Below are 57,671 nucleotides of genomic sequence, written 5' to 3' on the forward strand. Positions count from 1 at the left end.
ATTGCATGGTAAGCAAGAGGTTGCAGGTTCGATTCCCGCTGTGAGCACCACTCTTATATTTATGCTTTTTTACATCTTATAAGTGTTTGACATAAGCCAATGTTATCTATTGTTTCTATTATTTCTAAGCCAGCAAGTAATAATAGCTTTTTAAAGTCACTATATTTAAACATTTTACTGTATCCATTTGCCATTGCTGTAAAATAAGGTGAAGTGTTGATTATACAGTATGCAGCTGTTTCGTTGTTTTGTCTATCCCAAAATGGTTCCATGATACATATTTCAGTCTCTGTATTAATTGAATTTACAATTTTTTTCAAGATAGCTATGATTTGTTCATCTTTGAAACAATCCAAAAATTGACTCATCCAAATAATATCGAAATTTTTTGCTATGTTTATCTCTTCTATTAATATATTGGCTTCATAAGTTGAAATATTTAATATGTTTTTTTCATAGATATTTTGTTTTGCAAGTTTTATTTGCTGTGGTAAGTCCATTATTGTTATTTGTATGTCAGGATTTTTTTCTGCAAATAGAATTGCAAATTTTCCAGTATTACCACCAATATCTAGTATAGATTTTGGATTTAAATTTTTTAAAATATTTATTGCTTCCTTAAATCCTGAATCAGAATATAAATGATCAAACTCAAACCAAGACTCTTTGGCTTTTTGCGGTAATGTTGAAAGTGCTGGATAAATTGTATCTTCTTGGCTAAATACTTTTAATCCTTCTGCTTTTTCTTTTTTTATTGATTCTTCTAAATAAAATAATCCTAAGTAGTTAACATGGTGATTGTAATTCATATTAGTATTTGTCATTTTATCACTATGAATAAAAAATCCAACTTTTGTTAAATATACTTTTTCTTCATCAATTGAAATGACATTTGCACTTAATGCAGTTTCGCATAATAATTGTACTGCATATTTAGATAAATCACTTTTTTTTGCTAATTCATCATATGTTAAACCATCTTTATTATTAGATAAAATTTCTAATAACTTTAAATCTCTCATTGTTCTTACAACTTGAAATACAACTGGAGCAAATGCAATTTTTTGTGCTTCATACTGTGCTTCTAAGGCACTTATTTTGTGATTATCTTTGAAAAATTCTTTCATATTACCTATTTCTTTTAATTTTTAAGGGCAATTGTTAATTCACCTTTTGCACAAATATCTTTTTCATCAAATACTTCGAATTTGTATTCAGTCATTGTGTCAAAAGTAAAAGACTTCTTTATTTTAATTTGATAATTTTGCTTTGTAAATTCACTTATCTTTTCTATTTTTTTTAATGAGATAAGGAAACCAATTACTACCTCTTGCGTTTGTGCAAAAGCAGCACTACTTTGAGCTGCTGCTTCACTAATCATTGCTAGAGTAGGAATAAAAGGGAAGGTACAACTAACAATACAAATATCCTCTTTTTTTTCTATTACTTTTTGTGCAAATCTGATAGGAGCTTTGTGTGGTAAATTCATTAGATATCTATTTCTATTATATTTTTTTTATTGATGTCAAAGTTCTCAGCAATATACATTATATGTTCAATTGATTTTGGATACTCTTTATTTTGAACATTTTTAAAATCTATTGTTGGTTTTTCAAGGGTAAGTTTGACTTTTAAAGCAACAGCACACTCTATGTATTTTATGCAGTTGTTTACTTCTTCAATATTATTTATATTTAATGATTCTGCACAAACTAATAAAATTTCGTCATTATCTAAAGCTTTTACTGCTCCAACTTTTAATACTTTTAATGAAGTCTCTTCTCCAGATGAAACAGTTAAAATTTCACTTGTGTTTTTTGATAATATAGAAGCATATGATACTGCTGTATTATAAACAGAGTTTTGGAAATCAGTAGGAGATATGATTTCATTATTAGATATTGCATTTAATATCTTTGATGTGGATAATAACTCACCATATGCAGAGCCATAGATTATTCTGCCATCTTTAAAATCTACCTTAGAAAGAAGTTCGATTACAAGTTTTGAAGCTCTTGTAAGCCTTCTTCTTACTATCATTTTAGGAACTAATTCTTTTGTATTTAAATCGATAACTTCTTTTTCATCAAAGATACATGATGCATTTAATATTTCTAAATTAATTTTCATTTAGCAAGTCCAAAAATTAAAGAAGTGTTATTTCCACCAAAAGCAAAAGAATTACTAATCACATAATCAATTTTTGATGTAATAGTTTCAATAGAATAATTTATACCTTCTATCTCAATCTCTTTTAAACCTTTGTTAGAAGGAATAATTTGTTTTTGTAAGACCATACATGAAATAATTGCTTCTATTGCTCCTGCAGCTCCTAAAGTATGTCCAGTAATTGATTTTGTTGAACTAACTTTTGGTTTTTTTTCAGTGAATAAAGATTTAATTGCATTTAATTCTGCAAAATCATTTGCATAAGTTCCTGTGCCATGTGCATTTATATATGAAATATCATTTATATTTAAACAACTATTTTCTAATGCATTCTGCATGGCTTTTTGAGCTCCTAGCCCTTCTGGATGTGGCTGTGTCATATGATGTGCATCGGAACTATATCCTACTCCACATAACTCAATAGAATTTTCTTTTTTTATAGTTTCTAATAATAAAATTCCAAAACCTTCAGATACATTCATACCTTCTCTATTTTTATCAAAAGGTGTACATGTTTTTGATGATAGAACACTAAGTGCTGAAAAGCCACAAACTGTAGTGTGTGATAGAGCATCTATTCCTACTACTAATACATTTTCATATAGCCCTTTTGAAAGTACCTCTTTTGCATAACCTAATGCATTTGCACTAGAAGTACAGGCTGTAGAAAATGATACATCATCATAAAATTTATATTTTTCTTTTAAAAAATAAGAAATTGCATCCACAGGGTGTTTTTTAGGGTTTATCTCTTTGTAGTTTTTATTTTTAAAAAATAGTTTTTCAGTTTCATCCATTCCACCGACAGAAGAACCTATAATCAGGAGTGTTTTTGAAAAGTCTTTTAATTTAGAATTTGTTAATAAATTTTCACATCTTTCAGTTAAAATTTCATTTAAGTCTTTGTCTCTTTTTATTTTACCAATAGCTACACTTCTATTGTCAACATACGATGAGTCAACAGTTATAGTGTCTTTTTTTGAACAAATTGAATCAAATAACTCTTCTGAATTATTTCCTGCACATGAAATTGAATCAAAATAATTTATGTAAACTTTTTTATTTATTTTCATTGATATAATTAAGTAAGCTATTTACTGAGGCAAAAATATCTTTATATTGTTCAGTATTGGAAATTTTTACACCATACTCTTTTTCAATAATTAAAACTAGTTCAATAGAGTCAACAGAGTCTAAACCTATTCCATCTTCCCCAAATAAAGGTGCATTGTCTTCAATATCATCGACTGTAAAGTCTTCTAAATTTAGACCTTCAATTAGTGTTTCTTTAAACTCATTAATAGTAACCATGCTCTATTTTACCTTCTAAATAATCTTGTGAAATATTACTGTTTTTCATCTTTTAATCATCTTATAAATTATCTTTTAATAAATTATTTTGTACAATAACGAATACAGATAGAAAGAAAATCATAGTGAAGTTACTTAAGAATTTATTTGAAGTTTTAGAAAAATCAGAAAACTATTATAAAGTTAAACTGGCAAAAAAAGACCATCCTGTTTTTAAAGCCCATTTCCCAGAAAATGAAATACTACCCGGATTTATTCAAATAGATATTATTTCAAATATCCTAAATCATAATATAAATACTATTTCTAAAGCAAAGTTCCTATCAATTATAAAACCTGAAGATATAATTGAATATCATATCACGTGTATAAATGAATCAAGATATAAAATAATAATAAAAAAAGAAAATAAAAAAATAAGTGAAATAATATATGAAATTTAGTGAAATTATAGTTGTAATACCTACTTATAATAATGATTCTACTATACAAAAAGTTGTTGATGATGTATTATCTTATAATATTAAAATAATAGTAGTTGATGATGGATATGATAATCCAGTAGAAGAGATATTAAATAAAAACTCTAATTTAATTGTTTTAAGACACCCTTTTAATAAAGGAAAAGGTGAAGCAATTTTAAGTGGTGCTAGAAAAGCAAAAGAGTTAGGATACAAGTATTTTATCAGCTTAGATGGAGATGGACAACATCTTGCAAGTCAGATTGAAAAAATAATAGGTGCTTGTGATGGTGATAATCAAATTATAATTGGTGCAAGAAATTTTGATATAGAAAATGTGCCAAATGGCTCTAAGTTTGGACGTTGGTTTAGTAATTTTTGGGCTACTTGGGATACAGAACAAGAGATTGAAGATTCATTGTCTGGATTTAGATTATATCCAACCTCAATTTTAGACTTAGATATTAAAACTTCACGATTTGATTGGGAGATGGAAGTTTTAGTAAAACACTCTTGGAAAAAAAGATTGATAAAAGAAGTGACAATTGACTGTTATTATCCATCACCTGAAGAGAGAGTTAGTCATTTTAAAAAGTTTTGGGATACAGCTGCTATTGTAATGGTACATATTAGATTATTACCTCTTAAGTTTTTTCTTAAAAAAAGATATAAATAGATGAATGTTAAGCAAAGAGGAAGCGGGTGGAGTATAAAACTTGCTTTTAATTTATATAAACTTTTTGGTTACAAGTTTGTCTATTATATTATGTATCCAGTAAGTTTTTTTTATTTTATTTTTGCATCAAATGTGAAAGAATCTTTAAAAGAATATTATAAAATTTTAGGTTTAGAGTTTAATAATTGGATTTATTTTGAACACTTAAGAATGTTTGCAATTTGTCTTGTTGATAGATTTATATCTAAATATGACCCAAGTTCTTATGATTTTATATATGAGGAAAAAGAAACAGTTTTAAAGATTATGGATAGTAAGACTATTTTATTATTTTCTCATTTTGGTGGCTGGGCTTCAAGTTCTAGTAATCCTGTAACTAAAAATAGAATCAATATTGTCATGCAGGAAGTCATTTTAGATAGTATAAAAGAGATTGAAAGTAATATTGAAAATAAAATCTCAAATATTAATATTATAGATCAATCAATGGGACAGATTCCTGTTTCTATTGAAATTGCAAATGCAATTTCAAATGATGAGATTATCGCTATAATGGCAGATAGACCAACAAGTAATAAATATAAATATAAAACAAAGTTTTTTGGAAAAGATGCATTTTTTAATAAGAATCCATTTAAAATTTCTTATAAAACTAAAACACCAATTTTATGTTGTTTTGTAATAAATATTGGATTACAAAGATACAAAGTAGAAACGATAAAATTAAATTTAGATTTAAATTTAAAAGAGAAAGAAGCTATTGATATAGCTATAAAAGAATATGTTAAACTATTTGAAGATATTCTAAAAAAATATCCAAACCAATGGTTTAATTTTTATAATTTTTGGGAGAATAAATAATAGATGAAATTAACAATAGATAAAAGAACAATATCTTTAGAAGAGATAATAAATGCAACAGATATAGAGATATCTAAAGATGAAAAGTTTATAACATTTATAAATCATACTCATGATTTTATGATGAATACAATTAAAGCTGGTAAACCTATTTATGGGATCACTACAGGATATGGAGCAAGTGGCAAAAACTATGTTAGTTATGATGATGCAGCAACGTTACAAACAAATCTATTTCGTTTTCACGGGTGTGGTATAGGAAAAAACCTAAGTTATGAAGTATGTAGATATGCTGTTATTTGTAGAACTATCTCTTTAAGTAAAGCTCGTTCAGGTGTCTCTATGAATCTTTTGCATAGACTTGAAATGCTTGTTGAAAAAGATATTATTCCTGTAATTCCATCACAAGGCTCAGTTGGTGCAAGTGGAGATTTAACACCACTTTCTTATATAGCAGCTGTAATTGCTGGTGAGAGAGAAGTTTATTATAAGGGTGAAATAAAAGATGTGATGGAAGTTTACAATGAACTAAATATTACACCTTATAAGTTTGAGCCTAAAGAGGCATTAGCTATTATGAATGGTACAACGATAATGAGTGCTATAGCTTTAAAAGCGATTGAAGAGTTTGAGGTTATTTTAGACTCTATGGAATCATACGTGGCAGGGATGTTTGAAGTTCTTTTAGGAGATGATACCCCTGTGGCGGATTTTGTTCATGATTCAAAGCCATTTAGTGGTCAAATAAACGCAGCTAAAAATATCAAAAGAAAAATAGAAGGTTCAAAACTGACTCACGGAAGAGATGATAGATATGATAAATTTTTTGCTGATAATGACCTGAATATTCAAGATACATACTCTATGAGATGTGCACCTCAAGTTTTAGGGGTAATAAGAGACAATTTAGAGATATCAAAAAACTGGGTAGAAACTGAGATAAACAGTGTAAATGATAATCCCCTTATAGATGGTGAAAATCAAAAAATCTATACCTCTGGGAACTTTTATGGTGGATATGTAGCTCATGCTATGGATACACTTAAGATTTGTGCTGCAAATTTAGCAGACTTATTAGATAAAGAGTTTGCTCTTTTAGTTGATCATAAATTTAACCGTGGTTTAGGAGAAAATCTTAAGCTTTCAAAAGAGCCATTTTTTCATGGATTTAAAGCTATGCAAATAAGTCTTAGTTCTTTAAGTGCTGATGTTATCAAAAATACAACAGCAGCTTCTATTCACTCAAGACCAACAGAATCACTTAATCAAGATAAAGTATCTATGGGAACAACTGCTGCAAATGATTTTGCTAAGATGATGCCCGATCTTCATAATATGCTTTCTATTGCATTTATAGGTATGGCGCAAGCTGTTGATATAAGAGGAGAGAGTGAAGTTTCACCACATCTTAGAAATATCTATAAAGAGATAAGAAAAATAGTAAAACCATTGTATGAAGATAGAAGAATGGATATTGATATACAAAATATCAATAAAATTTTACAAGAAGCGAAGTTTATATAAAGAGTTGAAGATGGAAGCAAAAAAAGTATTAGTTACAGGAGCTACAGGTTCTATTGGCAAAGCAATAGTTAAAGAGTATGCTCAAAATGGATATTTTGTATATATTCACTATAACAGTAATAAAGAAAAAGCAGAAGAGATTTTGAATGAAATAAATCAAAATGGAGAACTAATTACTTTTAATATGCAAGATAAAAACTCTATTAAAGAAGCCTTAGAAAATCTTGATGTTAATGTTTTAGTAAATAATGCTGGTATTATAAAAGATAATCTGTTTTTCTTTATGGATGATGATGAATGGGAAGATGTAATAAATACAAATCTAACTGGACTTTTTTATGTTACAAAAGTTATTTCTAAAAATATGATGATGAATAAACGAGGAAGTATTGTAAACGTGGCATCAATTTCAGGAATAAGTGGAAACTCAGGACAAGCAAATTATAGTGCTAGTAAAGGAGGAGTTATCGCTTTTACTAAAACTCTGTCTATAGAACTTGGAAGATATAATATCAGGGTAAATGCTCTTGCCCCTGGAATAATAGAATCAGAAATGATAGAAAATATACCAAATGTAAAAGAGCTAAAAAAAGCTATACCTCTTAAGAGATTTGGAAAAGCTGATGAAGTGGCAAAATGTGCTTATTTTATAGGTGTAGATGCCACTTATGTAAGTGGAGAGGTTTTAAATATTAGTGGGGCAATGGTTAGATAAAGTTTATGAATTTAATCATATCTTTATTTTATGCCCCAGTTGTTTTTTATTCACTAAGAAACTTTGAATTAAAAACGGTTTCATTAATAATATTTATTTTTTCTCTTCTTTGGCTACTGCTTAGTATAAAGAAAAATATAAAAGAGTATATTTTTCCTCTTTTTTATTTGGGTGTTTCTATTTTGGCATATTACTTAGAGAACTTTTTATTTTTAAAAATCTTGCCATTATTAATCTCGGGATTAATTTCAATTTATATATTATATAGTTACATTTCAAAGAACTCATTTATTTTTATTTTTTTAGAAAAATTCAATAAAAAAGTTGAAAAAGAAGAAAAAGAGTATATTCAAAAGTCAACACTATTTTGGTTTCTTATCTCTTTGTTAAATGTTTTGATTCACTCTTTTGTTCTATATACAAAAGATATGGTTTATTGGACTTTTTATTCATCTGTTGGTTGGTATTTTTTGTTTATACTTGCAGGATTAATTCAATTTGTTCATAAAAAAATCTACTTTAAGGGTAAAGTCCATGTATAAGGTTTTATTTTTAATTTTTGTTTCTACGATGATACTATTTTCAAAACCAATTAAATTTAAAGAGGAAAAATATATCAGTGCATTAAGTACAAGTGTATATAGAAATGGTATTTTAAAAATAGATAATGACACTTTGGAAATTAGATATTTAAATGAGGATAAATCATTTATTTTTACTAAAGAGAATATTATAGAAAAAAATGGTGATAAAAAGAAGGTTTTAAATTATGAAGAAAATTTTGAGTTAACAATTTTTTCAAAAATCATAGATAGTATATATAAAAATAAACCAGAAAATTTAAAAGAGTATTTTCAAATTATAAAAGATGATTCTGTAAATAGACTAATTCCAAATGATTATATATCAAATGTAATAAGCAAAATTGAGTACAAAAAAAAAGATGATAAGTTGATTTTTTTAAAGATATTTTTTACTAATGATGATTGGATAAATATTGTTGAAAATTAGCAATTATATTAATATTTCATTACTTATAGTTTTAGCCTTATTAGTAGTATATTTTAACTCTTTTAGTAGTATTTCAACAGAGCTTCAAACTATATTGCCAAATAGTGAAAAAAAAGAGTTACTAAAAGAGTTTAATAAGTTCCAAAACACAAAAAAAGTATTTCTTAGTGTTGAGGGATTAGACAATAACTCTTTAAAAAAAATTAAAGAATTAGAAGATGAGTTTTTAAAAATAGATGGATTAACTCTTGAAAAATCTTACACAAACAAAAATCTTAAAAGATATAAACAAGAGTATAAGTTTTTTATAGAAAGTATAGATAAAGATGCTTTAGAAAAGTTAAATATAAGTAAAAAACTAGAAGAACTAAAATCTAATTTGATAAATTCTAGCTTCTCTTTTTTTATAGATAAGAAGGATCCTTTAGATATCTTCAAGGAAAAAACCTCTTTAAAAGCTTTGTCTTTAAAAAATAATCACTTAAGTATAAAAGATAGTGCGTATATATCAATATTTAACTTAGAGGGTAGAGTAAATTCAATTTCTCAATATGAGAGTATTTATGATGCAATTGAAAAGCTTAGTTCAAGTGATAAAAACATAAAAGTATTTTCACCTATTTTTTATTTTGTAGAGAATTCAAGAATTATAAAAGATGATGTAAACAAAATAGTTATCTTTTCAACAACAATATTACTTTTACTTTATTTAGTGATTTTAAAAAATCTAAAATTGCTTGTAAATACATTGATTACACTTAGTTCATCTATTTTACTCTCATTACTTGTCTGTTCATTTATATTTGATAAATTATCTATTTTTGTTGTTGTATTTGGAATATCAATTTCTACTGTTGCTATTGATTATATGTTTCACCATTATATGCATAATTATTATGAAGAGAAAAAAGGATTCAACAAGGATGTATTTTTAGGGATGATTACCACTGTTGGGGCTTTTGCTATTTTGTCTTTTGTTTCATTTGATTTAATTAAACAACTTTGTTACTTCTCCATAGTTTCACTTCTTTTTTCATATATTCAATTTGCATTTTTATATCCAAAAATTAACTTTTATCAAAAAAGATTTAGTACCAATACTTATAATTTTTATTCAAAAGTCAAACCTATTTATATGATATTGCTTGCGATAGTCTTATTACTTATTTCAATAGATAAGTTTTATTTTGATTTAGATTTGAAAAATCTTGATATAAATAATGTCCACTTAAAAGAAAAAGAGGACTATTTTAATAAAAAATTAAATCTTCAAAAGAATATGCCTGTTTTGATAAAAGCAAAATCTATAGATAAATTGATTGAAAAGGCTAGGGTATTAAAAAATGAGTATCCAAACTCTTATATCCCAATTTCTATATTAGTAGGTGAAAAAGATTTTTTAAATAAAAAGGTTTTATTGGAGAATATAAATTTTGAGAAAATTAAGAATAAGTTGGATGAGAAGTCTAGTGAGTTGGGATTTAAGGTTAACTATTTTAAAGATGCATATGTTTATAAGGTAGATAAACCAATTTATACAAAAGATATATTAAGTGATTTAGGAATAGAGCTTATAAAATATAAAGATTTTTATTTGTCATATGCCAATTTACCTAAAGACAAAGTTGCTGAATTTAGTAAATATGATTTTGTAGAGAATTTAAGTATAAAAACAATGTTTGAACAAAACTTAGTCTCTATTTATAGTGAGTTGTTTATATATGGAGGAATAAGTGTCATTTTTATTTTATTGATGTTATTTTTCTCTACAAAAGGTAATTTTCTTATTTCACTTACTTATTTAATATTTCCAATATCATTAATGGCATTAGTATCTTTTTTTATGGCTTTTAATATATTACATTTTTTTATGATTTTTGTTATTTTATCAATAAGCATAGATTTTGGTATTTATTTGGGGTCAAGTAGTTTAGATAAGAACACTTATACAGCTGTCTTATACTCTTTGTTATCTACCTTTGCTGGATTTGGTATATTGATTTTTTCTAAAACAAATGCACTTTATTCAATAGGGCTTATTGCCTCTATAGGAATAGTTGCAATTGCAATTTTAATTATAATTTTGAAAAGGCCTTTTTATGACTCTAAAAGTATTTAATGATAATGGTTCAGTAAATGAACATGAAATAAAAAAAGAACTATTTATTGATAAAAAATATTTTAATAAAGTTTCATATATATCTTCAGCTAGCAAGGAGATGAATGCCTTAAAGATATTTAAATCCTACTATTCAAATGCAAAATCAATTCTTTTTGACAATACAAACAAAGGAATTAATAAACAACTAGAAGAGTTAAATATTAGTGATTTTGATATGCCATCTATACAGGATAATATTTTTTCTGACAAAGATTTCTCTTATTTATATTTTACTTCAGGGAGTACTGGATTTCCCATTGGAGCATTAAAAACAAAAGAGAATATATTTTCAGAAATAGAGGTGTTATCAAGATTATTAAAAGAGTATAAAATAAAAAGAGTTATTGTAACTGTTCCTTTTATTCATCTTTATGGCTCTTTATTTGGACTCTTTTTCCCGTTGATGAATGATATTGATATCATTTTAAAAGAGCATTTTTTGCCCCATGACCTACTAAATATAATAGATGATAACTCATTAGTTGTGACAACACCATTATATATAAAATCCTTAAATAGACTAAATGAATCAAAAAATCTTTCTAAATCATTATTTGTAAGTTCAACTGCACCTTTATTATTAGATGATGCAAAAGAGTTTAATAATAAATACTCTTCAAATATACTACAAATATTTGGTTCTACAGAAACAGGAGGAATTGCCTATAAGTTTAATGATGAGTCTTTGTGGACACCATTAGAGAAAGTAACAGTTGCAACAAATGATGACAATGAGTTAAACGTCAAATCTCCTTTTATCTCAAATATTGTCTATGAAAATGAGTTTAAACAAACAAATAATCAAGTGCAAACCTTTGATTATGTAGAGTTTGAAGAGAATAAGTTTAAAGTAATAGGTAGAAGTTCTCAAATACTAAAAATTGCTGGGAAACGTTATTCTACAATTCAAATAGAAAATATTTTAGAAAATGTTGATGGAATAGAAAAAGCAGTTGTATTTGTAAATTCAAATGATAAAAACAGACTAAAAGATGAAATTCTAGATATTACAATAGAGAGTAAAAAAGAGTTTTTAGTTAAAGATATAAAAAAGATACTGAAAAATGAATTATCAAATATTAAATTTTCTATCAATTTAAAAATAGTTGATAAAATAAAAACATCAGTAGTTGGTAAAAAACTTGCGATTCAATAATTTATTATCAATTAGATATAATCAAAATAAAGTAGATTAATGTCAATTATAATTAATAATTTAAATATGTCATATGATAATGTACCAGTATTAAAAGACCTCTCATTGCAAATTGACACAGGTTGTGTTTTTGGGCTATTAGGTCCAAATGGTGCAGGAAAAACTACCCTTGTCTCTATTTTAAATCATCTTATTACAAAAGACTCAGGTAGTATTGAAGTTTATGGATTAGATTTTGAAAAACAAAAAGATGAAGTCAAAAAAATATCATCATATATCCCTCAAACATATGCTTTTTATCCTAATTTAACAAGTTATGAAAACCTGGAATTTTTTGGTGCTTTATATGGCTTGAGTGGTGATAATTTAAAAAAACAAATTTCATATTGTATTGAAGCTACATCTTTAGAAAAGTTCATAAATAAAAGAGCCTCGACATATTCAGGAGGGGTAAAAAGAAGGTTAAATATTGCTATTGGATTACTTAATTCTCCAAAGATAATATATTTTGATGAGCCAACAGTTGGAATAGACCCCCAATCTAGAAAATATATTTTAGAGGTAATAAAAAACCTAAATAAAACACAAGATACGACTATTATTTATACGTCACACTATATGGATGAGGTTGAATATTTGTGTGATGAAATTGCAGTATTAGATAATAGTAAAATTATATTACAAAATAAAAAAGATATTTTGATTCAAAAAAAATCTATTATTGAAGTTGAGTTAGAAAATCAAAAAATCAAAGTAGATATTTCAAACTCATACGATGAGTTCTTAACTTTAATGGCTGAATTAAAAAGTAAAAATGAAAAGATTATAAATATTAACTTTGCAGATAAAAATTTAGAGAAGCTATTTTTATCTCTTACTAAAGAGGATTTAAGAGAGTAATGTTTAAATATATTTTAAAAAAAGAGTTATTATTAATATTTAGAGATATACATGCTTTGATGGTATTATTTATCATGCCAGCTCTTTTTATATTAATCATGTCTTTAGCTTTGAAAAATACCTATTCAGATACTTTAGAAACAAAATTAAAAGTTGCAGTAATAAGTTCTACAAATGAGGATATAAAAGGTTTTGTTGATGATTTAAATAAAAGCAACTATTTTTCTGCAAATCTTGTGAAAAATGAAGCACTTAAGATATTGATTTACAAAGATAATTATGATTTTGTAGTATCGCTTGATGAAAATTTTAAAACAAAAATAAATAAAAATGTCAAAGATTTTGAGATAAAAACTTTTAGTAAGTCAGGGATAAAAAAAGAGTATTTTTATATATTAAAAAATAGCATAACTGAGATTATTTCAAAAAGCATAATGAAAGATTTTTTTATTAAATCAAAAATAGATGCAAGAACACTTTCTGTGTTAAGTGAAAAGATAAACAACACATATATTTATAAAAATGAAAAAGTAAAATCAAAACCAAGTTCAGTGCAACAAAGTGTCCCTGCATGGCTTGTATTTTCCATGTTTTTTATTTTGATACCTATTTCAAATACTTTTATAAATGAAAAGAATTTTGGTACTATTTCTAGAATTAGAAGTATAGATGTATCATTATTTCCAATATTGCTTGGGAAAATCATTCCATATTTTATTGTTAACCAAATTCAAGTTGTAATTATGATTTTAGTAGGAATATTTATTGTTCCTTTATTAGGAGGAGACTCTTTAGTTATTAGTGGGAACTATTTACTTATATTTTGTATGAGTAGTGCTATTTCTATTGCAGCAATATGTTTTGCATTATTTATAGCAAATATTAGCAAAACAACAGAGGAAGCAACTTCTATTGGAGGAGTAACAAATATAGTTTTGGCAGCTCTTGGGGGAATAATGGTTCCAAAATTTGTTATGCCTCAATTTATGCAAGACATCTCATCTTACTCTCCTATGTCTTGGGGATTGGAAGGTTTGTTGGAGATTTTTGTTAGGGGTGGAAGTTTTAGCGATATAAAAATTTATTTATTATATTTATGTTCATTTGCTATTGTATTTTTATTGTTAGCATATATGAAATTAAAAAAAGGAAATAATTAATGGAAGATTTGAAATACGAATTAAAAAAGTTAATAATTGAAGAGTGTGAAAAAGAGTGTGAAATTGAAGATATAAAAGATGATGATATTTTATTTGACCCTGAATCTCTTTTGGAACTAGATTCAATGGATGCCCTTCAAATATCTATGGCTTTACATAAAAAGTATGGAATGAAGACAACAGATAGTAAAGAACTTAGAAAAATAATGGTTTCAATTAATACCTTGGCAAAACATATAGAAGAGAATTGATGAATAAAGTCTATATTACAGGTTCATCAATTATTTCTGCACTAGGAAATAATAAAAATGATTCTGTAAAAAAAATTCAAGAGATTAATGATAATAATTATTCTGAATATTTAGTAAATAATTTTGAAGAGTTAAAATATTATCGTATTAAGAAAAACTTTGTATCAAAAGAAGAAAAGTTTTATTCTATTTTGAAAGAAGTAGCATTAAAAGCAATTGAAGATGCAAAGTTATCAAAAGAAGAAGCAGAAGATTTGCATATTTTCTTGGGCTCAACCTCAATGTCAATATCAATTGAAGAAGAGCAACATTTAAAATATAAAAATGGTGATTCAACTGAAGAAATTAAAAATATAGGATATGGTGAAATCGGACATTTTGTTGAAAATTTGATTAATTCAAAATATAATACAACAATAATTCAAACAGCCTGTACCTCAAGTGCAAATGCCATTTGTTATGCAAATGATTTAATTAAAAGTAAAAAGATAAAAAGAGCTTTGGTCTTAGGTTTTGAATTTTTTAATGAGACTACTTATAGGGGATTTCAATCTTTGATGCTTTTAAGTCAAACAGGTGAATATAAGCCATTTGATATAAATAGTGATGGTTTGATTTTAGGAGAGGCTTGTTCCGCAGTTATTTTAGAATCTCAAAAAAAAGAAGCAAATAACTTTGAAATATTATCTACAAATAATAGCTTTGATAACTATTCTGTTACTAGTTCTAATCCAAATGGAGAAGTGACTCTTTCATGTATGGAAGAGGCTTTAAATAAAGCTAATTTAACTATTGATAAAATTACTTGCCTAAAGGCACATGCAACAGGAAGTGAGAATTCAAACTTATCTGAAGCTATTGCTATTGATAAACTATTTAAAAAGTATAATAAAAAAACTGATGTAGTGATTTTAAAACCATACATTGGTCATACATTAGGTGCTTGTGGAACAAATGAAATCGTTTTATTATGTGAAAGTATTAAGAATAATTTTTTACCAAAAACAATTAATTTTTATGACAAATACAACGATATAGATTTCTCTCCCTTACAAGAAACTAGAAAAATAGATAAGGCAACCATACTTTTTCATTATATAGGATTTGGTGGAAGCAATACCTCTATAATATTAAGTAATGAGAGTTAATATGTATATAAAAAGTGTTTATAAACTACTAAATGAGAATAGAACGGCAAAAGAGTATAGAAAAGATTTAAAAGAAATTTCAAGTTTAAATCTAAGAAGAAATTCAAAGTTCAATGTAATGGCTGTTTATGGAGCCATAAAGGCATTAAGTAATATAAAGTATAAAGATACCTTATCAACATATATTTCAAGTGAATATGGCTGTATTGAAGACCTATTAAAGGTTTTAAATCAAATAAATAGTGATGATTCTTTTGTTATGCCATTTGATTTTTTAAATGTAAATACAAATAATACAGGATTTGTAATATCTCAGGCTTTAGAAGTTTTTGGAAATAACATAAATATAACATCTGAAGATTTATCTTTTGAAAAAGCATTTGAGTTGGCATATTTTGATTTTCATTATAAAAAAGTAAGTGATATCTTAATAGGTGGAGTAGATGAATCTTTGGATAAGGTACTAAGTGCCAACTCTAATATTAATAATTTAGAAAATTTAGTTTCAAAAGATGGCTCTTCGTGGATATATATAAACGATGAGAAAATTAATTCTTTGGCTAAAGTAAAACATTTTGATTTTTTTGTAAATGTAAATGAATTAAATAGTTATTTAAAGACAATTGATTATAAAGTAGTAGGATTAAATCAATTTGCAAAAAAATATGTAAGTGAATTAGAGGTTAATAAAGAGTTAGTATATAAAAATCAAGATAACTTTTATGGAACATACAGTGTTGCTGATATTATTGATATATTAAATGAAAAAAAAGAATCAGCTATTTACATTAGTTTAGATTCTAAAAAAAGAGCTTATCTGTTTTATTTTGAAAATATTAAATAGTTTTTAATATTCTAAAAGCTTCTTCTTCTAAAGTTGAAGCTTTTATCAATATATTTGAGATTTCTTTTGCATCAAATCTTTCTATTTTTTTTGCGGACTCCACACATTTTAAAGCAAAATATCTTAGCGTATCTCCTGATTGGGTAATTAATTCACTGGCTTTTTGAATCTTTTCATTATCTAAATTATATTTTTTTGATTCTTGTAAAAATGCAGCATATAAAAATCTAAATCCACCACCACCTGTTCCAATCTCTTCTTGCATTCTAACAATATGTGTTAAATAGTTCTTTATATATCTATTATCCTTGTTCTTTTGAAGTTTTTCTATTGATTTTGCTAATCTTCTCATACCTTTTACTCCTGCAAAAGGAAAGGGTGTTAACATTGATTTTGCATTTTTTCTAATGGCTTTTTTTATTATTGGTGTAAAATTAATATTTTCAGGAATATTTGTTGGGTAGTATAAAAATCCTTTTGGGGCAAATGCTCCTTTTGCAAATCTTGCTTTTGTTAAATCCTTTTCGCTACACTCAACAACATCTTCAAAAACAGGATCAGAGATTTTGTACTTTTTCCCAGTTTTGCCATAAACTAAAAGATTGTGTGCATTGAAATGAAATCTCATATTCTCAGGCATATAAGGAAGGTAAAAAACTGAAGTTTGTAAACCTACTAGTTTTTTTTCATCTTCTACTATTTTTGTTAGTTCAAGATTTGCTTCCAAAAGATTTTTATACTGTTTTTTTAAAATAGTAACACCCAAAGTTTTTTCAATCTTTTTTACAATATTTTTAGGTAAGTCCCTATAGGCTATTAGTGGTAAATTATTTATTTTTATAAAAGGCAAATATGCAAAAGACAGAGTGCTTGTTATTCCAAAAGCCATAGGTTCACTTATTTCTAAGCCATAGTGAGTTAGTAGTGTTGATACAACTCCACTTTCACAGTGGGCAAATTGGGAATGTTTAAAGTTATCTATCATATTTTAAAATCCTTTAGTTCTTCAATTTCAATTGAAAAAGCATCTGCATATTTTTGAATAGTTTTATTATTCAGCTTTTTAAAGATTTCCATTCTTAAGTGTCTTTTTACTCTAAATGAAAACATACCAACTGCACTTGCTAGCGTTGGTAAATCCATTCTATTTTTATACATAAAATATTTAATTGGTGAAGCAATGTTATTATTTATATCTTCTAAACACTCTTTTTCTAACTCTTTATACTCTTCAACTGCTGTAATAGTTGCAAACTCTTCAACACTACTTGCATAATTTATTCTTTGAAAATCCCCATGCTCATCTGTTCCATACATTACTTTTTTTTGTCCATTTAATGTAGAGTTATTCTCTTGGGGAATTTCAATTTTTTTCATTACACAACTTTTAAAGACATGAAGGCAGTTGAAAATCTTCCACTTTCTGGGATATAGCAAAGAATTTTTTGTCCTTTTTTTAAATTGCCACTGTTAAATAACTCTTCAAGCATTATATATATAGATGCACTTCCTGTATTTCCATGAGTGACTAGATTTGTAAACCATTTGTCATATGGAATTTCAAAGTTAGCTTTTTTTAAGCCTTCATATAGTTTATCTCTAAAATATGTTGAAGAGTAGTGTGGTAAAAAGTAATTATATTCTTCTGCTTTTATATCTCTTTTTTTAATTATTTCAATTAATGGTTTAATTACTGTATATTCAACGATATTTTCATTTAGAAGTTTTACATCTTGTCTTACACTTAGTAATGATTTTTTCATCACTTCTTCTTGTTCGTATGCTCTCCAAGATTGAATTGAATTGTTCTCAAGTATTTCTAGTCCGCTATACATACAAACAGGCATTTCTCCCGCATATGATAATACATCTATAAAGTCTATTTTTAAAGAAATTTTATTTTTATTTGGACTATTTTCAACTCTCATAGCTCCTGCACCATCTGAAAGCATCCATCTTAGAAAATCTTTTTCAAATGCTATTCCAGCATTTTTTTCCAATTCAGCTAGTTTGTGATTTGATTCTTCTGTAAAGTTTCTAGCACATAAAATGGGAGATGAAGCCTCTGATCCACATGATACAGCTTTTGTGATTTCGCCTGCTTTTATTCCATAATAGATATATTTTAAAGCATTTATTCCACTTAGACATATTCCAGAAGCTGATATAGTTTCAATTCCATTGATACCTAACTCACCTTGCACCATCAAGGTATGACCAGGCATCAATTGATCAGGAGAGGTAGTTCCACAAGCAAGGCATTCTATATTTTCTAAGGTAAAATCTTCATCTATCAATTTTTCTATAGCATTTGAACAAAGTTGTGCATTTGTAAATAAAGGTTTTTGAGTCCCTTTTTCTAAAACATAAAATCTTCTTTTAATTCCATTACTTCTTAAAACTATATTTTTAGCTTTTGATTTTTTTCCGCCAATATATCCAAGATATTCTTCAATATCTTTATTATCCACAGGTTCATTTGGCATAAACTTTTGAATATTATTTATATAAACATCTGACATTTATTGATATTCCTTTATTCTTTCCTCACCACTACCTGATGGCAATTCATATAATTCTTTTTGTTTTATAACTGCATTTTTATTTATTTTTCTTAAAACCGATTGTATTATCATATTTATAGGTACTACTGTAACTATCATTAATAATAAAAATATTAAGTATAACATTACAACTGGTTTTCTTTTTATGTTTCCTGGTTTACCTATTTTTCTTATAAGTCCACCCCAAATAGTGAAACTTTTTGTTCCTATTTGTTCACTTCTGATAAGTTTAGTATTCACAACAACTGCTTTTAATCCATAAAGCAAACTTTTATTCTCTTTTTCTTTATCACTTTTTAGGGCATCAACTAAAGCTTTACCAAATCTTTGTGATTTTATTATTTCATCTTCACTTATACCAGCACTACTCAATCCAAAAATAGAATTCTTTTTACCAGTTAACATCCATCTTGGAGTTGTTATAAATGTTTCTAAAGAGTTTCCTTTATCTATCAAAACTACATTATCTATTAAGTTTGCTTCTAAGTCAGATAACATCTGTTTCATTTTTTCTTGTGCCATTATCCACATATTTCTACAGCCAATAAGTGTAATAACAGGTTTATTTTTAAATTTACTTTTTGCCCAAGAAGATTTTAAAAATGATGAGATAGGAATAGAAGGAGAAAGAAACCAAACTTGATAAGAAAGAATAATCAAGTCATAATCATTTGAGTCATCTTCAAACTCTTCTATTTCACAGGTGTCAAGATATACAGACTCTGGAAAACTATCCATAAAAGTCATAAGAGACCAAGGAAAAGGATAAGGTTTTTTTGGTTTAATATTTTTGTAAAAAAGTTCAATGTCTTCATTTTCGTAAAGGGGTTTAGTGAAGTTTTTAACTAGATTGTTTAGTTGTCCAGTTTGAGAATAAGAAACTACTAAAACTTTTTTTTGATTCAAATTAGATGCCTGAAAGATTAATTTTAATGTAGTAAAATATCATTTTTTTTATTAAAAATGAATAAGAGAAGTTATTATTTCATGATTATTAATGCAATATAGTATATAAATACTATATTACATTAATTTTTTATTTTGCATACATAGATAATTGAAGATTAATCGCATTTTCTAAGTTTTGAACCCAACCATTATAGTTTTGGTGGATTTGATTTGTTTGAGAGTTGTATTTTAAATTTAAACTACTTTTATATTTAATTGAGAAACTTTTTTCATTATATGGAATCTCTACAACTGCTTGATGTTGTCTAAGCATTATTTTACCCATTGCCAATCCAGGTTTAACTTGTGTTATAATCCAACCTTTTGAAGCACCAGCTATTTTGATTGCTTTATAAACTTTTTCCATAGATGCATTCACTTCTATTGGATCATTATTAACATTGTATACAGCAGCTGTTCTACAACCTGCTAAAATAAATAATGCTAAAAATAGTACACTAGATACTTTTAATATGTTTTTCATTTTGTCTCCTTAAAATTTTAAGATTATATCATTGTCATTATTATAATATAATTAATAAATTAATTATTAGTATAAAAATAATTTTAGTTTGCTTCTATTTTACTCAACTCTTTTAGGTTTAAATTATGGCAAAGCTTAACACCATACAAAAAGATTATCCATGAGGTATAAATCCATAGAAAAGTAAAAAGAAGTGTTGCCATTGAACCATATAGTGTAGTGTAGGTTTGATTATATAAGACGTAGTATACAAAAAGGTTTTTTGTTATTGAAATAACTACTAAAGTAATAAATGAAGATAAAAGTGCCGCTTTTACACTAATGTATGTATTCACAGTTAGCTTAAATAGTACAAAAAATATACTCCAACCAAGTATTAGTGTTAGTAAAAAATCAAAAATTGTATTATTATAAAAAGTTGTTATTATAATATATCCTGCAAATACTAATGGAAGTAGGGTAATAAAGAAAAGATAAAAGAAAAAAGAGGCATAGATTGACTTTCTTTTTGTTTTATGGATTTTATTTACAATATATTCGTAATCTTTAAAAAACATTGTAAAAACAAATAGCATATAAACAATCCCAATATTCCCAAGTTTATCAGAGTTTGAGATGAAGTTTTTTATTTGTTGTGCAAAGTTTTGTGAGTGGGATGGATTGATTAGGTTTAATATATAGTTTATAAATAGCTCAACATACTCATTAAACTGTTCTAGATTTGAAATTATTGCAATGATTAAGGCAAAAATTGGAAGAATAGAAAAAATAGTAAAAAAGCTAAGGCTTGCTGCGTAATAAGTTGTATCATCATTAAAAAACGAATCAAGGGCATCTATAACTTTTGCAAATAGTTTTTTACCATTTTTATTTTCCATTATTTCACTTTATAATCCCATTTTATGTGGATTTAGAATATTGTTTGGATCAAAGGCTTTTTTGATACTTTTAAATAGTTCAATTTCTGCTTGGTTAAAGGCAATATCCATAAAGGGTGCTTTTGACAAGCCAATCCCATGTTCTCCACTTAAAGTTCCACCCATATCAACTACAAGTTGAAAAATCTCTTCTATGGCTTTATGTCCATCATGCATCTCTTTTTCATTGTTTTTATCTTTCACCATTACATTAACATGAATATTTCCATCACCTGCATGGCCAAAACAAGGAACATTGAAGCCATATTTGTCACCTATCTTATATATCTCTTCTAGGGCCTCTGGCAATTTACTTCTAGGAACTGAAATATCTTCATTAAGTTTTTTAGTACCATAGATTGCTGTTGCAGGACTTGCATTTCTTCTTGCAAACCATAACTTAGATGCTTCTTCATCATCTTTTGCAACAATAAACTCAGTAGAACCATATTGAGCAAATGACTCTTTTAAAGTGTTTAACTGTTCATCAACTTCTGCTTGACTACTTCCATCAACATCACCTACTAAAATACCACCTGCATTTTCAGGTAGACTTACTTGTGGAAATTTTTCTCTTAATGCTTTTATTACAAGAGCATCTAAAAATTCCATTGCAACTGGATTTGCACCAGAGGCTAGTGATTTAAATACTGCATTCATAGCTTTATTTACATCTGGAAAAACACCCATGTAAGTCTGTTTGAATTTTGGTTTTGGGATTAGCTTAAGTGTGATTTCTGTGATAATTGCTAGTGTTCCTTCACTTGCTATTAAAATACCTGCGGTGTTATATCCTGCAACATCTTTGATAGTTTTTTTACCAGCTCTTATAATCTCACCATTTGGTAAAACAGCTCTAAGGGCTACTACATAATCTTTTGTTATACCATATTTTGCAGCTCTCATTCCACCTGCATTTTCACTTACATTTCCACCTAAAGTAGAGTAGTGCTCACTTGCTGGGTCTGGAGGATAAAATAATCCTACTTCTTCAGCTGCTTTTTGAAAATCCATATTAATAAGACCAGGTTGTACGATACCTAACATATTTTCCATATCTATTTCAAGTAGTTTATTCATATGTCTTTCAAGGCTAAGAATAATACCCCCTTCTGAAGGAAGTGCTCCACCTGTAAATCCACTTCCTGCACCTCTTGGAACAATTACTATCTTTTTATCATTACAGTATTTAAGTACATCTGATACATCTTGTTCATCTCTTGGAAAAACAACTGCATCTGGCTCAAATCTCTCTTTTGTAGCATCATAACAGTATGCTATTAGATGAGCTTTATCGCTTTTTACATTCTCTTCTCCAACAATAGAGATGAAATGATTAACATGCTCTTTATTTATCATTATTTAGCCCTAGTAAATTTGAATAGTAAGTGTTATAGTCTATTTGGTCACCTTTGCTTTTATTTTGTGCTAAATCACCATATAAAATCTCTTCTTCTGTTCTATTATCATCTAAAAAATCTGTAATAACTGAGAAGTCTAACCAACTCCAAATATCAGATGTAAATAGATTTGATTCTATGTTTTCAATTCTTGTATAAAATGGCATTTGTGTTTTACTTGAGATATTTGCTATTTTTTGTTTATTTAAAACTGTAAAAGTTCTACTATCCAATACGTATAAATCTGACTTAACCACTATAAATATAGTTCCCATATTTTGTGAAAGTGCAAACTCTTGAAGGATTTTTTGTGAAGGAAGAGGTCTATATTCACTTTTTAAATATGCCCCAAAAATATCTGAGTGCACGAAGTTATTGTAAGTGAATTTTCCTCTTACAGTTCTAAATGTATCTATGTTTGGAGCTATTAATAAACTTTGGTCATACATATAGTTTAATGTAAATATATCATCATTTGCAACAACTCTATTTGATGTTGGAATAGCATTTTGAGTTAGGTCTAAAAATGGAATAAATTTTACAACAGAAGAGTTTGCATTTGAACTTACTACATATGCACTTGATATAATTATGGTATTTCCATTTTCATATCTATGTTGAATAATACCACTTTGTCCAATTTTTAGGTTTCCTATGTTTATCGTGGCATTTTCACTAGTTACATTAGAAAGTCTGCTAATTTGTATTTGCATATCTACTTCTTTTGTAAGGTCATTAGTTGAAGTTAGCTCTTTGTCAATGATTATAGGATTGATATCACTTAATATATAGTTATAATCTAATCCTTTGTCTGCTGATTTGATATCTATATCTTTGATATACCAACCAGCTCTTTTCATCTCTTTTAAAGATTTCTCACCCTTACATTCACCACCATCTAATTTTGTGGTTTCGATACTTGATGGAGTTTCCCAACCTTTTTTATAACAAATTGTAGTTTTTGCATTTAATGTATTTGCAACTAAAAATGCAGCACCTAGTAGTAATAATCTTTTGTTTATCATTGTTTTTCCTTATTTAGCTTGTAACTCTTTTAATTTTTCTTTCACTACATTTACATGTAAGATCTCAGTAGTTTCACCTTTTGATTTCTTCTTTTTTCTCACACTCACTTTTTCCCAAATAGCAGCTATTTCACCTTCTGGGTTTATAATGAATGTAGTTCTTACTACTCCCATAGATTCTCTACCCATGAATTTTTTTAGTTGCCAAACCCCATAATCTTCACACATCTTTTTTTCTGTATCTGCAAGTAGTGTTATGCTTAAATTTTGTTTTTCTATAAAGTTTCTATGTTTTGCAGGTGTATCTGGACTAACACCTAAAATAGTTGCATCCAAATCATCAAATTCAGGCATTGAAGCAGTAAAGTCACAAGCTTCAGTTGTACATCCTGGTGTATTATCCCTTGGATAAAAATATAAAACTATCCAGTTACCTTTTATATCTCTAAGACAAATTTCCACATCATCTTGATTTGGAGCACAAAAATCTGGTGCAATTGTTCCTACTTCTAACATAATATAATTCCTTTTTATTAGTCCCTAATAAAAAGGGACCTTATGATTTTTTTCTTCTTTTTAGCATAGGAAATAAATTCCTATTAAAAGAAGCAAAAACTAAAGAGTCTCAGAAGAGACTTTTAATTCTTTATTGCTATAAATGTTGCAAAATTAACCCACTTAAAAAGTGTTTCACAGTGGCTAAAACCTGCATCTTTAATCATTTTTTTATTTTCATCTTCTGTATATGGTATCAAAACATTTTCCAAGGCTTCTCTTTTTTGAGAAATCTCAAACTCTGAGTAGCCTTGAGTTTTTTTAAACTCATAATATTCATCTATACACTGTTTGTTTAAAACTTTGTTTGATGATATTACCTTTTCACTAAAAATAAATACACCCTTAGTATCTAAAGAGTCATAGATTTTTTTTATGAGCTTTTCTCTTTGTAAAGGTCGTATAAATTGAAGTGTATAGTTAGATACTATTAAGTTTGCATCCAATAAATCTACATCGTGGATATCCCCACATATAAATTCAATATCAACTCCAAAAGCTTTAGCTTTATTTGAAGCTCTATTTAACATGGCTTGTGAATTATCAATTCCTATTAAGTTTAGTTTTTTATCACAATGTTTACTTAGTTCTATTAGTGTTGAAGCTGTTGAACAACCTAAATCAAAAACCTTGTAATCATCTTCTAAAAAGTTTAGTGCAAAATTTATAGTCAATCTTTGCATCTCTTTATAGTATGGAACTGAACGATTTAGCATATCATCAAATACAGATGCAACCTCTTCGTCAAATTCAAATTGTTTTTTAATTGATTTATTAAATACTTTATCTACCATGTAGATATTCTATCAAAATGATTATTAATATATATTTTATAAACTAAGATTAAAATAGTTTTTACAATCATTTATATCATTTAGGATTTGTTCTTTTAATTTTTCAAATGAATCAAACTTTTTATTATCTCTTGTTTTCTCATAAAACTTTATACTTACATCTTTTTCATGCACTTGAATATCATTGTTTATTATGTGGGTTTCAATGGCGAAGCTTCCATCTGTGGTTGTTCTATGACCTATAAAAGTAATAGAAGGGTGACTTTTGCCATCAACTATAGTTTTAGTAATATAAACACCTTCTTTTGGCAAGATGTATTTTGTTACGTTTAGATTTATCGTTGGGACAAACTCTTTTTTACCTAAACCTTGACCTCTTATTTGAAGACCAGTTATTTTGTATTTTCTTCCAAGTAGGGTATTTACAGTTTTAAAATCACCTGTTTTAATATACTCTCTAATTACTCTTGAATGAACAGGGATATCATTTACACTTATTTCATTTATTACTACTACATCACCATCAAATATTGATTTTAATTTATCAACGCAATAAGTTCTATTTTTACCAAAACAAAAATCAAAACCAACTACTATTTTTTTTAGACTTGGAAACTCAATTTTGAGTTGGTCTATGAACTCTTTTCCTTCCAAGTGTTTTATAGAGTTTAATTCATAATAAAAAATAGGAAACTTACTATACTCTTCTCTTGTATTTCCAGGTGTCATATTTGCATAACCTGATTCGATCACTACTACTGCACCATTTTTACTTAAGTTTGTAAATAATGACTGGTGAGCGATATGCATACCATCAAAACCACCAATTGCTATAGACGTTATGTCTTTTTTGCTTTTTTTCATTTCTTCCCTATATCTTTTTGAAAGTAAAAAAGTTCTTCGATATTTCCATCTTTACCCTCTAGTTTACTTTTAGAGTGTTCTATTAATTTCCAGTTTAAAAGTATCGTTACCCCTAAAAAATTTCTTCTAGATAACTCTATGGCATTTTTATCTTTTACCATACCTTTTTTGTCTCTTTTGACATTTGTTCCAACTTCAAATTGGGGTTTAAAAAGCACTATTATATTTTTTGCTGCTAATCTATTTATGTCATCTATAATATTGTGTAAACTTATAAATGAAACATCACAAGTAACTATATCAAAAATTTTATCTGAGGAAAAATCTCTAATATCACAATTTTCAAAAAACTCTATTTTTTCATGGTGCTTTATCTTTTCGTGGAGTTGATTACTTCCCACATCAACACAAGTTACACTTTCAACTTCATTTTCAAGGAGAACTTGCGTAAAGCCTCCTGTACTAGAACCTATATCTAAGGCAGTTAAACCTTCTAGGTTTAAATCTATCTCATCTAAAAAATATTTTAATTTATAAGCAGCTCTTGAAACATAAAAAGTATCTTCTAAAATCTCTACTTTTTGAGTCTCTTCTACATTAAAAGATGGTTTTGTTATAATAACACCATCTATTTTTATTTTATTTGCTTTTATAAGCTCATGGGCTTTGTTTCTACTTTGAATATTAAAAGCTTTTGTTAAAAATAAATCTAATCTCATAGGTGGAATTATAGTTGAAATTTGTTCAAAAAGAGTTTAGTTCAACCTTCGAAGAAAAAAAATCAAAATTTCTTGCTTTTTTAGCTCCATATTCAGAGTTTAACGATGTTATGCAAAGACTTAAAAGTGAACATCCAAAGGCTAGACACTTTGTTTATGCTTATAGATATTTAAATGAGTTTGACCAAGTTATTGAAAATAGTAGTGATGATGGAGAACCCAAAGGTACAAGTGGAAAACCCTGCTTAAACGTAATAGCAGGAAATGAGCTAATAAACAGTTTTGTAATAGTAGTACGATACTTTGGTGGAGTAAAACTAGGAACTGGTGGATTAGTACGCGCATACAGTGATGCTGTTAATTCTGTGATAAATATTTCCCAACTAGAAACTTATCAAAAACTACAGATACAAAATCTGCGATGTGAATATTCAGAGTTATCAAAACTTGAATACATAATAAAAAATTCAAACATAAATATAATCAATAAAGAGTTTGATTCAAGTGTAAACTTAACCTTGGAATCTACAAAAGAGGATTTTGAGCTTTTTAATACAGAGTTGCCCCTTGGAGTAAAATTACAATAAATATATAACTAATATGTAATTATTAAGAAATTAATAAGTATAATAATATTTTAAATTATTTATAAGGAAGTAATTTGAAGATTTTATTATATATATTGGTTTTTTTTGCAAGTTTATATGCTAATAGTAATGAATTTATTAATATAAATTTTAGAAATATGAGTCTTGAAGAGTTGATAAAAATCACTTCAAAACAGTTAAACAAAAATATCTTCTATCTTGGAAAGATTGAAGGTAGTGTTGATTTAATTACAAATAAACCTATACGAAAAAAAAGACTTCTAGAAATCTTAGAGTATGCCTTGGTAAAAAAAGGTTATGTTCTAAAAAAAGATGATGATATCTTAAAAATAGAAAACCTAAATAGCAATTTAAGCTCCCATAAAAGAACTATTGAAGTAATAAAAATAAAAAACCTAGAAGCAGAAAATATTTTAGAAGTTTTAAATACAATTTTTTCAAACAAACAATCAAAAACAGCTCCTCTTATAACTATAGAAAAAGATACAAACTCCATAATAATTACAGGAATGCAAAATGATATTTATAAAGCAAAAAAGTTTATTAGTGATATAGATAAACAAAGTGCACAAATATATATAAAAGCAAAGATTATTGAGATAAGCCAAACAAAAACAAAAGAGATTGGCTTGGAGTATGGATTGGCAGGATTTAACAAATATAGTTCAAGTACCTTAAGTACTTTTTCTAGCTCTTTTAACAGTTTAAATAATAGTTCAGTGGATTTTAGTGAGTTTAGTAGTTTTGGATTTGACATAAGTTCTTTGTCAAAGGGCTTAACATTAGGTGCAACTATAAATTTTCTAAAACAAAATCAAGGAGTAGATGTCATATCAGAACCATCTATTTTATGTATAAACAATAAAGAGTCATCAATTTATGTAGGCGAAACAAAGTCCTTTAAAACTGGGCAGACAACAAATACTTCAGGAACAACACAATCTTTTAAAAGAGAAGAGATAGGGCTAAGACTAAAAGTAAAACCAAGAATTACGGAAAATAAAATCATTTTAGAGATTAATACTATTTTAGAAGATGCAAAAGAGTCAACAACAAGTGAAAACTTAGATACTTCAAAAAAAGAAGTAAAAACTTCTGCTATATTGAATAATGGCGAAAGTGTAATAATAGGTGGATTAATTAAAAGTAGAAAATTTCAAATGGATTCGGGACTTCCTGTTTTAAAAGATATACCTATTTTAGGAAATCTATTCAAAAATCAAAAAGATGTAAATGATAAGATAAATTTAGTGGTGGTTATCACTCCCTTTATTATTCCTAAAAATACAACACTAAGTGTTATAAAAAGTAAAGTTGACTATTTAGCTAGACTTGAGGAGATTTATGTAAATAATTTACTTAAAAGTATTGAAGAAAAAAGTGAAAAAAAGCAGACACCTAATAATTTAAAAAATAATCACAAGCAAGTCCTAAAAAAGTATTTTAATATAGAAAATTAGCAAGTGTACAAAACTTTGTGTCAAACCGATAAATATCAAATTCTAATAGATTTAAAAACTCACTTTTTTTGTTCTATAATTCCTTAAGGTTTGTGGAACATTGCAGTTTTTACTTTTTGAACATATTGAGGAACACGGTAAACTAATATGAGTGCTTCGTATTCAAAAACTTAGAGGTTTTAGTATACACTTTCAACACGGTTTCTTCCATTATTTTTCGCTTTGTACAGTGCTTTATCAGCTTTAGAAATTATTGTTTCAATTGTATCCCCTTCTTGATACATTGCCAATCCGAAGCATGAAGTTTTATGTCCAACTTTATCAAAAGGAAATCCCTCTATAAGCTTTCTCAGCTTCTCTGCATATTGAATTAGTCCTTTTAAATCTGACTCAGGACAAATAATTAAGAACTCTTCACCTCCCCAACGTCCAACCGTATCAGACTTTCTAGCATTGTTTTGAAGTATGTTAGAAATATTAGATAAAACATAATCTCCTACTTGGTGTCCGTGTGTATCATTAACTTGTTTAAAGTGGTCAATGTCAAGTATTATTACACCTAATGAAGCTTTATACCTTTGCACTCTATCAAACTCGTATAGTAACACTTCATCTAGTTTATGTCTATTGTAGAGTCCAGTAAGCTGGTCTGTTACATAAAGTTGATTTAATTCTACATTTTTCTCTGCAAGCTCACTTGTCACAGCTTCTACAAAATGCACCAAACGAGATATTATTCGTCCATGTTTATTTAGATAAGGATCACTTGTGTCTTCAGGTACTTCTTTCTCAATTTTAGAAAGAGTGTTGTTAGAGGCTTTAACTTCTCCCTCTCTAAAACTAACTATAAGCATTGTTGAATTTAGTAGCTGTAGATTAGATGGTGTTCCAAAAAACTCCCCATATGTATAGAATCCAAATGTAGGTGCTACCTCTTGAAATGGTGCAGTTTCAAGTTCCACAAGTTCTTGCATTAAAAAGCGTCTACATCCACATGTATAGAGAAAGATTGCTTCTGGTTGGAATGTTTGTACCAACTGATGTATTTGAGCAGAATCATTAATGATTAAATCTGGATCTCCATAACCAATTCTGATTTTTTCACCCTCATTAATATCTGCAACAAACTGTATCCCTCCCTCTTCATCAACAAAAACTGGAACTCTAGCTAGCTCCTTACCATCACGCTGTAAAAGTATAGGAAACTCTAAAACATTGAGGAAAAAGTTCTCATCATTGGGAAGACCTAGATATTTATCATATACTTCAAATGCAGGACGATTGTCGATAGTTTTAACTAACATACCATCTGCTTTTGTAATAGTCATCTCCTGACTTAATGGTTTCCATCCTAGATATGTTCTGTAATCTATTTGAAGTTCTTTACCTAAGAATACAACTGCAACAGCTCCTTTTGATTTAATCCACTGCTTAGAGAATACTAATGAATTATTCATAGAAGCATAATCCCCAGCACCTCCTCCAAATATTGGATATGATGACTCAGAAGTTTTTATTCCTTCAAGAAAACTAGCTACATCTATACTTAGTGGCGTACTTAAAAGTAAAACACCTGCTATATGTTCATCAATAGTAGATATCTCACTAGCAATAACTTTACCCGTATCAAACTCTTTAGTATTATCAAACTCTTTAGAAATAACATGCAAAGTAGTAGTATCAAAAAAGCTGAACCCTATTACAGTACTACTCGTATACGTCTTTCCAAAAATCACTTCACCTACTGTTGTAGCTCCGACAATAACAGCTTGTGGTAGTTGTTTAGAAATGCTTGTAGTTACTTTTTCTATCCACTTTCCATCTGTATCAGCTGAAAAAACTTGTACTAATATTGAGGAGAAGTTAGCTTGAGCTTTTATTTCTGAAGAGTAAAGAATCTCTTCTAGCTCATTTATGTTTTTAACTGAATAAGATAGGTGCTTCATAGTATAATCTCTTTCATTTAGATAATGCTTCAAATTTTAGCATTTATATTATAAGATTTTATAGCATTAATATAAGTAAACCTACATAATTTTTAAATAAGTGTTACACTACTTGTTCTTTTAGGAGAATAGACATTACTTTACAATCCTTAAAATATATGAGATAAACAGTAAGTTCAACACAAAGGATTTATTATGAATGTAGGTTATGCAAGAGTTTCAACTTCTAGTCAAAATCTTGAGAATCAAATTGACCAACTCAAAAGTGCTGGCTGTAAAAAGATTTTTTCAGAAAAAAAGTCAGGAAAGAATGAATCGAATCGTGAACAGTTTAAGATTATGATGGATTTTATAAGAGATGGTGATGTCCTTTACATTACAAAACTTGATAGATTATCAAGGTCTGTAATAGATCTTCATAATATTGCAAAGTCTTACATCAAAACATTGATACAACATCTCCAGCAAGTAGACTGTTATTTACAATGTTAGGTGCTATTGCAGAATTTGAACGTGATTTAATAAATGAACGTGTCAAAGAAGGAATTGAAGCTGCAAAGAAAAAAGGTGTTCAGTTTGGTAGAAAAGCTATTCTTGATACTAAAGAGAAGAATGTTATATATAAGCAGCACAAAAAAGGAAAGTCTGTTGCGTGGTTATCTAAGCTTTTTCATGTAGCTCGAAATACGATTTATAGAGCAATTAAAGATGTATCCAAAAAGAAGTAGTCAACCTGACTACTTCATATGTTCAAAAATTCAAGTCTTTTTGGGAAAAGCTTTATATTACAAAAACTGCACCAAAAGTAAGAACTTGTTGAACGTTAGATTAAGATTGTTCAGTGACTTATGTCTCATAAAGTGTTAATATGTTATATTATTAGTATAACAATATATAAAAAACAAAGTAACAAATGAATGCATAAAATAATTATTTACCTTTTATTAATAACATCTTTTTTATATTCTAATAGTTTAAATAATCCAAAGCGTATTCTTATCTTACATTCGTACCACAAATCGATGAATTGGGTAAATAATATTGAACAAGCAATTTATGATACGTTAAAGCCCATTGAAAACAACTATCTAATACATACAGAATATATGGATACAAAAAGAATATTCTCACAAAGCTATTTAAATACTCTCAAAAAAACATATTATCTTAAATACAAAGATATAAAATTTGATTTAATTTTATCTAGTGATAATAATGCTTTTGATTTTCTTCGTAAGAATAGAGATGATATTTTTGGAGATGTTCCTGTGTCTTTTAGTGGAGTTAATAATTTTAAAGACTTTTCATTAAATGGACTAACAAACTTTACTGGAGCTGTAGAGATTATTGATGCAAAATTAACAATTAAAGCTGCCCTTAAAATCTTCCCTAAAACAGAAACGATTTATATTATTAATGACTATCTTACTACAGGAAAAGCCTGGACACAAACTATGAAAAGGCAATTAAAAGATTTTAAAGTAAATCTTCAATTTGCACCAAATAGTAGTCTAAGTGAGTTACAAGAAGATTTAAAGAAATTATCTAAAAATACACTTGTACTTTTAGGAGTATACTTTAAAGATAAAGATGGGACATACGTAACATATGAAAAGATAGGTAACCTTATTACTAAAAGTTCAAATGCTCCTACATTTTGTCTTTTAAAATTCAATCTAAAGGGAGATGTTCTTGGCGGAGATCTAATTAGTGGATATCAGCAAGGTAAGCTTCAATCTGAAATTGGAAAAATGATTCTGGATGGAGTATCTGCATCAGATATTCCTATAAAAAAGAAAGGAATCACTAGTTTTATATTTGATTACAAGAGTTTAAAGAAAAAAGACATTAGTCTAGATTTACTTCCTGAAAATTCATTGATTATTAATCGTCCTGTTACATTTTATGAAAAACATAAAATGATAATACAAGTTACTAGTATTGTTATTTTGGTACTTTTAATGATTATCCTATTTTTACTTTATACAATAAAACAGAAGAAAAAAGTAGAAAAAGAACTTTTAAAATCAAAAAATGAATTAAATAATGTAAATAACCAACTTGAAGAAAAAGTAAAAGAAAGAACTATATTACTTGAAAATGCATATGAAGATATTACACAATATAAGTACCTATTTGAACAAAATAGAGCTGTGATGTTATTAATAGATCCTAAGAACGGTAAAATTGTTGATGTCAATAAGGCAGCTATTGATTTTTATGGATTTTCACGTAAAGAGTTATTATCTATGAAGATTAATGATATTAATATCTTATCTAATAATGAAATTCAAAATGAGATAGAAATGGCAAATCAAGAAAAAAGAAATCATTTTTATTTTGAACATAGATTAAAAAATAATACAATAAAATCTGTTGAAGTTCTTAGTGGCCCTATTACTCTTGGAAAAAAACAACTACTTTACTCAATAATTCATGATATAACAGAGCATAAAGAACACGAAAATATTATTAATGAGCAAGCAAAACTAGCTTCAATGGGTCAGATGATTGGGAATATTGCACATCAGTGGAGGCAACCACTTTCAGTTATTTCATCTGCAAGTACAGGTATGAAACTACAATTTGAATGTGGACTATTTGAACAAAAAGATTTAGTATCTTTCTGTGATTGTATAAATGATAATGCTCAATATCTTTCAAAAACTATTAATGATTTTACAAACTTTATTAAAAATCAGGATGCTCCTTTAGCTTTTAACTTAAAAGACTGTATTGTAAATTTTTTACATTTACTAGAAGGCTCTCTTAAAAAGTATGATATTAAGATTATTTTAAATAATGAAGTAGATATTACAGTTAATGGCTACCAAAATCAATTAGTTCAGTGTCTAATTAATATTGTTAATAATGCTAAGGATGCATTACGAGATAATAATATAGAGAAAAAATATATTTTTATTTCAACTAATATTATAGATAATAACGTAGAAATTATAATAAGAGATAATGCAAATGGTATCCCAAAACAGATAATAACTAAAGTATTTGAACCATACTTTACAACTAAACATCAATCTCAGGGTACAGGTTTGGGACTTCATATTACACATGATCTTATTACATCTATGCATGGAACTGTTATAGTACGTAATGTTAAATATAAATATAATGATGAAGAATATAACGGGGCTGAATTTAAGACAACTCTTCCTATCTCCATAAATGAAATGTGATACCTGATAGTCTAAAAGATTCAGATAAAGTGGTTTTGGAACTTTCTCTAAGTTTCAAATTAAATTGTTGAACTATAATATAATGTTAATGGCTATTGGTTCCTGACACAAAACTCTAAACGACCTCAAAATTAGAATTTATTTTTTCCTTTTTGTTCTTACTTTTGATACTCTTTTTTCATTGATTTTGTAATTAAACTCTAAATACTTTTTTATCATAAACTCTGATAAATCATACATTTCATCTAGATTTGTTTTTACTTTCCAAGAGTTGATATCTTCACTTTTAGAGATATGTTTTTTTATCTCTATATTGTTTTTATTGTATATATTTAAAAGCTTTTCTGTGGGGAAGTCCTCTATTAAAGGATGATTGATAAAGGATTTTTGGTACTCTTTTTTAAAATAATGAATTAATGAAAATGCTAATAATTCTGGAATCCAAAAAGAACCTTTTGTAATTTTATTTGAAAAGAGTGACGTCAGGTATTGGTAATATACTCGCATTGGCTCTAAGTTTTTTGCAATCTTTAAAAATAGGGGTGATTGATTTTTATTTTTGAATATATATAAAAATGTTTCATTTACTACTATATTATTTTCTAAATAGTTTTTAAGATTATGTACACTTCTATTTATAAACTCTATTTCATAAGAGTTTATTGGTAAGATATTTTTTTTAGATTCATCTTTTATATCAATTTTTTCATAATCACATAATAAAGAGTGAATTATTAATAAAAGTGTATCAACTTTTAGCTTCTTTAAATTAAAAGAGTTACAGTGCTGTAAAACTAATTTTAGCTGTTCATTCTTGTCCATAAATACCCTAATTTTTATATGACTCAATTTTAGGAGAAAAATAAGAATAATTCTTCTTTTTATGTGCTAAGTATATTATCAAATAGTGCTAATTTTATAGTTTATTTTTGCTATAATACTTTATGAAAAAAGAGACACTACAAAAAAGAACAAAAATTGCAAATGATATTATGTATTATATTTATACTCATATTGATACTCATATTGATATAGAAGAGTTGAGTATAGATTTAAAAGTAAGCAAGTTTCATATGCATAGAATCTTCAAAGATGCCTTTGGAAAAAATATTTATGAAAGCATCAAATCTATTCGTCTTCAAAAAGCATCAAATCTGCTTTTAACAAATAAATATTCGACAATTTCAAATATTGTAAATCAATGTGGTTACTCTTCCCAATCCTCTTTTATAAAGAGTTTTAAACAGAGATTTGAAATGACGCCAAAAGAGTGGAGAAATACAGGTTATAAAGCCTACTCTTCAAAAATATTACAACAATCACAAAAGGCCATGCAGTCAACTGCTGACTTTTCCAATATGAAACCAACAATAGTAAAAATGCCAACTTTTGAAAGTTTTTATATTAGAAATAATGGTTACAATGCAAATATAAAAGAGGCTTGGCAGAAACTCCAAACTTGGATTTTATCAAATGATATAAAAGAGTATCAAGAAATTGCACTTTTTCATGATAACCCTACAATCACACCACTTAATGAGTGTCAATATATTGCTTGTATTGTAACTGATGATAAAGATATTAAAAGTGATAGGTTGCCAAACTTTAAGATATCAAAGGGTGTTTATGCAAAGTTTGATTTAGTAGGTAGGCAAGGAGATATTTTGAAGTTTATTCACTGGGTTTATCATGAGTGGTTACCAAAAAGTGAATATGAAACAACAACAAAACCCTCATATGTAATATACAGAAAAAACAACTTTTTAGATGAAGACAATGAGTTTGATTTGAGCTTTTATGTATCTATTAATTACTAATTATTTTAGATATTTTTTCTTTAGAGTATAAAATATATTTAGATCTTTGATTAATCTTTCAGGGTTTTGACTATGTATTACTTTATTGCAGTCAATACAAAGAACAGTTAAGTTTTCAAAATGATATGTTCCACCATCTTCTATATCTTTTATGAGAAGTAACATAGAGGTATCTAGTTTTATTGGTTTTCCACATCTATTACATTTGTAGCTATCTCTTCTTAGAACAATCTCTTTTCTTCGTAGAAGATTATTTGCAGTACTATTTTTTGGATTAGATTCTTTTTCATAACTTCCCCATAAAATATCTTTTGATACAGCTTTTTGAGTTCTTTTTATATATTCGAAGTTTATAAATTGTTCAGCAACATTTTCTAAAACCAATAGAGTTGAAAGATTGGCTGGGTTTGATTTATTAATTTTATCTATTTTTGAAAAATCAAAGTTTATTTTAGGATGGTTGTTTTTTAAGTATATTTGTAAATCTTTTAGGAAATAGGCACCATTATTTTTATTATAATAGAATTTAAATACTCTTTTTCTATAGATATAAAAAGGTAATAAAAAGGAAACTATGATTAATGAAAGAATCGTATAATCCAAGCCAAGAATCATATTAGCTCCTTTATATTATTTCGGGGTCGACGATATGTTTTTTTAAAGTATTTCTTGCTATTTCATGTTCACCAATGGCTAGGTTTTCTAACTCATTGATATGAAGTACTGGGATATTTATCTCTCTTCCAATTACTCTTTCCATGTTTTTTCTATTTGAGTCAAGTAAATAAAAATCTTGGTCATTATCAACAACTATAAAATCAGCTCCACTATCATAAGCATCAAGCATTAAGTTTGAAGTTATTTTATATGTTAATTCTGGATTTATGTGAAAAGTATCTTTTGCTAAATCTTGATCTAATGTTTGAAGATTTAATACTTTTGCTTTTAAGCTAGAGATTAAATTTGATTTTTCTTGTGAATCATCTGATTTTAAATAGGCAAAGTTAAAATCTTCAAATGAATGTTTGATTTCAGATGAGTTTTTAAAACTACCAAAATCAATTGACTTAGATGTATTAAACTTTTGCTTGTCTATTGGTTTTGAGATATTTAATTTGTTTTTTAAACTAACAATTTTATCCTCAAGAGTTTGATCAAAATTTAAAATTCTATTACTCAAGCTTGTATGGTACTCTATTCCATATTCACACTCTTTGATTCTATTTAAAATAGCTTTTTCTTTATTAGGAAATTTTTCTATTAACTGTGATGCCAATAATAGTATTGCATCTCCAATATAATCATATTCTACATTTAGAGTGTTTGAAGCATAAAAATAAGGTTTGTATGAGAGATAAAGTTCTTTAAACTCTTTATCTATTTGAGTACTTAAAATATCTGAACTAATAAACTCAGCTAAAATTGAAAGTTTAGAATTGAAGTCATCTTCATTCATAATAAAATCTTTGTTTACTCTTCTTATGCTTAATGGCTCAATTTTTATATCTGTACCAAAAGTTGTTTTGATTTGTTTGCAAGTAGTCATTACATTCATGTAAACTCCGTTTACAACAACGTAAGTTTTTTGATCATTTTCAAAAGAAAATTCATTTTCACTATTAAGTCTGTTTAAAATAGTTAAAATAGTATTGTTCTCTTCCACATTTACAAAGTGTTTAGTGTAATATGGTAAATAATCAGATTTACAATCAAATCTAAATAAAGAGATATCAAGTTTCATATTTGTACCTTAAATTTGTTTTAATTTATTTTAGTTAAATATTTCTTAATGATGTATAATTTTTAGACAATTACTACTCATTGAAGCTTTTTATATTAACACCTATATTTGACAACTTTCCTTCTAAATCTTCATATCCCCTATCTAAATGATAAATTCTATGAATATTAGTCTCTCCTACAGCAACCAAAGCTGCAAGAACCAACGCAGAACTAGCTCGTAAATCTGTAGCCATAACATCTGTACCATTCAATTTGTTAGGCGTTCCAGTTATTGAAGCAATATTTCCATTTAAATGAATATCCGCACCCATTCTAAGAAGCTCACTTACGTGCATATATCTGTTTTCAAACAGTCTCTCATCAATAGTACTTGTCCCATTTGCTTGGGTTGCTAGTGCCATAAACTGAGCTTGCATATCAGTTGGAAAACCTGGATACTCTGTTGTGATTATATTTACAGGTTTTATGTTACTACTTGGAAATATAGTAAGTTCACTTTTTTTTGTTTCAACTTTAAAGTTCATCTCTTCAAGTTTTGAAATTACAGCTTCTAAATGTAATGGCTCAACATGAGTAATTGTTAATTTAGAGTTTGTAATAGCTGCTGCACACATATATGTACCAGCTTCAATTCTATCTGGGATTATGTCAAAATCTTTAAATTCCAAAAGTTTTCCATCTGTACCCTCAATAGTTATATCAGAACTACCAATTCCTTCTATTTTTAAACCAGCATTTTTTAGAACTTCACACAGTTGTACTATCTCTGGCTCTTTTGCACTATTTATAATTTGTGTTTTTCCTTGTGCTAGTGCTGCTGCCATTATTGCATTTTCTGTTCCACCCACAGTAACTTTATCAAAAACTATTTTTGCACCCTTTAAGCCATTTGGAGCAGTTGCTTTTATATATCCAGCTTTTATTTCAATAACTGCACCCATAGCTTCCATAGCTTTTAAGTGTAAGTCAACAGGTCTTTGTCCAATAGCACAACCACCAGGAAGAGAAACTTCACAATGTCCAAATCTAGATAATAGTGGTCCTAATACCAAAATTGAAGCTCTCATTGTCTTTACAATATCGTAAGTTGCTTTTGTCTCTTTTAGGTTTTGTGTAGAGATTTTGATTTGGTTTTTTTCTTTTGAATAGTTAGCTCCTAGCATTTCTAGAAGTTTTAACATGGTATTAATATCTACAACATCAGGAAGGTTTCCAATATTTATTTCATTGCTTGCAAGTATTGTTGAAGCAAGTAGTGGTAAAGTAGCATTTTTAGCACCTGAAATTCTTATTTCTCCTTGTAGATTTTTAGAAGTTTGTAATTTTAAATATTTCATTTTGTTCCTATTGGCTTATTTCATGGTTTAAGTTATTAAAACTATTTGTTACTTATTGAAAATAACCGGATTTTAACAAAAGATTGATTAAAATTCGGTTTTTACACCTTAGGAGCAAAATGGACACAGAAACTTCACAGGGCATAAAGTTTATGCTTCTTGCATCACTTTTATTTGCTTTTATGGGAGCTTTTGCAAAAGAGTTAAGCTCTTCTATGAGTTCTGTGGAAGTGGTTTTTTTTAGAAACATATTTGGTGTAGTACTAATAACTTTCTCTTTATACAAAAAACCTATAATGCAAAAAGGTGGTAAGCCATGGCTACTATTTTTTAGAGGTTTTGTAGGATTTGCTGCACTATTAATGTTTTTTTACAATATTTCAAATATCTCTTTAGCACAAGCAATGACATTCTCAAAAACTTCTACAATCTTTACTGCACTATTTGCATATATTTTTATAAAAGAAAAACTAGGCTTAAAGGGATGGATTGGGATTTTTATAGGTTTTATAGGAATAGTTTTTATTACAAAGTTTGATGGTGGAACACTAGAAAAAACAGATTGGCTTGGTATTTTGACAGGAGTTGGAGCAGGACTTGCTTATACATCAGTTCGAGAGTTAAGAACATACTATGATACTAGGGTAATTGTATTATCTTTTATGACCATTGGCTCAATTGGTCCTGCTATTTTGATGTTTATAGGAAGTTTTTATACAAACGATACTTTTGATTTTTTATTTGGAGAGTTTACTGTTCCTAGTTTAAGTAATTGGCTCTTTATAATACTTATGGGAACTACTGCAACTTTTGCACAGATTTTTATGACAAAAGCCTATGCAAGTGCAAAAGCTGGGATTGTTGGAACTATTTCTTATAGTACTTTAATTTTTGCAATTGCACTTGGAATGATACTAGGGGATAAATTCCCAGATATTTGGATAATATTAGGTATAATTTTAATTGTTATTAGTGGAGTTTTAGCTTCAAGTAAAAATAAGGAATAGATGTGGATTGGGATTTAGAGCTTACGATAATAGAGTGGAGTATATTTTGGATAGTAATAATTGCTTGGTATGTACATGATAGATATGTACAAAGAGATCATCAGTTATTAGTTAATTATCCAATAATTGGACGTTTAAGATATGTATTTGAAGAGGCAAGAGAACCATTTAGACAATATTTTGGTGATGAAAAGTTTTATGAATCAAAAGATAAGTTAGATTGGCTTAATAAAGCTTGTAGAGACTTGCCAAATTATGCTTCATTTTCTCCAAGTCAACCACTACCAAATCCAAAATTTATGATAAGACATGCGAATATTGTTTTAAATGATGATGAAGTAGATGGAAAATTCGAAGTTACTTTTGGAGCAAAAAGAAAAAAACCATATACAGCAAAGACAATAATTGGTAGGTCTGCTATGAGTGATGGTTCTATCTCTCCTGAGGGAACAAGAGCCTTTGTAAAAGGTGCATATGATGGTGGTTTTCCAATAAACTCAGGTGAGGGTGGAATAACATCAAACTTTTTTGTTACCCATCAAGACTATAAAGCTGACTATATGAAAGTAATACATGGTACAAATTTTGAAAAAAAGATAAAAGATATTGTACAGTTCTTTTTTAATGGAGCCATGGCTGCTGATGTTTATAGAAAGTTGGTTTTTGGGAAAGATTTGGAAGCCGAAACTTATGTATTTGATTTAAAGTCAAAACTTTTTCATAGGGTAAATTGGGATGCACCAATTGAGAGTTTTCCAGAAGATGTTCCTGAAGATATGCCTGATATTACATTTCAAATAAGTTCAGGTCTATATGGAGCTAGAGATAAAGATGGTAAGTTTGATCCTGTAAGATACTCAAAAGTTATGAAGTTTTGTCGTATGACAGAGATAAAGATGGCGCAAGGAGCTAAACAAACTGGTGGAAAGTTAGCTGGTCATAAAGTAACTCCTGCAATTGCTTATTATAGAAATGTTCAAGCATACAATGATGTTTTTTCACCTAATAGATTTCCATATGCAAACACAATTGAAGAACTTTTTGATTTTATAGGAGAACTTCATAAATTATCTGATAAACCAGTTGGTATTAAAATTGTAATTTCAGATTTAGAAAATATAGAGCCATATGCAAAAGAGATTAAAAAAAGAGTAGATGCAGGAAATGATGCCGTTCCTGATTTCATATCAATTGATGGAGGTAGTGGTGGAAGTGCAACTGCTCCAATTGAGATGATGGAAAGGGTTGGTCTTGATATAAGAGATTCAATCTATTTAGTTGATAAGGTTTTAAAAGAGTTTGGAGTTAGAGATGAGGTTAAACTTATTGCTAGTGGAAAAGTATTAACACCTGACGATATTATTATTCTTATGTCAATAGGGGCTGATTTTATTCAAATAGCACGTGGATTTATGATGAGTGCAGGATGTATAAGAGCTAGATATTGTTCTGGTACTACAGGGCATGATTGTCCAGTTGGACTTGCTACTCAAAATAAATCAAAAAGAAAAAAATATTTTGTGCATAAACAAGCTAAGAAAGTAAGTAACTACCATAAAAACTTATTAAAAAGTGTAAAGGGTATGTTAGCAATTATGGGACTTAAGAGTATTGAACAACTAAATATACATAGACTTATATTTGTTGATAAAGATGCAAAAGTTTATGATAATATTGATGACGTATTTAAAAGAAAACTAAAAATTGGAAGAGATATGGAGGATGAGTATCATGAATCTAGATAAAGTTATTTCCGGATTTTTTATAATTTTAGCGATGACAGTAAACTTTGGTTTTGTTTATGGTGATTTGGATACATTAGCCCATCATAGTAAATATGAACTTTTTGCTGCTATTGTAATAAATGTAATTGCAACAGTACTTAAACTTGGAGATAGAACACAGGTTGGTTCTGTTCTTTTAGCAACTTCTCTTGTAGCTGATATTCAGTTAATAGCAGCCGCAACAGTTTGGACAATAGCAACTTATGCAAGTGTTGTTGATTCTGAAATTATAACAACTGTAATTTCACTTTCAGCTGGGGCATTGTTAGCAAATGTTGTTTCTGTTTTGTTATATGTTGGAGATACATTAAAATCAAGACGTTAGTAAAAGCGTTTTTAAAAATAGGTTAGGTTGAGTTTTGTCAAATAGTACATTGTGGATAGTTCTTCTTAGAATGAGAATGCCTTTTATAGTAATAATAGTTACATATACTATTGCTATATTAGGTCTTTTATTAATAGATGGGATGGATGATAAAGGTAATATTTATCATATGACTATTTTTGATGCTTTTTATTTTATTACTTATACCGCAACTACAATTGGCTTTGGCGAAAGTCCCTATGCTTTTACTTATCCTCAAAAACTTTGGGTTAGTTTTTCTATTTATCTTACTGTTCTTGGGTGGTTTTATGGTATTGGAACCCTTGTATCTTTAGTACAAGATAAGCTTCTTTTGGAGGAGTTAAGAAGAGCTAAATTTAAAAGAAATGTTAAAACTTTAAGACAAGGTTTTATTATTGTTTTGGGTTATAACTCTATTACTTCTGCAATAATAAAAAAAGCCTTAGAATTTGATATAAGAACAGTAGTTATTGAATCAGATGAAAGTAGGGTAAATGAACTACTTTTAGAAAATTATACCCCCTATGTTCCAATTTTACTCTCTGAAGCAAACTCACCAAAAGTTTTAGAAAATGCAGGAATAACAAAAAGTCATTGTAGAGGTTTAGTATCTCTTTTTAGTGATGATAAGTTAAATCTAAAAATAGCTGTTATGGCAAAACTATTAAACAAAAATCTAAAGCTTGTAGTAAAAGCAACAACAGTAAATCAAGCTGAAAACTTAACCGATCTTGGAGTTGATATTATTGCAAATCCATTTTCAATTATCTCAAAAGAGATAGATGTTGCATTTAAAGCACCAAATATACTTAAACTAGAAAAATGGATTTATAAAATAGATACTTTAAATGGACATACACCTAGATTTCCAGTTGGTAAGTATATAATTTGTGGTTTTGGTCGTATGGGAAGTTATCTTCATAGAAGACTAAGTGACAATGGCATAGAACTTGTTTTTATAGAGTTAGATGAAAATAAACTAATAAACTATAAAGCAGACAGTGTCTCTAAAATAATCATTGGTGATGCTGATGATAAAGAGATGTTAACAAGAGCAGGTATTAGTGAAAGTGTTGCGATAATTGCTGCAACAAATGATGATACAACAAACTTATCTATTTTAAGTAGTGCTAAAAGATTAAATCCAAAAATCATGACAATAGCAAGGGAGAATGACCTTGGGCATGTCTCTATGTTTGAAAATTCTAAAATTGATCATGTATTTTTACCTGCAAATATTTTAATAAACAAAACTACAAATGCTCTAATAAATCCACTCTCAAATATTTTTATACAAGAGATGATAAACAAAGATGAAACTTGGGCTTCCAATCTAGTGGCAAGACTTACACAAACCATAGATGAAGCTCCTTTATTAGAAGAAGTAGATATAAATATTTATGATTCACCAGAAATTTACAAGCACCTAGATAGTGGAGAAGAGTTGAAATTAGAGATATTTAGAACCTCTTTGCATAACCGAGAATTAAACAATAATGTAGTACCCTTAGTCTTAATAAGAGGTGATGAAAAGTACCTAATTCCTGAATGGGATATGAACTTACAGAAAAAGGATAAAGTCCTTTTTGCTTGTGATGAATATGCAAGATATGATATGCAATATATCGCACAAAATATTTATGAGTTTTATTATGCCCATAGTGGAAAAGAGAAAAGAACAATTTTGAAAAGGATATTTAAGTGAAAGTTTTAGCTGGGCCTTGTGTTTTAGAAGATAGAGATACAGTATTTAGAATAGCTGAGAAATTGAAGCCTTTAAGTGAAGATAAAAGAGTTGACTTTTATTTTAAAGCTTCATTTGATAAAGCAAATAGAACAAGTTTGGAGTCATATAGAGGACCTGGACTTGATGACGGATTGAAGCTTTTTGAAGAGATTAAAAAAGAGTTTGGATATAAGTTAATAACAGATATTCATGAGTCACATCAAGCTGCTCCTGCTGCGGAAGTTATGGATATCCTACAAATACCTGCATTTTTATGTAGACAGACTGATTTACTTGTAGCTGCTGCAAAAACATCATGTATAATCAATGTAAAAAAAGGTCAGTTTCTAGCCGCTGATGCAATGAAACATCCAATTGAAAAGATTCTAAAAACTAGAGGAGTTGATGAGGTTAATTATCAAAACTCACTAGACAAAAATGTATGGCTTTGTGAAAGAGGAAATACCTTTGGATATGGAGCACTAGTAGTTGATATGAGAAACTTACTTCTTATGAAAGAGTATGCACCAGTGATTTTTGATGCAACACATTCTGTGCAAATACCAAGTACGGGAGGAACTACTGGTGGAAACTCTGCTTTTGTTCCTTCTATGGCAAAAGCAGCAGCTGCTGTTGGAGTGGATGGCTTCTTTTTTGAAACGCATACTGACCCAAGTGTTGCAAAAAGTGATGGTCCAAATATGTTAAAAGTCGAAGATTTATATAAAACTATAAATGAGATTTTTGCAATCCAAGAGGCTTTAGGATATAATTAGCCCCTTATATAAAATTTTCGGAGAAATTTAAATGAATATTATTGAAGGTAAATTAAGACTTGACGGTAGCGAAAAAGTTCTTATTATAAATGGAAGATTTAATCATATTATTACTGATAGATTAGTTGAAGGTGCAAAAGATGCCTTTGTTAGACATGGTGGAAACGAATCAAACCTTGATTTAGTTTTAGTTCCTGGTGCATTTGAGATTCCTTTTGCTCTTGAAAAAGCACTGGCTTCTGACAAATATGATGCTGTTTGTTGTGTAGGTGCAGTTATAAGAGGGGCAACTCCTCATTTTGATTATATCTCTGCTGAGGCTACAAAAGGTATCGCAACTGTTGGTATCAAATCAGGTAAACCTGTTGCAAATGGTGTTTTAACAACTGATACTATCGAGCAAGCAATAGAGCGAGCTGGAAGTAAAGCTGGAAACAAAGGTGCTGAAGCTATGATTACTATCATTGAGATGTTAGATTTATATAAAGAGATGGGAAAATAGATTGGCAACAAGAACACAAGCAAGAGAGTCTGTAATAGGCCTTTTATATGCATATGATTTAGGAAATGAAGGTATTGTAAAATTCGTTGATGAGATTCTTGAAGATAAAAAAATAAGAAATAAGCAAAAAGAGTTTGCACTAAATTTATTTAATGGTGTAGTAAATAACTATACAGTTATTAATGAACATATTATTTCCCACCTTAATCAAGGGACTATTAAAGATATTGGTTCTGTTGAAAAATCTATTTTAAGACTTGCTATTTATGAAATACTATATGAATCACTTGATAGAGCTATTATAATAAATGAAGCAATTGAATTATCAAAAAGATTAGCAAGTGATGGTGCACCAAAATTTATAAATGGTGTACTTGATAAAGTTACTAAGGAAGCCTAATGAAACTTTGTATTTCTCTGGATTTGCCAAGTTCACATGAAAACCTTGCTTTAGCAAAAGAAGTAAAAGATTTTGATGTATGGTTAAAAGTAGGGTTTAGGTCATATATAAGAGATGGTAAAGAGTTTTTAGAAGATTTAAAAGCTTTAAATCCCAATTTCAAGATTTTTTTGGATTTGAAACTTTATGATATACCAAATACTATGGCAGATGCAGCAGAAGAGATATCAAACTTTGGACTTGTAGATATGTTTAATGTCCATGCAAGTGCTGGAGTAGATGCAATGCATACAGTAATGCAAAGAATTAAAGATATCCCAAATAGACCTTTAGTTTTGGCCGTTACAGCTCTTACTTCTTTTGACAATGCAAGTTTCATGGCTATTTATAATGAAACAATATCAACAAAAGCGATTAAGTTTGCAAAAGATACTTTCAATTCAGGTGTTGATGGTGTTGTTTGTTCTGTCTTTGAAAGTTTAGATATTAAAAAGAATACTTCTGATAACTTTATTACCCTTTGTCCTGGAATTAGACCTTTTGGAGAAGAAGTAGGAGATCAAAAAAGAGTAGCAGATATTCCATTTGCAAAAGAAAACTCAGTTGATTTTATAGTAGTTGGAAGACCAATATATAAAGATACTAACCCTAAAGATGTAGTTAAAAAAATTTTAGAAAATATTTAAATCTTTTCAATGAAAAAAAATTTATAAATAAAGTAAAAAAATAGTAAAAATTAAGCGATTTTTTAACTTTATTTGTCTAAAATCACAGTCCTAATTCAAAGAGGACAGTTGGGTGAGCTGGCTGAAACCACATCCCTGCTAAGGATGCGTACTGGCAACGGTACCGAGAGTTCGAATCTCTCACTGTCCGCCACTATTGAATTAGTCGGGTCTATAGCTCAGTTGGTTAGAGCACTCGGCTCATAACCGAGTGGTCCTGTGTTCGAGTCACAGTAGACCCACCACTTCTAAGCACCATTTGATGGTACTTATAGGTATTTAATATTTTAAGTTACTATTTTAAGGTTTACATAGGTAACACCTTGGGTAACACTTTTATTGCGGGAGTAGCTCAGTTGGCTAGAGCTTCTGCCTTCCAAGCAGATTGTCGCGAGTTCGAGTCTCGTCTCCCGCTCCAATAAAAAAGCCCTATGAATGAGAATTTGATTCTTTTTCATAGGGCTTTTTTTATTTCTATATTTTTTACATCAATATTAAAAAAGTTTATCTATTGCTATTTTCTCTTGTTAGTTGTTCTCGTATGGAGCGTAACTCTTGACGATGTTCTTCACTAGATTTTGGATAGCTAAGTTGTAGTGACTTGAGAGTATTTAGAACAATTTTTGAAATAATAAGTCTAGCATTTTTTTTGTCATCAGCTGGCACCACGTACCAAGGTGATTTTTCTGTGCTCGTAGCACTTAAACACTCTTCGTAGGCATATGTATATTGTTCCCAGAATTTACGCTCCTCTATATCTGCAAGGCTTAACTTCCAATTTTTTTTGGGATTATCAATTCGTTTTAAAAATCTTTTGCACTGTTCCTCTTTTGATAGATGTAAAAAGAACTTAATTATCCGCGTACCATTTCTATGTAGATGTTTTTCCATATTTTGAATAGATTGAAAACGTTCTTGCCAGATAGTTTTTTTGTTTAATAGGGCTTCTGGGATATCTTCGCTTTCTAAAATTTTAGGATGTACACGTACAATTAATACCTCTTCATAATAAGAGCGGTTGAAAATACCAATTCGACCACGCTCAGGTAGAGCCTGTGTAGTACGCCATAGAAAATCATGCTCTAACTCTTTTGCACTTGGATGCTTGAAGCTGAATACTTGACATCCTTGAGGGTTTATACCAGAGAGTACATGCCTTATGGCACCATCTTTCCCTGCTGCATCCATAGCTTGAAATATTAATAATACAGAGTAGCTATTTGATGCATAAAGTAATTGCTGTTGATTACTTAATTTCTTAATATTTTTTTTTAAATATTTTTTATATTTTTTCTTAGATTTATATGCGGGTTTAATTTTAGTGGGCCATTTATCAAGTTCAACTTTTTTGCCTTCAGGAATACGAAAATCTTTTGATTTTATTTTCATCTTTATCCTTTCACTATTACAGAGTTATATAAGTTTTGTGGTATCTAATATGCTAAATACAAAAGAGCCATTTTTGTAGTTTATTACTAATAATGACTCTATTTTCTTTATATGAAAGAGTTTTGTTTCTAAGATAATCTTAACTCATTGCCAAATGAGTATTTATTGCCATAAAAACATCATCAATTGCTTTTTTGTGAGACTCAATCTCATCCTTGCTAGCTTTACTAGCTGCATCTAACTTCTCTTTTCCATCTTTAATCTTCATTTCTACAGCTTGAATTCGTTTGTCTATTTCACTCTTAGCCTCTTCATTTGATGAAGATATTTTCTCTTTTAAGGCTTTTAACTTTAATTCATACTCTTTTAATTGAGCTTGTTTTGTTTGTAGGTATAGTTCTATATTATTCATAATAGTTCCTTTTGATTAAAATAGTAATATGTATATTATAATATTTTATTTGTATATTTTCAAATTATTGTTAATATATACAAATAAAACATTGATACAGAACGTGTTGAATGGATATTAATAAAAAACTTAAATAGGATATTATTGCTTTATTGTAAAAAAAAGTTTTTTTTGGTAGAATTTTTTTGTTGCGGGAGTAGCTCAGTTGGCTAGAGCTTCTGCCTTCCAAGCAGATTGTCGCGAGTTCGAGTCTCGTCTCCCGCTCCAGCTATTAAAGAGAAGGTGATTCTTTTTTATAAAGAGTGATGATAAACTTCGCTCCAAAATGTTGCATTTGTTTGTATTCATAGTGAGTGTTATCTACTGCTAGTGTTCCTTTAAGATGTTTTTCAACTATCTCTTTAGACATATACAATCCAATCCCTGTTCCCTCATTTTTTTCTTTTGTTGTAAAATATTGTCCGAATATTTTTTTTAAATACTCTTCTTTTATTCCACCTGCATTGTCTTTTATAGAGATTTCAAGATAATCTTCAGTATCAGTAGCATCAATTATTATGTATCTAGTTTTTGCATTATCTTGTTCTACAAGGGCATCTTTTGCATTATTAATAATATTTAGAAATACTTGTATTAGTTCATTTTCATATGATTTGATTTTTATTGAAGCATCAATATTATTTTCTATTTGTATACTATGTCTTTTTATACTTGAAATAATAACATTACATACTTTTTCTATAAGTATTTTTGGCTGTAATACTTTTTTTTCTCTTTCTCCTGTGAAAAACTCTTTAAAAAAATCAATTGTAGTAGATAGATAATTGACATTTGAAACTACATTTTCCAGTGTTTTAACATATGCTTTTTCATCTACTATTCCTAGCTCTTTTTGAAGTAGTGTACCTGTTGATTGAGTCATCATTGCTGACAGTGGCTGTTTCCATTGGTGCGTTATATTTTCAATCATTTCGCCCATAGAAGCCATTTTTGATTGTTGTAATATTAGTAAATCTTTTTCTTTATTATTAGAAACTTCAAGGTCAATTCTTTCTTTAAGTAAACTATTGTTTTTGTGTAAGATTTTAGTATATTTATTAAAGAATATAATTATGAGTGAAAATATAATAAAAGAAGAACAAAGTAAAATCAAAAATAACATTGCAGAGTCTTTATATTCTGCTTCCATTGGATAAAGAGTTGATAACATTGCTCTGATATCTCCTTTGTGCTCATAAAAGCCAGCTTTGTTTCCATATATTTCTATTAGCCCCGTTGGAGCAATTTTTGGGTCAGAGTGACATCTCATACAAGCATCAGTTGTGATTTTTGTTGGTACTGCATAATAAAGAGCATCACCATACTCTGTTTTAACAACTTCTTTATAAACTGATAACTCTTTTTTATTAAACTTTTTTAATAAATCTGCTTCTAAATCACTTGCTTTATTGTTGGGATTTCTTGGGTTTATACTAGAAAATCTTATCTTAATAGGTGGACGATTTATATTTTTTAAAAGCTCATTATACTCTTCATTTACTCTAGCTGATATATAAGTTGAAGACATTAATACTGGACTAAAAAAACCTTTCTCTAAAATATTTTGCTCTTTTAAAGAGTAAATTTCATTTTTTTGTCCATGACTTACAAAGTTTCTTAATGCTTTTACATTGAGCAAGAAATCTTCAACCTTCTCTTCTGCTTTGTGAAAAGAGTAGTATCTTGTCAAATAAAAAAAAGATATATTAAGTAGTATGAATAGTAGGAAAGAGAAAATATATACTCTATTTTTAAATATAAAATCATTTTTGTTCATTGTTTCACTTTTGAAATATTATTTTTACTTATAAAGTAGAGAATAAATAATTCAACTATTTTAAAAGCTAATAATTTTTTAGTATAATGTCATCTTATCTAAATTTTAGATAAATAGCAAAAATTAAATAACTTATCTAATAATTTATAAAGAAAAAACTAACTTTTTCAGAGATATATTTGTAAGGAAATTAATTGTATTATATAATCATGAAAAAGATTATTATTTATATATTATTTTTATATTCTCTTAATTCACTATTTGCTTCAAATTTGAATTTTACTCAAGAAGAAAAAGAATATATAAAAAATTCTCCAGATATCACTATAGGTACTATGAATAGTTTCACTCCCTTTAGTTTTACTAAAGATGGAAAAATAGTTGGATTCACACAAGACCTCATAGATATACTAGCTCAAAAAAGTGGTTTAAAATTTAAAATAGTTAGCGGTTCTTGGCCTGAAATATATGATTTATTTTATAATAAACAAATAGATATGATTTCAGAGGTTTCATATAGACAAGAGAGGCTTCCTTTTACACTTTTTTCATCACCATATTATGTCATACCAATTGGAGTTTTCACTAGAAAAGACTTTGGAAATTATAATGGAATAGAGAGTTTAAGAAATAAAAAAGTTGGAGTTGTTAAAAATACATTTATAATCGATATTTTACAAAAAGAAAATATTGATGTAGTTGAATTTGATGATTCAGATGAAAGATTTTTGGCACTTGATGAAAAGAAAATAGATGCAATCATTACAAATATTTTAAGTATTTATAAGCTTGAAGATTTAGTTTTGCCAAAACTAAAACTTGCAGGTAGATTTGTTCATTCCGATGCAAAAAGTGAAGACTTAAGGTTTGGGATACAAAAAGAAAATCCAATACTAGATTCCATAATAAATAAAACACTTGATTCAATACCTTATTCAACAATGAGTAATCTTAAAAGAGATTGGATTTTGAATTTAAATAAATCAAATATTTCCTTAACTAAAGAAGAGAAAAAATGGATTGATAAAAATAGAGTATCTGTTGGGATTGAACCCGCAAAACCATATATATATTATGATAGTAAAAAAAGTTCAAATAATGGTTTGTACTATGATATATTACAAAAGGTTTTAGAAAAAACTGGATTAAAAGTTGATTATGTGCATTCTTCTTGGGCAAAACTATTAGATGAGTTTAAGAATGAAAAAATTGATTTACTTCCTGCAACTTTTTATTCTAAAGAGCGGGAAAAATTTGGACTTTTTAGTGATGAATTCTATAAAGTTAGAGAATATATTTATGTTTCAAATAAAAATGAAAAGATAGGAAACTTTAAGGACTTGGAAGGGAAAAAAGTTGCTATTACAAAAGGGTATGCAACCATAGATAAAATTAGAACAAAATTTCCAAAAATTGATATTATTAAAACTTCGGGATTAGGTGAATCTACAAGTAAAGTTTTAAATGGGGAAGTTGATGCTTTGGTTGACTACCATTTAGTTGTTGAAAATTACATTCGTGATAATTCAATTGTAGGATTAAAAGATATTGCTCAAAATGATTTAAAAGCTGTATCAATTCATTTTCTCTCCAATAAAAGAAAACCTACACTTCAAAGAATTTTACAAAAAGGTTTAGACAGTATATCAAGAGAAGAGATGAATAACATACTTCTCAAGTGGGTACGTGAACCCTATAACAGTGATAAAGAAAATCAAAGTTTACTTAGTGATAATGAAAAAGAGTTTATTATTAAACATCAAAAGATTAGATTTGGTGTTGCTTCTAATAGACCACCTTTTGAGTTTATACAAAATGGCAAAGCATCGGGTATTGCAGTTGAATATATAAAAAAGAGTGCAAAAAATGTGGGCCTTGCTGTTGAGTTTATAAATAGTAAAATGCCAATGGCAAATGCATATAATACAATTGAAACTTCAAGAGATAAATTTGACACTATTTTATTTAGTGTCAAAAATAATGATAGAGCAGAAAAGTTTTCTTATGGAACCGCATATCTATCTTATCCCATGATGATTATAAAACATAAAGATTCTCCATATATTGGCTCAATGAAAGATTTGTCAGGTAAAAAAGTGGCTATTGAAAAGAATTATTTGACTAATAAATGGATAAAAAGAGATTATCCTGAAATCAAGATTATCAATTATAACAATACAAAAGATGCTTTAACCAACTTAGATAATAATAAAGTAGATGCATATGTAGGTAATCTTGCAGTTGCTAATTATTTAAGTGTATTTGGTGATTTAAATAATCTAAAAGTTGCAGCACCATCAGGTTATGGAAACATTGAGTTTAGTTTTATTGCACCAAAAGAGTGGCCAGAACTAGCTTCCATCTTATCAAAAGGCTTTAATCAAATAACTCCAATTGAACATACTGGTATACAGCAAAGATGGTTCTCTCTTCAAACTGTAGATAGGGTAAACTATTCACTTATTTGGAAAGTAGTGGCGGTAGCTGCTTTTATTATCTTATGGATTTTGTGGTGGAATAGAAAAATAGCTACAGAAAAAGATAGAACAAAAGATGCTTTAAACCAATTGCAAGATGCTCAAGGTAAATTGGAGCATAAAAATATAGAAGTAAATGATGCTAAAAACTTCTTAGAGTCTGTTTTAGATGAGAGTCCAGATTTAATTATTATAAAAGATTATGAAGGAAAGTTTTTATTAGTAAATAAAGCAGTTGCAAAATTATATCATACAACGGTAGATGATATGATTGGTAAATATGATAGTGATTTTAAATATGCTAAACGAATGTCAGACTTTTTTAATAAAAATATCAAACAAATAATTGATAAAAATAAGACAGAGATTTCATATGAAGATTTTAATAAAACACAGCATTATATTACTACAAAAAAACCTTTTACAAATGAAAAGGGTGAAAAGTTAATTTTAATTATTGCTCATGATATATCTACAATTAAGAAGTTAGAAAATGAACAACTAAAACAACAACAACTGTTATTAAATCAATCAAAAATAGCAGCTATGGGAGAGATGTTGGGTAATATTTCACACCAATGGAGACAACCTCTGTCTGTAATAACTACGCAAGCCTCTTCTATAGGATTATTATTAGATGTTGGTAAAAGAATATCTGATGAAGAGTTACTTGAATATAGTTCTAGTATTATGCAACAAGCAAATTATTTATCTAAAACTATAGATGATTTTAGAAATTTTTTTACATCTGATTCTAGTTCAAAGCAAGTTTATAATTTAAAAGATATCTTTTTCAAGCTAGACGATTTAATAAAAGTTACATATGCTAATAACTTTATTAAAATTATCAATCAAATAGATGAGGATATAAATATTCAATTAAATGAAAATATTTTAATTCAAGCTTTTATAAATATATATAATAACTCAAAAGATGCTTTTATAGAAAAAAATGTAAGTACAGATGACAGATACTTCTTTTCAAGTATAAAAAAAGATAAAGACCATGTAATTGTAACCTTTAAAGATAGTGCAGGAGGAATTGATAAAGATAATATTGAGAAAATATTTGAGCCATATTTTACTACCAAACATAAGTCTGTAGGTACAGGTATTGGACTATATATGTCAAATCAAATCATAACCAAGCACTTAAAAGGCGAAATAAGAGCCATAAATGAAACCTATAAATATAATGATAAAAATTACACTGGAGCGAAGTTTATTATAACCTTGCCCTTATAATACAAATTGTTTATTTTTTATACAATAAGTTTAATCAAAGAGTTTTATATATTGATATAATTATTTTATGTAATTTCATTTATTCATTAAAAAAGGTTTTAAGTTTTTTGATTCTCCGTCATTTTGTGCTTAAACCTTTTTTTCTTCTTCTTCTTAACTTCTATATTATGATATAATTCACAAATTTTTTAAGGACTTAAAATGAAAAAACTTTTAGTATCAGCAATATTTTTATCAATAACTTATTCTCAAGCTGGTATGTTTGACCAACTTACAGATATAGTTTCAAAGGAAACTTCAAAAACAGTAAGTGAAAATAATTTAATGACTTCAATAACAAAAAACATTGATATAACTCCAACACAAGCAACAAGTGGTGTTGCAACTATTTTACAGTATGCAAAAACTCAAATGCCAAATACTGATTATGAAACTGTATTAAAAGAGGTTCCTGCTTTATCTAACTTAAATAGTTCATCTTTAACTGATAGTTTATTAGGAAGTATAACTTCTCTTGAATCAGTTCAAACTGCTTTTAAAACATTAGGACTTGACCCAAGTCTAATCTCACAATTTGTGCCTTTAATTATAGATTATGCTAAAAGTGTAGGTGGGGTAGATTCTTCTTCAATATTAACAAATGCTTTAAAAGGTTTAGTATAGAAAGTAGTATGTATATTTAGTTGTTTTGTTGTACTTTATTCATCTCTTCTTTAAATACACCAATGAAATGATTTACAATCTTTCCATCTAAATGTTTTGACATATCCTTTTTCATCATAACCAATGTGTTAAAGGTACCTGTTGAGTTTTTATAACTTTTATTTGTTGTTAAAGCATCAAATACGTCACATATTCCAATAATTTTTGCGAATATATCTATTTGTTCATCTATTAACTTGTCAGGATATCCTGTACCATCTACTCGTTCATGATGATTTTTTATTCCTGCCAATATACTTTTGTTTGTTATTCCTAATTGTCTTGCTAATGCCCAACCATACATAGGATGTTTTTTAACTTCATTAAATTCATGTTCTGACAATAAACCATTTTTATTGATGATACTATCACTGATTTTGCTTTTTCCTAAATCATGTAATAAAGCAGATACTCCAAGATCTTCCAAATCTTTTTTGCTCATTCCCATATGTTTTCCAAGGCATAAGGCATAAACAGTTACATTTAAAGAGTGAGTATGTGTATAATAATCACTTGCAAGAATAGTTATAAAAGAGCTAACTGAAAAATTATCATGTAAAATTGTAGATACCATATCATTTACAATAGTTTCAACTTCTGTTACATTTTTCAAAGATTGAGGATTTTCAAACATTTTATTTACTGTATTCCCTACAGTTGAGTAAAAACTTTTCATATTTTCTGGTATAAGCTTTAATCTCATAAAATCATTATAATGATTTTCATAAAACTCTTTTTCATCTTCGTGTACATATAAATAATTGTAATCCAATAGATTTTCAATATCATATTTTACGAGTTTTCTGCCTTTTATTGAGAGTAAAGAGAGATCCTCTTCTTTAGATTTTTTTCCATATAAATTGAAAAAGAATTCAACATTTTCATCTATTATTACCTTATTTACAAGATAATATGTATTTGTATTCATTTTATATTCAGACATGCTCATAATAATACCTATTTAGTTTAAGTGTAAAAGTAATAAATAGTATTATATAATAAATAAAAGTTGTATTAAAAATGCAATTATATGAAATAAATTAGCTATTAAATTATTTTAGTGGTGGAGTTTAATTACTTACATTCTTCATTTTGACACTCATTTACTTCAATAGTTATATGGGATAATTTATGAAAGTCTTGAAGTAACTCTTTGTAATAATCAGTTGGTTTAGCAGAGTGTGTAACAATTGAGATTATTGCTGCATAATGATTTGCACTTACTTTCCAAATATGAATATCACTAATAAGATTGTCTGAATCATTTTCGATTTTTTCTTTTATTTTTTCTTGATACTTTTTATTAATATTTTCATCCAATAAAATAGGACTTGTCTCTTTTACTAATCCTATTGACCATTTAGTAATAATAATTCCACCTACTATACCCATAACAGGATCTAGCCAGTTCCATCCATAATATTTTCCAAGTAAAAGAGCAAAAATAGCAAAAAGTGAAGTTAATGCATCTGCCAAAACATGAAAATATGCTGCTTTTATATTGTGGTCATGGTGGTGTTCATGGTGATGCTCATGATGTTCTTCTCCATGATGGTGGTGCTCATGGTCATGTAGTATAAACATACTAGCAACATTTACAACTAATCCAATTACGGCTACAAGAATAGCTTCATTGAAATGAATAGATTGGGGTTCATATAAACGAAAAATTGACTCTATTATCATAAGAAGGGCAACAATTCCAAGTGCAATAGCACTTGTAAATCCCGCAAGTACATTAACCTTACCCGTACCAAAAGAGTATCTATCATCATTTTCATACTTTTTTGCATAAGAGTATGCAAAAATAGTTATCATAAAGGCTGTGACATGAGTACCCATATGCCAGCCATCTGCAAGCAATGCCATAGAGCCATAAATTGTTCCTGCCACTATTTCTATAACCATAGTAATGGCTGTTAATATTAGTACATAGTATGTTCTTTTTTTTGCTTTGTTATTATCTAAGTTGTATTTGTGAGAATGTGTCCAGTTATCTAGAGAGTGCATAAGTAATTAGCCTTTGATAAATTGTATATTGTAATTTACTTACAATTATTGTGCCTTTAAAAAATCTTTGATTATTTTCTTATGGTCAAAGACTAGTTTATCAAGTGGTATTTCATCTTTTTTATAAATAAAAACATCTTTTGCATCATCTTGGGCAAGTGGCTCTCCATAAGCTTTGCAAATATATACAAGAGATACAGTATGAAATCTTTCATCTCTTTTTGGGTCAGAATAAACACCAAGTAGTAATTCAATAGTAACATCCAAAGATGTTTCCTCTTTCATCTCTCGTATAAGTGCAGTTTCAACTGTTTCCCCAATATCAACAAAACCTCCAGGTAAAGCAATCCCTAAAGGTTTGTTTAATCTCTCAATTAAAATGATACCTCTAAAGTTATCTTTTTCATCATAGAGTTTGATAATGCCATCAACTGTTAAATGGGGTGTTTTTATCATTGTTTTATTTTACTCATGTGTATAAAATGCTCTATCACCAGCATCACCAAGACCTGGTCTGATATATTTATTATCATCTAATCTTTCATCAATTTGAGCAATATAGATATCAACATCAGGATGTGCTTCTTGAACTGCTTTTATACCTTCTGGTGCTCCTAGGATATTTAAAGAGATAATTCTTTTTGCACCTTTACTTTTTAAATAAGTAATTCCATCTATTAAAGATCCGCCCGTTGCTATCATTGGGTCAAGTAGTAATACTGTTTTATCATCAAGTTCTGGGATATTTTCATAAAATAGTTTTGATAGGGCTGTCTCTTCATCTCTTTTCATAGCCAAAAAACCACTTCTTGCATATGGTAGAGTTCTTAAAATACCTGTTAACATAGGTTCCCCAGCTCTTAAAATAGGAACTAATACTAATTTTTGAACTTCTATCATTTGTACATCTAAAGGACCTTGCCATGTATTGATATTTTGTGTTACAGTTTTAAAATCAGCTAAGGCTTCTGCTACTATTATTCTTGAAATTTCTTCAATTGTAAGTCTAAATTCATTTGATGCAGTTCTTACATCTCTAAGTCTATTTATAAGGTGTTTTACAAGTATATTGGTACTTTCTTGGTACATTTTTTATCCTAATTTATTTTATTATATAGGTAGGATTTTATCTAAAAACTACTTATAATATAGACAATTGTTCACAAAGTATTAACCAATGTTTGGTTATTATACTCAGTAATTTTAACAAAAAAGAGGATGAATGAAACCCACAGATTATAATTTTAGGATAAAAGATTCTATTTTAGGTATACAGTTTTTATTTGTTGCTTTTGGTGCACTTGTTCTTGTACCAATTTTAACAGGACTTGATGCCAATGTTGCACTTTTTACTGCTGGAATTGGTACTTTAGTATTTCAATTGGTAAACAGAGGTGCTGTACCTCCTATATTTTTAGCTTCATCTTTTGCTTTTATCGCTCCTATTTCATATGGTGTAAAAACATGGGGAATCGCTGCAACTATGTCAGGTCTTGTTGTTGCTGGTTTATTTTATCTGATTCTTAGTTTTATAATTAGATTAAAAGGTGATGGTTTTATTCATAAACTTTTACCAGCAGTGGTGGTTGGTCCTGTAATTATCTCTATTGGACTTATTTTATCTCCTG

Annotated in this window: 58 protein-coding genes, 4 tRNA genes and 1 pseudogene (1 of these 63 running past the window's edge); 34 read left to right on the forward strand and 29 right to left on the reverse strand. The window is 28.1% G+C overall.

Annotation, left to right across the window (positions count from 1 at the left end; genetic code table 11):
• Positions 1-59: 59 nt before the first annotated feature.
• Genes Q0617_RS08350 through Q0617_RS08370 form a run of 5 tightly spaced genes read right to left on the reverse strand, consistent with a single transcriptional unit; the run spans position 60 to position 3,480 of the window.
• Positions 60-1,127: a class I SAM-dependent methyltransferase gene (locus Q0617_RS08350; RefSeq protein ID WP_298752379.1), complete on the reverse strand. Its 1,068-nt coding sequence runs from the start codon at positions 1,125-1,127 to the stop codon at positions 60-62.
• Positions 1,128-1,141: 14 nt separating this feature from the next.
• Entirely contained in the window at positions 1,142-1,489 is a 348-nt protein-coding gene (locus Q0617_RS08355; RefSeq protein WP_298752380.1) for a hypothetical protein, read from the reverse strand.
• Positions 1,489-2,130, reverse strand: coding sequence for a beta-ketoacyl synthase chain length factor (locus Q0617_RS08360; protein WP_298752381.1), 642 nt, complete (start codon positions 2,128-2,130; stop codon positions 1,489-1,491). The genes Q0617_RS08355 and Q0617_RS08360 overlap by 1 nt, the downstream gene beginning before the upstream one ends.
• On the reverse strand, positions 2,127-3,242 hold the full coding sequence (locus Q0617_RS08365; protein ID WP_298752382.1) for a beta-ketoacyl-[acyl-carrier-protein] synthase family protein: 1,116 nt from the start codon (positions 3,240-3,242) through the stop codon (positions 2,127-2,129). The genes Q0617_RS08360 and Q0617_RS08365 overlap by 4 nt, the downstream gene beginning before the upstream one ends.
• A complete protein-coding gene (locus tag Q0617_RS08370; RefSeq protein WP_298752383.1) occupies positions 3,229-3,480 on the reverse strand; it encodes a phosphopantetheine-binding protein in 252 nt (83 codons plus the stop codon). The genes Q0617_RS08365 and Q0617_RS08370 overlap by 14 nt, the downstream gene beginning before the upstream one ends.
• A 125-nt stretch (positions 3,481-3,605) precedes the next feature.
• Between Q0617_RS08370 and Q0617_RS08375 the strand changes: the two genes are divergently transcribed.
• The 14 genes from Q0617_RS08375 to Q0617_RS08440 are packed head-to-tail and all read left to right on the forward strand — an operon-like array spanning position 3,606 to position 16,348.
• The gene (locus tag Q0617_RS08375) at positions 3,606-3,923 is read left to right on the forward strand and encodes a 3-hydroxyacyl-ACP dehydratase (RefSeq protein ID WP_298752384.1); all 318 of its coding nucleotides are present in this window, start codon (positions 3,606-3,608) and stop codon (positions 3,921-3,923) included.
• On the forward strand, positions 3,913-4,617 hold the full coding sequence (locus Q0617_RS08380; RefSeq protein WP_298752385.1) for a glycosyltransferase family 2 protein: 705 nt from the start codon (positions 3,913-3,915) through the stop codon (positions 4,615-4,617). The genes Q0617_RS08375 and Q0617_RS08380 overlap by 11 nt, the downstream gene beginning before the upstream one ends.
• Positions 4,618-5,478: a lysophospholipid acyltransferase family protein gene (locus Q0617_RS08385; protein WP_298752386.1), complete on the forward strand. Its 861-nt coding sequence runs from the start codon at positions 4,618-4,620 to the stop codon at positions 5,476-5,478.
• A gap of 3 nt (positions 5,479-5,481) precedes the next feature.
• Positions 5,482-7,002 carry an aromatic amino acid ammonia-lyase gene (locus tag Q0617_RS08390; protein ID WP_298752387.1) on the forward strand — a complete coding sequence of 507 codons (1,521 nt, stop codon included), beginning with the start codon at positions 5,482-5,484 and terminating at the stop codon, positions 7,000-7,002.
• A gap of 10 nt (positions 7,003-7,012) precedes the next feature.
• Complete coding sequence (fabG, locus tag Q0617_RS08395; RefSeq protein ID WP_298752388.1) at positions 7,013-7,717, forward strand: 3-oxoacyl-ACP reductase FabG; 705 nt, start codon at positions 7,013-7,015, stop codon at positions 7,715-7,717.
• Between the two features lie 5 nt (positions 7,718-7,722).
• The gene (locus Q0617_RS08400; protein ID WP_298752389.1) at positions 7,723-8,259 is read left to right on the forward strand and encodes a hypothetical protein; all 537 of its coding nucleotides are present in this window, start codon (positions 7,723-7,725) and stop codon (positions 8,257-8,259) included.
• Positions 8,252-8,728, forward strand: coding sequence for a hypothetical protein (locus tag Q0617_RS08405; protein ID WP_298752390.1), 477 nt, complete (start codon positions 8,252-8,254; stop codon positions 8,726-8,728). Before Q0617_RS08400 ends, Q0617_RS08405 begins: the two co-directional genes overlap by 8 nt.
• Positions 8,718-10,847: a hypothetical protein gene (locus Q0617_RS08410; RefSeq protein ID WP_298752392.1), complete on the forward strand. Its 2,130-nt coding sequence runs from the start codon at positions 8,718-8,720 to the stop codon at positions 10,845-10,847. Before Q0617_RS08405 ends, Q0617_RS08410 begins: the two co-directional genes overlap by 11 nt.
• The gene (locus Q0617_RS08415) at positions 10,828-12,045 is read left to right on the forward strand and encodes an AMP-binding protein (RefSeq protein ID WP_298752394.1); all 1,218 of its coding nucleotides are present in this window, start codon (positions 10,828-10,830) and stop codon (positions 12,043-12,045) included. Before Q0617_RS08410 ends, Q0617_RS08415 begins: the two co-directional genes overlap by 20 nt.
• 39 nt (positions 12,046-12,084) lie before the next feature.
• Positions 12,085-12,945: an ABC transporter ATP-binding protein gene (locus Q0617_RS08420; protein WP_298752395.1), complete on the forward strand. Its 861-nt coding sequence runs from the start codon at positions 12,085-12,087 to the stop codon at positions 12,943-12,945.
• Positions 12,945-14,105 (forward strand): ABC transporter permease, encoded by a 1,161-nt coding sequence (locus Q0617_RS08425; protein WP_298752396.1) that lies wholly within the window; start codon positions 12,945-12,947, stop codon positions 14,103-14,105. Before Q0617_RS08420 ends, Q0617_RS08425 begins: the two co-directional genes overlap by 1 nt.
• Positions 14,105-14,356, forward strand: a complete 252-nt coding sequence (locus Q0617_RS08430) for a phosphopantetheine-binding protein (protein ID WP_298752397.1) — start codon at positions 14,105-14,107, stop codon at positions 14,354-14,356. The genes Q0617_RS08425 and Q0617_RS08430 overlap by 1 nt, the downstream gene beginning before the upstream one ends.
• Complete coding sequence (locus Q0617_RS08435) at positions 14,356-15,504, forward strand: beta-ketoacyl synthase N-terminal-like domain-containing protein (protein ID WP_298752398.1); 1,149 nt, start codon at positions 14,356-14,358, stop codon at positions 15,502-15,504. Before Q0617_RS08430 ends, Q0617_RS08435 begins: the two co-directional genes overlap by 1 nt.
• 1 nt (position 15,505) lies before the next feature.
• Positions 15,506-16,348 carry a hypothetical protein gene (locus Q0617_RS08440; RefSeq protein ID WP_298752399.1) on the forward strand — a complete coding sequence of 281 codons (843 nt, stop codon included), beginning with the start codon at positions 15,506-15,508 and terminating at the stop codon, positions 16,346-16,348.
• On the opposite strand, the gene Q0617_RS08445 is transcribed toward Q0617_RS08440, so the two are convergent.
• From Q0617_RS08445 to Q0617_RS08500, 12 genes are all read right to left on the reverse strand, one after another.
• Positions 16,341-17,333 carry a BtrH N-terminal domain-containing protein gene (locus tag Q0617_RS08445; RefSeq protein WP_298752401.1) on the reverse strand — a complete coding sequence of 331 codons (993 nt, stop codon included), beginning with the start codon at positions 17,331-17,333 and terminating at the stop codon, positions 16,341-16,343. The genes Q0617_RS08440 and Q0617_RS08445 overlap by 8 nt on opposite strands.
• The gene (locus Q0617_RS08450; protein ID WP_298752402.1) at positions 17,330-17,725 is read right to left on the reverse strand and encodes a hypothetical protein; all 396 of its coding nucleotides are present in this window, start codon (positions 17,723-17,725) and stop codon (positions 17,330-17,332) included. The genes Q0617_RS08445 and Q0617_RS08450 overlap by 4 nt, the downstream gene beginning before the upstream one ends.
• A complete protein-coding gene (locus tag Q0617_RS08455; RefSeq protein ID WP_298752403.1) occupies positions 17,725-18,870 on the reverse strand; it encodes a beta-ketoacyl-ACP synthase III in 1,146 nt (381 codons plus the stop codon). The genes Q0617_RS08450 and Q0617_RS08455 overlap by 1 nt, the downstream gene beginning before the upstream one ends.
• Positions 18,871-19,818 carry a dialkylrecorsinol condensing enzyme gene (locus tag Q0617_RS08460; RefSeq protein ID WP_298752404.1) on the reverse strand — a complete coding sequence of 316 codons (948 nt, stop codon included), beginning with the start codon at positions 19,816-19,818 and terminating at the stop codon, positions 18,871-18,873.
• 130 nt (positions 19,819-19,948) lie between these two features.
• Positions 19,949-20,344 (reverse strand): hypothetical protein, encoded by a 396-nt coding sequence (locus tag Q0617_RS08465; RefSeq protein WP_298752405.1) that lies wholly within the window; start codon positions 20,342-20,344, stop codon positions 19,949-19,951.
• 83 nt (positions 20,345-20,427) lie between these two features.
• Positions 20,428-21,222, reverse strand: coding sequence for a YihY/virulence factor BrkB family protein (locus Q0617_RS08470; protein ID WP_298752406.1), 795 nt, complete (start codon positions 21,220-21,222; stop codon positions 20,428-20,430).
• A gap of 9 nt (positions 21,223-21,231) precedes the next feature.
• Complete coding sequence (locus Q0617_RS08475; RefSeq protein ID WP_298752407.1) at positions 21,232-22,620, reverse strand: FAD-linked oxidase C-terminal domain-containing protein; 1,389 nt, start codon at positions 22,618-22,620, stop codon at positions 21,232-21,234.
• Positions 22,610-23,686, reverse strand: a complete 1,077-nt coding sequence (locus tag Q0617_RS08480; RefSeq protein ID WP_298752409.1) for a plasminogen-binding N-terminal domain-containing protein — start codon at positions 23,684-23,686, stop codon at positions 22,610-22,612. Before Q0617_RS08480 ends, Q0617_RS08475 begins: the two co-directional genes overlap by 11 nt.
• A gap of 9 nt (positions 23,687-23,695) precedes the next feature.
• Positions 23,696-24,202 (reverse strand): thioredoxin-dependent thiol peroxidase, encoded by a 507-nt coding sequence (bcp, locus tag Q0617_RS08485; protein WP_298752411.1) that lies wholly within the window; start codon positions 24,200-24,202, stop codon positions 23,696-23,698.
• Positions 24,203-24,324: 122 nt separating this feature from the next.
• Positions 24,325-25,035, reverse strand: coding sequence for a carboxy-S-adenosyl-L-methionine synthase CmoA (cmoA, locus tag Q0617_RS08490; RefSeq protein ID WP_298752424.1), 711 nt, complete (start codon positions 25,033-25,035; stop codon positions 24,325-24,327).
• Positions 25,036-25,071: 36 nt separating this feature from the next.
• A complete protein-coding gene (locus Q0617_RS08495) occupies positions 25,072-25,899 on the reverse strand; it encodes a bifunctional riboflavin kinase/FAD synthetase (RefSeq protein WP_298752426.1) in 828 nt (275 codons plus the stop codon).
• Positions 25,896-26,618 carry a TlyA family RNA methyltransferase gene (locus Q0617_RS08500; RefSeq protein ID WP_298752428.1) on the reverse strand — a complete coding sequence of 241 codons (723 nt, stop codon included), beginning with the start codon at positions 26,616-26,618 and terminating at the stop codon, positions 25,896-25,898. Before Q0617_RS08500 ends, Q0617_RS08495 begins: the two co-directional genes overlap by 4 nt.
• A 14-nt stretch (positions 26,619-26,632) precedes the next feature.
• Here Q0617_RS08500 and Q0617_RS08505 point away from each other — a divergent pair, with 14 nt between their 5' ends.
• Entirely contained in the window at positions 26,633-27,205 is a 573-nt protein-coding gene (locus Q0617_RS08505) for a YigZ family protein (RefSeq protein WP_298752431.1), read from the forward strand.
• A gap of 74 nt (positions 27,206-27,279) precedes the next feature.
• Positions 27,280-28,686: a secretin N-terminal domain-containing protein gene (locus tag Q0617_RS08510; RefSeq protein WP_298752433.1), complete on the forward strand. Its 1,407-nt coding sequence runs from the start codon at positions 27,280-27,282 to the stop codon at positions 28,684-28,686.
• Between the two features lie 179 nt (positions 28,687-28,865).
• Here the strand turns inward: Q0617_RS08510 and Q0617_RS08515 are convergent, their stop codons facing one another.
• The gene (locus Q0617_RS08515) at positions 28,866-30,632 is read right to left on the reverse strand and encodes a GGDEF domain-containing protein (protein WP_298752435.1); all 1,767 of its coding nucleotides are present in this window, start codon (positions 30,630-30,632) and stop codon (positions 28,866-28,868) included.
• A 195-nt stretch (positions 30,633-30,827) separates the two neighbouring features.
• Between Q0617_RS08515 and Q0617_RS08520 the strand changes: the two are divergent.
• Positions 30,828-31,360 (forward strand): annotated as a pseudogene (locus Q0617_RS08520) (recombinase family protein).
• 294 nt (positions 31,361-31,654) lie between these two features.
• Positions 31,655-33,829: a PAS domain-containing sensor histidine kinase gene (locus Q0617_RS08525; protein ID WP_298752437.1), complete on the forward strand. Its 2,175-nt coding sequence runs from the start codon at positions 31,655-31,657 to the stop codon at positions 33,827-33,829.
• 138 nt (positions 33,830-33,967) lie between these two features.
• On the opposite strand, the gene Q0617_RS08530 is transcribed toward Q0617_RS08525, so the two are convergent.
• A complete protein-coding gene (locus Q0617_RS08530; RefSeq protein WP_298752439.1) occupies positions 33,968-34,651 on the reverse strand; it encodes a hypothetical protein in 684 nt (227 codons plus the stop codon).
• A gap of 122 nt (positions 34,652-34,773) precedes the next feature.
• Here Q0617_RS08530 and Q0617_RS08535 point away from each other — a divergent pair, with 122 nt between their 5' ends.
• On the forward strand, positions 34,774-35,646 hold the full coding sequence (locus tag Q0617_RS08535) for a GyrI-like domain-containing protein (protein ID WP_298752441.1): 873 nt from the start codon (positions 34,774-34,776) through the stop codon (positions 35,644-35,646).
• Here the strand turns inward: Q0617_RS08535 and Q0617_RS08540 are convergent, their stop codons facing one another.
• The 3 genes from Q0617_RS08540 to murA form a co-directional block, all read right to left on the reverse strand.
• Positions 35,647-36,261, reverse strand: coding sequence for an HNH endonuclease signature motif containing protein (locus Q0617_RS08540; RefSeq protein WP_298752443.1), 615 nt, complete (start codon positions 36,259-36,261; stop codon positions 35,647-35,649).
• A 10-nt stretch (positions 36,262-36,271) separates the two neighbouring features.
• On the reverse strand, positions 36,272-37,387 hold the full coding sequence (locus tag Q0617_RS08545; protein ID WP_298752446.1) for a DUF5644 domain-containing protein: 1,116 nt from the start codon (positions 37,385-37,387) through the stop codon (positions 36,272-36,274).
• 73 nt (positions 37,388-37,460) lie between these two features.
• Entirely contained in the window at positions 37,461-38,726 is a 1,266-nt protein-coding gene (gene murA, locus Q0617_RS08550) for a UDP-N-acetylglucosamine 1-carboxyvinyltransferase (protein ID WP_298752448.1), read from the reverse strand.
• 119 nt (positions 38,727-38,845) lie between these two features.
• On the opposite strand from murA, the gene Q0617_RS08555 reads away from it, so the two are divergent.
• The 11 genes from Q0617_RS08555 (at position 38,846) to Q0617_RS08605 (ending at position 46,410) form a co-directional block, all read left to right on the forward strand.
• On the forward strand, positions 38,846-39,733 hold the full coding sequence (locus tag Q0617_RS08555; RefSeq protein WP_298752450.1) for a DMT family transporter: 888 nt from the start codon (positions 38,846-38,848) through the stop codon (positions 39,731-39,733).
• Positions 39,734-39,735: 2 nt separating this feature from the next.
• Entirely contained in the window at positions 39,736-41,478 is a 1,743-nt protein-coding gene (locus tag Q0617_RS08560) for an FMN-binding glutamate synthase family protein (RefSeq protein WP_298752452.1), read from the forward strand.
• A complete protein-coding gene (locus Q0617_RS08565; protein WP_298752454.1) occupies positions 41,465-41,842 on the forward strand; it encodes a DUF6394 family protein in 378 nt (125 codons plus the stop codon). The genes Q0617_RS08560 and Q0617_RS08565 overlap by 14 nt, the downstream gene beginning before the upstream one ends.
• Before the next feature lie 34 nt (positions 41,843-41,876).
• Complete coding sequence (locus Q0617_RS08570) at positions 41,877-43,568, forward strand: NAD(P)-binding protein (RefSeq protein WP_298752456.1); 1,692 nt, start codon at positions 41,877-41,879, stop codon at positions 43,566-43,568.
• Entirely contained in the window at positions 43,565-44,365 is an 801-nt protein-coding gene (gene kdsA / locus Q0617_RS08575) for a 3-deoxy-8-phosphooctulonate synthase (protein ID WP_298752458.1), read from the forward strand. The genes Q0617_RS08570 and kdsA overlap by 4 nt, the downstream gene beginning before the upstream one ends.
• Positions 44,366-44,396: 31 nt before the next feature.
• On the forward strand, positions 44,397-44,867 hold the full coding sequence (ribH, locus tag Q0617_RS08580; RefSeq protein WP_298752461.1) for a 6,7-dimethyl-8-ribityllumazine synthase: 471 nt from the start codon (positions 44,397-44,399) through the stop codon (positions 44,865-44,867).
• Position 44,868: 1 nt separating this feature from the next.
• Positions 44,869-45,267, forward strand: coding sequence for a transcription antitermination factor NusB (gene nusB, locus Q0617_RS08585; RefSeq protein ID WP_298752463.1), 399 nt, complete (start codon positions 44,869-44,871; stop codon positions 45,265-45,267).
• Complete coding sequence (pyrF, locus tag Q0617_RS08590) at positions 45,267-45,953, forward strand: orotidine-5'-phosphate decarboxylase (protein ID WP_298752465.1); 687 nt, start codon at positions 45,267-45,269, stop codon at positions 45,951-45,953. Before nusB ends, pyrF begins: the two co-directional genes overlap by 1 nt.
• A 102-nt stretch (positions 45,954-46,055) precedes the next feature.
• Positions 46,056-46,146, forward strand: a tRNA-Ser gene (locus tag Q0617_RS08595).
• Positions 46,147-46,160: 14 nt separating this feature from the next.
• A tRNA-Ile gene (locus Q0617_RS08600) sits at positions 46,161-46,237 on the forward strand.
• Positions 46,238-46,333: 96 nt separating this feature from the next.
• Positions 46,334-46,410: transfer RNA gene (locus Q0617_RS08605), tRNA-Gly, on the forward strand.
• Positions 46,411-46,496: 86 nt separating this feature from the next.
• Here Q0617_RS08605 and Q0617_RS08610 read toward each other — a convergent pair.
• Positions 46,497-47,381, reverse strand: a complete 885-nt coding sequence (locus tag Q0617_RS08610) for an ADP-polyphosphate phosphotransferase (RefSeq protein WP_298752467.1) — start codon at positions 47,379-47,381, stop codon at positions 46,497-46,499.
• A gap of 139 nt (positions 47,382-47,520) precedes the next feature.
• Positions 47,521-47,793, reverse strand: coding sequence for a hypothetical protein (locus Q0617_RS08615; protein WP_298752469.1), 273 nt, complete (start codon positions 47,791-47,793; stop codon positions 47,521-47,523).
• A gap of 190 nt (positions 47,794-47,983) precedes the next feature.
• Here Q0617_RS08615 and Q0617_RS08620 point away from each other — a divergent pair.
• Positions 47,984-48,060, forward strand: a tRNA-Gly gene (locus tag Q0617_RS08620).
• Positions 48,061-48,064: 4 nt separating this feature from the next.
• On the opposite strand, the gene Q0617_RS08625 is transcribed toward Q0617_RS08620, so the two are convergent.
• A complete protein-coding gene (locus Q0617_RS08625) occupies positions 48,065-49,609 on the reverse strand; it encodes a DUF3365 domain-containing protein (protein WP_298752471.1) in 1,545 nt (514 codons plus the stop codon).
• Between the two features lie 194 nt (positions 49,610-49,803).
• Here Q0617_RS08625 and Q0617_RS08630 point away from each other — a divergent pair, with 194 nt between their 5' ends.
• Complete coding sequence (locus Q0617_RS08630) at positions 49,804-53,331, forward strand: transporter substrate-binding domain-containing protein (protein ID WP_298752473.1); 3,528 nt, start codon at positions 49,804-49,806, stop codon at positions 53,329-53,331.
• Positions 53,332-53,532: 201 nt separating this feature from the next.
• Positions 53,533-53,994, forward strand: a complete 462-nt coding sequence (locus Q0617_RS08635; RefSeq protein ID WP_298752476.1) for a DUF2780 domain-containing protein — start codon at positions 53,533-53,535, stop codon at positions 53,992-53,994.
• Between the two features lie 16 nt (positions 53,995-54,010).
• Here Q0617_RS08635 and Q0617_RS08640 read toward each other — a convergent pair whose 3' ends face one another.
• The 4 genes from Q0617_RS08640 to upp all read right to left on the reverse strand — a co-directional run bounded on the left by Q0617_RS08640 (position 54,011) and on the right by upp (position 57,132).
• Entirely contained in the window at positions 54,011-54,982 is a 972-nt protein-coding gene (locus Q0617_RS08640) for an HD-GYP domain-containing protein (RefSeq protein ID WP_298752479.1), read from the reverse strand.
• A 125-nt stretch (positions 54,983-55,107) separates the two neighbouring features.
• Positions 55,108-56,043, reverse strand: coding sequence for a CDF family Co(II)/Ni(II) efflux transporter DmeF (gene dmeF, locus Q0617_RS08645; RefSeq protein WP_298752480.1), 936 nt, complete (start codon positions 56,041-56,043; stop codon positions 55,108-55,110).
• A 45-nt stretch (positions 56,044-56,088) separates the two neighbouring features.
• Entirely contained in the window at positions 56,089-56,499 is a 411-nt protein-coding gene (locus Q0617_RS08650) for an NUDIX hydrolase (RefSeq protein ID WP_298752482.1), read from the reverse strand.
• Positions 56,500-56,508: 9 nt separating this feature from the next.
• Positions 56,509-57,132: a uracil phosphoribosyltransferase gene (gene upp, locus Q0617_RS08655; protein WP_298752484.1), complete on the reverse strand. Its 624-nt coding sequence runs from the start codon at positions 57,130-57,132 to the stop codon at positions 56,509-56,511.
• 133 nt (positions 57,133-57,265) lie between these two features.
• Here upp and Q0617_RS08660 point away from each other — a divergent pair, with 133 nt between their 5' ends.
• A protein-coding gene (locus Q0617_RS08660; RefSeq protein WP_298752486.1) for a uracil-xanthine permease family protein crosses the window boundary here: on the forward strand, positions 57,266-57,671 show its start. It continues 845 nt past the right edge of the window; 406 of the gene's 1,251 nt are visible here — the first part of the coding sequence; the start codon lies at positions 57,266-57,268; its stop codon lies beyond the right edge, outside the window.

Origin of the sequence: uncultured Arcobacter sp. (assembly GCF_937982575.1) — a bacterium.
GTDB lineage: Bacteria > Campylobacterota > Campylobacteria > Campylobacterales > Arcobacteraceae > Arcobacter.

What these genes read in the sequence shown, in the direction of transcription:
- Q0617_RS08610 (WP_298752467.1), bottom strand. Translation starts at nt 47,381, where the DNA reads ATGAAAATAAAATCAAAAGATTTTCGTATTCCTGAAGGCAAAAAAGTT.
- Q0617_RS08650 (WP_298752482.1), bottom strand. Translation starts at nt 56,499, where the DNA reads ATGATAAAAACACCCCATTTAACAGTTGATGGCATTATCAAACTCTAT.
- cmoA (WP_298752424.1), bottom strand. Translation starts at nt 25,035, where the DNA reads ATGGTAGATAAAGTATTTAATAAATCAATTAAAAAACAATTTGAATTT.
- Q0617_RS08470 (WP_298752406.1), bottom strand. Translation starts at nt 21,222, where the DNA reads ATGGAAAATAAAAATGGTAAAAAACTATTTGCAAAAGTTATAGATGCC.
- dmeF (WP_298752480.1), bottom strand. Translation starts at nt 56,043, where the DNA reads ATGCACTCTCTAGATAACTGGACACATTCTCACAAATACAACTTAGAT.
- Q0617_RS08400 (WP_298752389.1), top strand. Translation starts at nt 7,723, where the DNA reads ATGAATTTAATCATATCTTTATTTTATGCCCCAGTTGTTTTTTATTCA.
- Q0617_RS08405 (WP_298752390.1), top strand. Translation starts at nt 8,252, where the DNA reads ATGTATAAGGTTTTATTTTTAATTTTTGTTTCTACGATGATACTATTT.
- Q0617_RS08635 (WP_298752476.1), top strand. Translation starts at nt 53,533, where the DNA reads ATGAAAAAACTTTTAGTATCAGCAATATTTTTATCAATAACTTATTCT.
- bcp (WP_298752411.1), bottom strand. Translation starts at nt 24,202, where the DNA reads ATGTTAGAAGTAGGAACAATTGCACCAGATTTTTGTGCTCCAAATCAA.
- Q0617_RS08355 (WP_298752380.1), bottom strand. Translation starts at nt 1,489, where the DNA reads ATGAATTTACCACACAAAGCTCCTATCAGATTTGCACAAAAAGTAATA.
- Q0617_RS08615 (WP_298752469.1), bottom strand. Translation starts at nt 47,793, where the DNA reads ATGAATAATATAGAACTATACCTACAAACAAAACAAGCTCAATTAAAA.
- pyrF (WP_298752465.1), top strand. Translation starts at nt 45,267, where the DNA reads ATGAAACTTTGTATTTCTCTGGATTTGCCAAGTTCACATGAAAACCTT.
- Q0617_RS08465 (WP_298752405.1), bottom strand. Translation starts at nt 20,344, where the DNA reads ATGAAAAACATATTAAAAGTATCTAGTGTACTATTTTTAGCATTATTT.
- Q0617_RS08480 (WP_298752409.1), bottom strand. Translation starts at nt 23,686, where the DNA reads ATGATAAACAAAAGATTATTACTACTAGGTGCTGCATTTTTAGTTGCA.
- Q0617_RS08525 (WP_298752437.1), top strand. Translation starts at nt 31,655, where the DNA reads ATGAATTGGGTAAATAATATTGAACAAGCAATTTATGATACGTTAAAG.
- Q0617_RS08555 (WP_298752450.1), top strand. Translation starts at nt 38,846, where the DNA reads ATGGACACAGAAACTTCACAGGGCATAAAGTTTATGCTTCTTGCATCA.
- fabG (WP_298752388.1), top strand. Translation starts at nt 7,013, where the DNA reads ATGGAAGCAAAAAAAGTATTAGTTACAGGAGCTACAGGTTCTATTGGC.
- Q0617_RS08515 (WP_298752435.1), bottom strand. Translation starts at nt 30,632, where the DNA reads ATGAAGCACCTATCTTATTCAGTTAAAAACATAAATGAGCTAGAAGAG.
- Q0617_RS08535 (WP_298752441.1), top strand. Translation starts at nt 34,774, where the DNA reads ATGAAAAAAGAGACACTACAAAAAAGAACAAAAATTGCAAATGATATT.
- Q0617_RS08420 (WP_298752395.1), top strand. Translation starts at nt 12,085, where the DNA reads ATGTCAATTATAATTAATAATTTAAATATGTCATATGATAATGTACCA.
- ribH (WP_298752461.1), top strand. Translation starts at nt 44,397, where the DNA reads ATGAATATTATTGAAGGTAAATTAAGACTTGACGGTAGCGAAAAAGTT.
- Q0617_RS08425 (WP_298752396.1), top strand. Translation starts at nt 12,945, where the DNA reads ATGTTTAAATATATTTTAAAAAAAGAGTTATTATTAATATTTAGAGAT.
- Q0617_RS08440 (WP_298752399.1), top strand. Translation starts at nt 15,506, where the DNA reads ATGTATATAAAAAGTGTTTATAAACTACTAAATGAGAATAGAACGGCA.
- upp (WP_298752484.1), bottom strand. Translation starts at nt 57,132, where the DNA reads ATGTACCAAGAAAGTACCAATATACTTGTAAAACACCTTATAAATAGA.
- Q0617_RS08370 (WP_298752383.1), bottom strand. Translation starts at nt 3,480, where the DNA reads ATGGTTACTATTAATGAGTTTAAAGAAACACTAATTGAAGGTCTAAAT.
- Q0617_RS08450 (WP_298752402.1), bottom strand. Translation starts at nt 17,725, where the DNA reads ATGAAAAAAATTGAAATTCCCCAAGAGAATAACTCTACATTAAATGGA.
- Q0617_RS08500 (WP_298752428.1), bottom strand. Translation starts at nt 26,618, where the DNA reads ATGAGATTAGATTTATTTTTAACAAAAGCTTTTAATATTCAAAGTAGA.
- Q0617_RS08380 (WP_298752385.1), top strand. Translation starts at nt 3,913, where the DNA reads ATGAAATTTAGTGAAATTATAGTTGTAATACCTACTTATAATAATGAT.
- Q0617_RS08365 (WP_298752382.1), bottom strand. Translation starts at nt 3,242, where the DNA reads ATGAAAATAAATAAAAAAGTTTACATAAATTATTTTGATTCAATTTCA.
- Q0617_RS08435 (WP_298752398.1), top strand. Translation starts at nt 14,356, where the DNA reads ATGAATAAAGTCTATATTACAGGTTCATCAATTATTTCTGCACTAGGA.
- Q0617_RS08565 (WP_298752454.1), top strand. Translation starts at nt 41,465, where the DNA reads ATGAATCTAGATAAAGTTATTTCCGGATTTTTTATAATTTTAGCGATG.
- Q0617_RS08360 (WP_298752381.1), bottom strand. Translation starts at nt 2,130, where the DNA reads ATGAAAATTAATTTAGAAATATTAAATGCATCATGTATCTTTGATGAA.
- Q0617_RS08545 (WP_298752446.1), bottom strand. Translation starts at nt 37,387, where the DNA reads ATGAAACTTGATATCTCTTTATTTAGATTTGATTGTAAATCTGATTAT.
- Q0617_RS08430 (WP_298752397.1), top strand. Translation starts at nt 14,105, where the DNA reads ATGGAAGATTTGAAATACGAATTAAAAAAGTTAATAATTGAAGAGTGT.
- Q0617_RS08530 (WP_298752439.1), bottom strand. Translation starts at nt 34,651, where the DNA reads ATGGACAAGAATGAACAGCTAAAATTAGTTTTACAGCACTGTAACTCT.
- Q0617_RS08350 (WP_298752379.1), bottom strand. Translation starts at nt 1,127, where the DNA reads ATGAAAGAATTTTTCAAAGATAATCACAAAATAAGTGCCTTAGAAGCA.
- Q0617_RS08540 (WP_298752443.1), bottom strand. Translation starts at nt 36,261, where the DNA reads ATGATTCTTGGCTTGGATTATACGATTCTTTCATTAATCATAGTTTCC.
- Q0617_RS08385 (WP_298752386.1), top strand. Translation starts at nt 4,618, where the DNA reads ATGAATGTTAAGCAAAGAGGAAGCGGGTGGAGTATAAAACTTGCTTTT.
- Q0617_RS08495 (WP_298752426.1), bottom strand. Translation starts at nt 25,899, where the DNA reads ATGAAAAAAAGCAAAAAAGACATAACGTCTATAGCAATTGGTGGTTTT.
- murA (WP_298752448.1), bottom strand. Translation starts at nt 38,726, where the DNA reads ATGAAATATTTAAAATTACAAACTTCTAAAAATCTACAAGGAGAAATA.
- Q0617_RS08415 (WP_298752394.1), top strand. Translation starts at nt 10,828, where the DNA reads ATGACTCTAAAAGTATTTAATGATAATGGTTCAGTAAATGAACATGAA.
- Q0617_RS08445 (WP_298752401.1), bottom strand. Translation starts at nt 17,333, where the DNA reads ATGATAGATAACTTTAAACATTCCCAATTTGCCCACTGTGAAAGTGGA.
- Q0617_RS08475 (WP_298752407.1), bottom strand. Translation starts at nt 22,620, where the DNA reads ATGATAAATAAAGAGCATGTTAATCATTTCATCTCTATTGTTGGAGAA.
- Q0617_RS08640 (WP_298752479.1), bottom strand. Translation starts at nt 54,982, where the DNA reads ATGAGCATGTCTGAATATAAAATGAATACAAATACATATTATCTTGTA.
- Q0617_RS08455 (WP_298752403.1), bottom strand. Translation starts at nt 18,870, where the DNA reads ATGTCAGATGTTTATATAAATAATATTCAAAAGTTTATGCCAAATGAA.
- Q0617_RS08390 (WP_298752387.1), top strand. Translation starts at nt 5,482, where the DNA reads ATGAAATTAACAATAGATAAAAGAACAATATCTTTAGAAGAGATAATA.
- Q0617_RS08625 (WP_298752471.1), bottom strand. Translation starts at nt 49,609, where the DNA reads ATGAACAAAAATGATTTTATATTTAAAAATAGAGTATATATTTTCTCT.